The sequence below is a fragment of the Streptomyces sp. NPDC026515 genome, assembly GCF_055567595.1.
Genome location: NZ_JBVHQD010000030.1, coordinates 1 through 57,412, shown reverse-complemented (window position 1 = coordinate 57,412; position 57,412 = coordinate 1). Strand labels below are relative to the sequence as shown.

General features: G+C 70.9%; 48 protein-coding genes and 2 pseudogenes (1 of these 50 cut by a window edge). 23 read left to right on the top strand and 27 right to left on the bottom strand.

The annotated features are described in order from the left end of the window. A protein-coding gene (locus ACZ4O3_RS40060) for a sugar ABC transporter substrate-binding protein (RefSeq protein ID WP_362717125.1) crosses the window boundary here: on the bottom strand, positions 1 to 458 show its 5' end (the start). 649 nt of this gene lie to the left of the window's left edge; only the first 458 of its 1,107 coding nucleotides appear in the window; it begins with the start codon at positions 456 to 458; its stop codon lies beyond the left edge, outside the window. Positions 459 to 750: 292 nt separating this feature from the next. Between ACZ4O3_RS40060 and ACZ4O3_RS40055 the strand changes: the two genes are divergently transcribed. Continuing rightward, positions 751 to 3,165, top strand: a complete 2,415-nt coding sequence (locus tag ACZ4O3_RS40055; RefSeq protein WP_467727185.1) for a PA14 domain-containing protein — start codon at positions 751 to 753, stop codon at positions 3,163 to 3,165. 57 nt (positions 3,166 to 3,222) lie between these two features. On the opposite strand, the gene ACZ4O3_RS40050 is transcribed toward ACZ4O3_RS40055, so the two are convergent. The 5 genes from ACZ4O3_RS40050 to ACZ4O3_RS40030 form a co-directional block, all read right to left on the bottom strand. Continuing rightward, positions 3,223 to 3,669, bottom strand: coding sequence for a heat shock protein transcriptional repressor HspR (locus ACZ4O3_RS40050; RefSeq protein WP_351708068.1), 447 nt, complete (start codon positions 3,667 to 3,669; stop codon positions 3,223 to 3,225). 5 nt (positions 3,670 to 3,674) lie between these two features. Further along, positions 3,675 to 4,850 carry a molecular chaperone DnaJ gene (gene dnaJ, locus ACZ4O3_RS40045; protein ID WP_362717132.1) on the bottom strand — a complete coding sequence of 392 codons (1,176 nt, stop codon included), beginning with the start codon at positions 4,848 to 4,850 and terminating at the stop codon, positions 3,675 to 3,677. Between the two features lie 36 nt (positions 4,851 to 4,886). After that, entirely contained in the window at positions 4,887 to 5,546 is a 660-nt protein-coding gene (grpE, locus tag ACZ4O3_RS40040) for a nucleotide exchange factor GrpE (RefSeq protein ID WP_362717135.1), read from the bottom strand. Continuing rightward, on the bottom strand, positions 5,543 to 7,381 hold the full coding sequence (gene dnaK, locus ACZ4O3_RS40035; protein WP_362717138.1) for a molecular chaperone DnaK: 1,839 nt from the start codon (positions 7,379 to 7,381) through the stop codon (positions 5,543 to 5,545). The genes grpE and dnaK overlap by 4 nt, the downstream gene beginning before the upstream one ends. A gap of 94 nt (positions 7,382 to 7,475) precedes the next feature. Further along, positions 7,476 to 8,495, bottom strand: coding sequence for an MraY family glycosyltransferase (locus ACZ4O3_RS40030; RefSeq protein WP_362717141.1), 1,020 nt, complete (start codon positions 8,493 to 8,495; stop codon positions 7,476 to 7,478). 260 nt (positions 8,496 to 8,755) lie between these two features. On the opposite strand from ACZ4O3_RS40030, the gene ACZ4O3_RS40025 reads away from it, so the two are divergent. Continuing rightward, the gene (locus ACZ4O3_RS40025) at positions 8,756 to 11,038 is read left to right on the top strand and encodes a (Fe-S)-binding protein (RefSeq protein ID WP_467727182.1); all 2,283 of its coding nucleotides are present in this window, start codon (positions 8,756 to 8,758) and stop codon (positions 11,036 to 11,038) included. Positions 11,039 to 11,110: 72 nt separating this feature from the next. Here the strand turns inward: ACZ4O3_RS40025 and ACZ4O3_RS40020 are convergent, their stop codons facing one another. Both ACZ4O3_RS40020 and ACZ4O3_RS40015 read right to left on the bottom strand, forming a co-directional pair. Next, a complete protein-coding gene (locus ACZ4O3_RS40020; RefSeq protein WP_352222334.1) occupies positions 11,111 to 11,326 on the bottom strand; it encodes a DUF4177 domain-containing protein in 216 nt (71 codons plus the stop codon). Between the two features lie 96 nt (positions 11,327 to 11,422). Next, positions 11,423 to 11,851: an Ohr family peroxiredoxin gene (locus ACZ4O3_RS40015; RefSeq protein ID WP_362721949.1), complete on the bottom strand. Its 429-nt coding sequence runs from the start codon at positions 11,849 to 11,851 to the stop codon at positions 11,423 to 11,425. 198 nt (positions 11,852 to 12,049) lie between these two features. Here ACZ4O3_RS40015 and ACZ4O3_RS40010 point away from each other — a divergent pair, with 198 nt between their 5' ends. Both ACZ4O3_RS40010 and ACZ4O3_RS40005 read left to right on the top strand, forming a co-directional pair. Next, positions 12,050 to 12,253, top strand: coding sequence for a hypothetical protein (locus ACZ4O3_RS40010; RefSeq protein WP_362721952.1), 204 nt, complete (start codon positions 12,050 to 12,052; stop codon positions 12,251 to 12,253). A gap of 44 nt (positions 12,254 to 12,297) precedes the next feature. Beyond that, entirely contained in the window at positions 12,298 to 12,858 is a 561-nt protein-coding gene (locus ACZ4O3_RS40005) for a CGNR zinc finger domain-containing protein (RefSeq protein ID WP_362721955.1), read from the top strand. Here ACZ4O3_RS40005 and ACZ4O3_RS40000 read toward each other — a convergent pair. Then, the gene (locus ACZ4O3_RS40000) at positions 12,803 to 13,444 is read right to left on the bottom strand and encodes a TetR/AcrR family transcriptional regulator (RefSeq protein WP_362721958.1); all 642 of its coding nucleotides are present in this window, start codon (positions 13,442 to 13,444) and stop codon (positions 12,803 to 12,805) included. The two genes, ACZ4O3_RS40005 and ACZ4O3_RS40000, sit on opposite strands and share 56 nt — an antisense overlap. Positions 13,445 to 13,567: 123 nt before the next feature. Here ACZ4O3_RS40000 and ACZ4O3_RS39995 point away from each other — a divergent pair, with 123 nt between their 5' ends. Next, positions 13,568 to 14,338 carry an SDR family NAD(P)-dependent oxidoreductase gene (locus ACZ4O3_RS39995; protein WP_362721960.1) on the top strand — a complete coding sequence of 257 codons (771 nt, stop codon included), beginning with the start codon at positions 13,568 to 13,570 and terminating at the stop codon, positions 14,336 to 14,338. 34 nt (positions 14,339 to 14,372) lie between these two features. Here the strand turns inward: ACZ4O3_RS39995 and ACZ4O3_RS39990 are convergent, their stop codons facing one another. From ACZ4O3_RS39990 to ACZ4O3_RS39980, 3 genes are all read right to left on the bottom strand, one after another. Further along, positions 14,373 to 15,509, bottom strand: coding sequence for a sugar ABC transporter substrate-binding protein (locus tag ACZ4O3_RS39990; RefSeq protein ID WP_467727180.1), 1,137 nt, complete (start codon positions 15,507 to 15,509; stop codon positions 14,373 to 14,375). Positions 15,510 to 15,903: 394 nt separating this feature from the next. Beyond that, entirely contained in the window at positions 15,904 to 16,227 is a 324-nt protein-coding gene (locus ACZ4O3_RS39985; RefSeq protein WP_467727178.1) for a hypothetical protein, read from the bottom strand. Positions 16,228 to 16,321: 94 nt separating this feature from the next. Continuing rightward, positions 16,322 to 17,164: an alpha/beta fold hydrolase gene (locus tag ACZ4O3_RS39980; protein ID WP_362721965.1), complete on the bottom strand. Its 843-nt coding sequence runs from the start codon at positions 17,162 to 17,164 to the stop codon at positions 16,322 to 16,324. Positions 17,165 to 17,404: 240 nt separating this feature from the next. Between ACZ4O3_RS39980 and ACZ4O3_RS39975 the strand changes: the two genes are divergently transcribed. Then, positions 17,405 to 18,112 (top strand): type 1 glutamine amidotransferase domain-containing protein, encoded by a 708-nt coding sequence (locus tag ACZ4O3_RS39975; protein WP_362721968.1) that lies wholly within the window; start codon positions 17,405 to 17,407, stop codon positions 18,110 to 18,112. Between the two features lie 7 nt (positions 18,113 to 18,119). Continuing rightward, positions 18,120 to 19,502 (top strand): NADP-dependent succinic semialdehyde dehydrogenase, encoded by a 1,383-nt coding sequence (locus ACZ4O3_RS39970; protein WP_384988997.1) that lies wholly within the window; start codon positions 18,120 to 18,122, stop codon positions 19,500 to 19,502. Between the two features lie 818 nt (positions 19,503 to 20,320). Here ACZ4O3_RS39970 and ACZ4O3_RS39965 read toward each other — a convergent pair. Next, complete coding sequence (locus ACZ4O3_RS39965) at positions 20,321 to 20,830, bottom strand: DinB family protein (protein ID WP_384988994.1); 510 nt, start codon at positions 20,828 to 20,830, stop codon at positions 20,321 to 20,323. A 43-nt stretch (positions 20,831 to 20,873) separates the two neighbouring features. Next, positions 20,874 to 20,978 (bottom strand): annotated as a pseudogene (locus ACZ4O3_RS39960) (bestrophin-like domain); the annotation flags it as partial. Positions 20,979 to 21,095: 117 nt separating this feature from the next. Here ACZ4O3_RS39960 and ACZ4O3_RS39955 point away from each other — a divergent pair. The 3 genes from ACZ4O3_RS39955 (at position 21,096) to ACZ4O3_RS39945 (ending at position 25,589) form a co-directional block, all read left to right on the top strand. Beyond that, a complete protein-coding gene (locus ACZ4O3_RS39955) occupies positions 21,096 to 22,748 on the top strand; it encodes an eCIS core domain-containing protein (protein WP_467727176.1) in 1,653 nt (550 codons plus the stop codon). A 417-nt stretch (positions 22,749 to 23,165) separates the two neighbouring features. Then, complete coding sequence (locus ACZ4O3_RS39950) at positions 23,166 to 24,503, top strand: phosphatase PAP2 family protein (RefSeq protein WP_362731405.1); 1,338 nt, start codon at positions 23,166 to 23,168, stop codon at positions 24,501 to 24,503. Between the two features lie 57 nt (positions 24,504 to 24,560). Continuing rightward, the gene (locus ACZ4O3_RS39945) at positions 24,561 to 25,589 is read left to right on the top strand and encodes an FUSC family protein (RefSeq protein ID WP_467727174.1); all 1,029 of its coding nucleotides are present in this window, start codon (positions 24,561 to 24,563) and stop codon (positions 25,587 to 25,589) included. A gap of 7 nt (positions 25,590 to 25,596) precedes the next feature. On the opposite strand, the gene ACZ4O3_RS39940 is transcribed toward ACZ4O3_RS39945, so the two are convergent. Next, the gene (locus ACZ4O3_RS39940; protein ID WP_467727172.1) at positions 25,597 to 27,705 is read right to left on the bottom strand and encodes a protein kinase domain-containing protein; all 2,109 of its coding nucleotides are present in this window, start codon (positions 27,703 to 27,705) and stop codon (positions 25,597 to 25,599) included. Between the two features lie 259 nt (positions 27,706 to 27,964). Between ACZ4O3_RS39940 and ACZ4O3_RS39935 the strand changes: the two genes are divergently transcribed. Further along, a complete protein-coding gene (locus ACZ4O3_RS39935) occupies positions 27,965 to 28,516 on the top strand; it encodes a DUF4232 domain-containing protein (protein ID WP_467727170.1) in 552 nt (183 codons plus the stop codon). A 361-nt stretch (positions 28,517 to 28,877) separates the two neighbouring features. Here ACZ4O3_RS39935 and ACZ4O3_RS39930 read toward each other — a convergent pair whose 3' ends face one another. From ACZ4O3_RS39930 to ACZ4O3_RS39915, 4 genes are all read right to left on the bottom strand, one after another. Next, complete coding sequence (locus ACZ4O3_RS39930; protein ID WP_467727168.1) at positions 28,878 to 30,440, bottom strand: carboxylesterase/lipase family protein; 1,563 nt, start codon at positions 30,438 to 30,440, stop codon at positions 28,878 to 28,880. A gap of 52 nt (positions 30,441 to 30,492) precedes the next feature. Next, positions 30,493 to 31,137: a GOLPH3/VPS74 family protein gene (locus tag ACZ4O3_RS39925; RefSeq protein ID WP_467727166.1), complete on the bottom strand. Its 645-nt coding sequence runs from the start codon at positions 31,135 to 31,137 to the stop codon at positions 30,493 to 30,495. Positions 31,138 to 31,243: 106 nt separating this feature from the next. Then, a complete protein-coding gene (locus ACZ4O3_RS39920) occupies positions 31,244 to 31,903 on the bottom strand; it encodes a response regulator (protein WP_467727165.1) in 660 nt (219 codons plus the stop codon). Further along, positions 31,900 to 33,051: a sensor histidine kinase gene (locus tag ACZ4O3_RS39915; protein ID WP_467727163.1), complete on the bottom strand. Its 1,152-nt coding sequence runs from the start codon at positions 33,049 to 33,051 to the stop codon at positions 31,900 to 31,902. Before ACZ4O3_RS39915 ends, ACZ4O3_RS39920 begins: the two co-directional genes overlap by 4 nt. A 99-nt stretch (positions 33,052 to 33,150) precedes the next feature. Between ACZ4O3_RS39915 and ACZ4O3_RS39910 the strand changes: the two genes are divergently transcribed. Then, positions 33,151 to 34,410 (top strand): acyltransferase family protein, encoded by a 1,260-nt coding sequence (locus ACZ4O3_RS39910; protein WP_467727162.1) that lies wholly within the window; start codon positions 33,151 to 33,153, stop codon positions 34,408 to 34,410. A gap of 30 nt (positions 34,411 to 34,440) precedes the next feature. Here the strand turns inward: ACZ4O3_RS39910 and ACZ4O3_RS39905 are convergent, their stop codons facing one another. After that, a complete protein-coding gene (locus ACZ4O3_RS39905; protein ID WP_467727160.1) occupies positions 34,441 to 35,280 on the bottom strand; it encodes a DUF1206 domain-containing protein in 840 nt (279 codons plus the stop codon). A 106-nt stretch (positions 35,281 to 35,386) separates the two neighbouring features. On the opposite strand from ACZ4O3_RS39905, the gene ACZ4O3_RS39900 reads away from it, so the two are divergent. Next, entirely contained in the window at positions 35,387 to 36,970 is a 1,584-nt protein-coding gene (locus tag ACZ4O3_RS39900; protein ID WP_384988981.1) for an FMN-binding glutamate synthase family protein, read from the top strand. 121 nt (positions 36,971 to 37,091) lie between these two features. Next, entirely contained in the window at positions 37,092 to 37,928 is an 837-nt protein-coding gene (locus tag ACZ4O3_RS39895) for an RNA polymerase sigma factor SigF (RefSeq protein ID WP_362728080.1), read from the top strand. Between the two features lie 47 nt (positions 37,929 to 37,975). Here ACZ4O3_RS39895 and ACZ4O3_RS39890 read toward each other — a convergent pair whose 3' ends face one another. Further along, positions 37,976 to 38,428: an ATP-binding protein gene (locus ACZ4O3_RS39890; RefSeq protein WP_467727158.1), complete on the bottom strand. Its 453-nt coding sequence runs from the start codon at positions 38,426 to 38,428 to the stop codon at positions 37,976 to 37,978. Between the two features lie 247 nt (positions 38,429 to 38,675). Here ACZ4O3_RS39890 and ACZ4O3_RS39885 point away from each other — a divergent pair, with 247 nt between their 5' ends. The 3 genes from ACZ4O3_RS39885 (at position 38,676) to snpA (ending at position 41,011) form a co-directional block, all read left to right on the top strand. Continuing rightward, positions 38,676 to 38,846, top strand: a complete 171-nt coding sequence (locus ACZ4O3_RS39885; RefSeq protein ID WP_362728084.1) for a hydrophobic protein — start codon at positions 38,676 to 38,678, stop codon at positions 38,844 to 38,846. A gap of 556 nt (positions 38,847 to 39,402) precedes the next feature. After that, complete coding sequence (locus tag ACZ4O3_RS39880) at positions 39,403 to 39,840, top strand: AI-2E family transporter (RefSeq protein ID WP_467727156.1); 438 nt, start codon at positions 39,403 to 39,405, stop codon at positions 39,838 to 39,840. A 406-nt stretch (positions 39,841 to 40,246) separates the two neighbouring features. Further along, the gene (gene snpA / locus ACZ4O3_RS39875; protein WP_362731203.1) at positions 40,247 to 41,011 is read left to right on the top strand and encodes a snapalysin; all 765 of its coding nucleotides are present in this window, start codon (positions 40,247 to 40,249) and stop codon (positions 41,009 to 41,011) included. Between the two features lie 119 nt (positions 41,012 to 41,130). Here snpA and ACZ4O3_RS39870 read toward each other — a convergent pair whose 3' ends face one another. The 3 genes from ACZ4O3_RS39870 to ACZ4O3_RS39860 form a co-directional block, all read right to left on the bottom strand. Beyond that, positions 41,131 to 41,475: a hypothetical protein gene (locus tag ACZ4O3_RS39870; RefSeq protein WP_384988977.1), complete on the bottom strand. Its 345-nt coding sequence runs from the start codon at positions 41,473 to 41,475 to the stop codon at positions 41,131 to 41,133. 249 nt (positions 41,476 to 41,724) lie between these two features. Next, positions 41,725 to 42,192, bottom strand: coding sequence for a DUF5990 family protein (locus ACZ4O3_RS39865; protein ID WP_467727153.1), 468 nt, complete (start codon positions 42,190 to 42,192; stop codon positions 41,725 to 41,727). 255 nt (positions 42,193 to 42,447) lie between these two features. Next, on the bottom strand, positions 42,448 to 44,139 hold the full coding sequence (locus tag ACZ4O3_RS39860) for an acetolactate synthase large subunit (protein ID WP_467727151.1): 1,692 nt from the start codon (positions 44,137 to 44,139) through the stop codon (positions 42,448 to 42,450). A gap of 210 nt (positions 44,140 to 44,349) precedes the next feature. Here ACZ4O3_RS39860 and ACZ4O3_RS39855 point away from each other — a divergent pair, with 210 nt between their 5' ends. Then, entirely contained in the window at positions 44,350 to 45,087 is a 738-nt protein-coding gene (locus tag ACZ4O3_RS39855) for a flavodoxin family protein (RefSeq protein WP_467727150.1), read from the top strand. A 398-nt stretch (positions 45,088 to 45,485) separates the two neighbouring features. On the opposite strand, the gene ACZ4O3_RS39850 is transcribed toward ACZ4O3_RS39855, so the two are convergent. The 3 genes from ACZ4O3_RS39850 to ACZ4O3_RS39840 all read right to left on the bottom strand — a co-directional run bounded on the left by ACZ4O3_RS39850 (position 45,486) and on the right by ACZ4O3_RS39840 (position 51,959). Next, positions 45,486 to 47,192, bottom strand: a complete 1,707-nt coding sequence (locus ACZ4O3_RS39850; protein ID WP_467727149.1) for a PP2C family protein-serine/threonine phosphatase — start codon at positions 47,190 to 47,192, stop codon at positions 45,486 to 45,488. Positions 47,193 to 48,142: 950 nt separating this feature from the next. Further along, on the bottom strand, positions 48,143 to 49,711 hold the full coding sequence (locus ACZ4O3_RS39845) for a hypothetical protein (RefSeq protein ID WP_467727148.1): 1,569 nt from the start codon (positions 49,709 to 49,711) through the stop codon (positions 48,143 to 48,145). Positions 49,712 to 51,383: 1,672 nt separating this feature from the next. Beyond that, positions 51,384 to 51,959 (bottom strand): hypothetical protein, encoded by a 576-nt coding sequence (locus ACZ4O3_RS39840; protein WP_467727147.1) that lies wholly within the window; start codon positions 51,957 to 51,959, stop codon positions 51,384 to 51,386. 347 nt (positions 51,960 to 52,306) lie between these two features. Between ACZ4O3_RS39840 and ACZ4O3_RS39835 the strand changes: the two genes are divergently transcribed. From ACZ4O3_RS39835 to ACZ4O3_RS39815, 5 genes and pseudogenes are all read left to right on the top strand, one after another. Then, positions 52,307 to 52,573 carry a ribbon-helix-helix domain-containing protein gene (locus ACZ4O3_RS39835; protein ID WP_362714795.1) on the top strand — a complete coding sequence of 89 codons (267 nt, stop codon included), beginning with the start codon at positions 52,307 to 52,309 and terminating at the stop codon, positions 52,571 to 52,573. Continuing rightward, entirely contained in the window at positions 52,570 to 53,013 is a 444-nt protein-coding gene (locus ACZ4O3_RS39830) for a PIN domain-containing protein (protein ID WP_285556848.1), read from the top strand. The genes ACZ4O3_RS39835 and ACZ4O3_RS39830 overlap by 4 nt, the downstream gene beginning before the upstream one ends. A gap of 1,077 nt (positions 53,014 to 54,090) precedes the next feature. Next, entirely contained in the window at positions 54,091 to 55,440 is a 1,350-nt protein-coding gene (locus ACZ4O3_RS39825) for a COG1361 family protein (RefSeq protein ID WP_362714791.1), read from the top strand. 117 nt (positions 55,441 to 55,557) lie between these two features. Beyond that, positions 55,558 to 55,935, top strand: coding sequence for a VOC family protein (locus tag ACZ4O3_RS39820; RefSeq protein WP_362714788.1), 378 nt, complete (start codon positions 55,558 to 55,560; stop codon positions 55,933 to 55,935). Positions 55,936 to 56,057: 122 nt separating this feature from the next. Next, positions 56,058 to 57,292 (top strand): annotated as a pseudogene (locus tag ACZ4O3_RS39815) (IS701 family transposase). The last annotated feature ends 120 nt before the right edge of the window (positions 57,293 to 57,412 follow it).

The following is a 57,412-nucleotide window of genomic DNA, read 5'->3' as shown; positions in this document are numbered from 1 at the left end:
TGCACCTCGCCCACCAGCTCGTTGTCGAAGGAGACGTACGCGTCGATCGGGCCCTCGGCGAGGCGGTCGTAGGCGATGACCGGGATGCCCGCGCTCTTCGCCTTCTTCACCGTGGGTGCGATGGCGTGCGAGTCGACCGAGTCGAGGATGATGACGTCGGTCTTGTCGTCGATCATCTTCTGCATCTGCTCGGCCTGCTTCGAGGCGGACGACGAGGCGTTCTGGTAGTCGACCTTCCCCTGCTTGTTGGTGAGCTCCGCGATCTTGTCCGCCATGATCGGGTAGTCGAAGTTCTTGTACCGGGTGTTGATGGTGTCCGGCATCAGCACACCCACGGTGATGTCGTTGCCCTTGGTGGGGCTCGCGGTGGTCGACGATCCCGTCGCGTTCAGCACGCCGCAGCCGGCGAGCGAGAGGGACATCGTGGACGCGGCCACAAACATGGCTATACGACGCATTCGGGGGCTCACTTCAGGTGCGTTCCGGACATGGGGCTGCTTGCGACCCAGATGTCTGAAAAGACAACGCGTACGCCGTACCCGGCGTCAAGCGGAACCACTTAACGAGTGCGCAACACTACGCTCCGCAGTGTCTGTGAAGGCCATGCGGAATCCCCTCCAAACCCCTTTTACGGACCCTCCATCCAAAGGGAGTTCATGGGGAGGCAAAGATCAGTACAACCAACTCCTTTCCACAGGAGTCACATCGGCAACGGCATCGCCCGTTGACCGGATACGACCAGAGGATCGAATGAAGCCAGCCAGACGCACCGTGGCGGGCGCCGCGGTGCTTGCCACCGCCGGCACACTGCTCGCCGGCGCGGTCCCCACCGCCTCGGCGGTCACGAACTGCACCTCGCCCGTCTACAAGCGGGAGTTGTTCGCGAACACGACGTTTCGGGGCACACCGAAGAAGACGGACTGCGACTCCGCGATCAGCGAGAGCTGGAGCGGCGCGCCCGCCTCCGGCCTGCCGAAGGACACCTTCGGCGTCCGCTGGACGGTGACCCGCGACTTCGGCTCCGGCGGCCCCTTCGCCCTCGCCGTCTCCGGACTCGACGGCATCCGGGTGTACGTCGACGGCGGCCGCAAGATCGACCTGTGGAAGAACACGACCGGCACGGTGAGCAGGACCGTCAACGTCACGATCCCCAAGGGCAGGCACACCCTGCGGATCGACTACGTCAACTGGACCGGCGCCGCCAAGGTCAAGTTCACCTACACGCCCCGCACTTCGGCGAGCACCGACAAGGTCAGACCGCTCACGCCGAGCGGCACCTCCCTCTCGTACGACACGGGCACCGGCAAGGCGAAACTCACCTGGTCGAGGAACAAGGAACTGGACCTGGCGGGCTACCGGGTCTACCGGCGCGTCAAGGGCTCCTCCTTCGGCAGCAGGCCCCTGGCCACGACCGCCTCCACCACGTACACCGACACCCCGCCGAAGACCGGCGCCACCTACTACTACGAGGTCCGCGCCCACGACAAGGCGGGCAACCAGTCCGCCGGCAGCGCCGACCTGGGCGTCACCACGCCCGACAGGACCCCGCCCGCCGCGCCGTTCGTCGAGATGGACAGCTGCCCGGCCGACCAGCCCCACCCGGGCCCCGAACTCGTCACGACCGCCGAGAACGCGGCGGACATCGCGATGTACGAGATGCAGCGGCAAAACCCGGTCACCGGCGGCTGGACCACCGTGTACACGGGTACCAAGGGCGCGATCTGCGACACCGGTTACCCGGCCGACGGCAGCAAGGTCACCTACCGGGGCCGGGCCCGCGACGCCGCCGGGAACTGGTCCGTGTACTCGGCCGCCGCCACGTTCACCACCAGCGACCGGACGCCTCCGGCGACCGCGGCCGACGCCCGGTCGGAGTACCGCTCGGGCGTGCCCCACCTGGTGTGGTCCCCGGTCGGCGGCGCCGTCTCCTACCAGGTCCTCCAGTACGACCCGGCGACCGGCGGCTATGTCGACGCCCTGCCCGGCACCGGCACCGCCGTCCACACCACGAAGGCCACCGACGTCGTCCCGCTGCAGCGGCTCGCGGTCGCCGACGGCTACCGGTACGCGGTGCGCTCGGTGGACGCGGCGGGCAACGCCGCCGCCCCCGTGGAGGTCACGCTGACGATGGCGGACCGCACGGAGGCCGTGCCCTCCTTCCGGACCAGCGCGAGCCGGTTCGACGAGGGCGTGATGGTCGAGTGGAGCAGCGCCGACCCGTGGACCTTCGGCGAGGACCGGCCGCTGCTCACCTACCGGGTCGTCCGCACCGACAGGGCGACCGGTGTCAGCAGCACCGTGACCGGGTGCAAGCCGAACGACTCGCGGGACCTGCCGCTGACGGACCCTTACACCTACTGGACCTGGACCGGCGACGACGCCCCGGCGTACGCCGGGGACCGGCAGATCAACGGCTCCTGCTGGGACGTCTCCGGCGCGTCCGAGACGACGTACGACTACACGGTCGTGACGATCGACCCGTACGGCCACGAGTCGCGGCCCGGTCCGGCCGCCACGGCGACCACGCCGGACACCGTGCGCCCGGGTCCGGTGGAGGACCTGACGGCCGACCCCGTCCCGCTGGGCGTCCGCCTGACCTGGACGCCGCCCGCCGACGACGACGTGACCGAGTACTACGTGTGGCAGGGCACGACCGACCCGGACACCGGCGAGACGGTCTGGAAGAAGAACTGCTGGACCTCGAACTCGTCCGAGACCGGGATCATCTGCCCGACCGTCCCCGACGGCGCCACCCACGTCTACCGTGTGGCCGCCGCGGACGGTTTCTACCAGTACGGGAACGAGGGCCCCGACTTCTTCCACACCGCGACCGTCTCGGTCGACCTGCCGGACACCCGGCCGCCCGGCTGGACCACGACCAGTGTCCGTGCGGACCGTTACCCGGAGCTGTACGTCGACTGCTCGCAGAGCTCCGGCCTCGGCGACTGCTCCCGGTTCGCCGCCTACCGCGTGGAGCGCTGGGACCCCGCCACGGCCGCCTACGTCACCCTCTCCGAGGGCCCGGCGGGCAGCACCTCGTTCTTCATGGACACCACCGTGTCCGGGGACGAGCTGGGCCTCCACTACTACCGGGTCGTCCGCCTGGACGCCTCCGGTGCCGAGGCGTCGGTCACCGAGGCGGCCTACGGCATCTGGGACTACTGACCGCACGCCGAAGGGGCCCGGAGGACATGTCCTCCGGGCCCCTTCGCGCAAGTACCGCTAGTCCTTGGCCTTCTTCGGCCGCCACACCACCAGCGCGCTGGTCTGCTGGACCTCCTGGTACGGGACCAGGTCGCGGCGGTAGGAGGCGTGCACCGCCGCCTCCCGCTGCCGCATCGCGGCCGCGGCGCCGTCCAGGGCCGCCTCCATCTCGGCCACGCGGGCCTGGAGCGCGGCGACCTGGTTCTCCAGTTCGATGATGCGCTTGATGCCGGCCAGGTTGATGCCCTCGTCCTGCGACAACGCCTGCACCTGGCGGAGCAGTTCGATGTCGCGGGCCGAGTAACGGCGCCCCCGCCCGGCCGTGCGGTCCGGGGAGACCAGGCCGAGGCGGTCGTACTGGCGCAGCGTCTGCGGGTGCAGTCCGGAGAGCTGGGCCGCCACCGAGATGACGTAGACCGGGGTCTCCTCGGTCAGTTCATACGGATTGCGTCGACGGCCGTCCATCTCTGTCATGCTCCCTTCGCAGCCTCGAACAGCTCGGCCCGCGGGTCCTCACCCGCGGTCGCCTCGCGATACGCCTCCAGCGCGTCACGAGCATTCCCCGACAGGTCCTTCGGAACACTCACCTCGACGGTGACCAGGAGGTCGCCGCGGGTGCCGTCCTTGCGGACCGCGCCCTTGCCACGGGCGCGCATGGTGCGGCCGTTGGGCGTGCCCGGGGGCAGCTTCAGGGTGACCGGCGGTCCGCCCAGGGTGGGCACCCTGACCTCGCCGCCGAGCGCCGCCTCGGTGAAGGTCACCGGGACGGTCACCGTGAGGTTGTCCTCCTTGCGGCCGAACACCGGGTGGGTGTCGACGTGGACCATGACGTACAGGTCACCGGCCGGGCCACCGCGTTCGCCGGGTGCGCCCTTGCCGCGCAGACGGATGCGCTGACCGTCCGTCACCCCGGCGGGGATGCGGACCTGCATGGTCCGGGACGACTTGGCGCGGCCGCTGCCCTTGCAGTCCGGGCAGGGGTTCTCCGCGATCAGGCCGCGGCCCTTGCAGTCGGGGCAGGGGTCGGTGAGCGAGAACCCGCCCCCGGATCCCCGCGCCACCTGGCCGGTGCCGACGCAGGTCGGGCACACGCGCGGTGTGCCGTTCACGTCGCCGGTGCCCGAACAGGCCTTGCAGGGTGCCTGCGAGGACATCCGCAGCGGGACCGTGGCGCCCTCGATGGCCTCCGTGAAGCTGAGCGTGACCTCGGACTCGATGTCCTGGCCGCGCCGCGGCTGGGTGCGCGCGCCCGCGCCGCCGCCCCGGTTGAACAGGCCCCCCAGGACGTCACTGAAGCCGCCGCCGCCCCCGCCGAAGCCGCCGCTCTGGGGGTTGCCCCCGAAGAGGTCGCCCAGGTCGAAGTTGAAGTTGCCGCCGCCCGCGCCCGGCCCCGGGCGGAAGCCGCCGTTGCCGAAGAGGGCGCGTGCCTCGTCGTACTCCTTGCGCTTCTTGGGGTCGCCGAGTATGTCGTTCGCCTCGGAGATCTCCTTGAAGCGCTCCTCGGCCTTGGCGTTGCCCTTGTTGGCGTCCGGGTGGAACTCGCGGGCGAGCTTCCGGTACGCCTTCTTGATCTCGGCCTCGGTGGCGTCCTTGGGGACGCCGAGGACCTTGTAGTAGTCCTTCTCGATGAAGTCCTTGGTGCTCATCCCCGACGCCCCTCCTTCCGCGTGCTACCTACGACTTCAGCCCTCCTCAGGGCCGTTGTCCTTCTCGTCCCCGGCCCCCGGTGCCTCTTCGGACCCGTCGGCCTTCGCCGCCGTCGCTCCCGGCTGCGGTTCGGCGACCGCCACCCGCGCGGGGCGGATGGTGCGCTCGCCGATGCGATACCCGGGCTGCAGAATCGCCACGCACGTCGTCTCGGTGACGTCCGGCGCGTAGCTGTGCATCAGCGCCTCGTGGATCGTCGGGTCGAAGGGCTCGCCCTCCTTGCCGAACTGCTGGAGCCCCATCTTCGCCGCGACCGTCTCGAGCGACTCGGCCACCGACTTGAAACCGCCGACCAGTTCGCCGTGTTCCCGGGCGCGGCCGATGTCGTCGAGCACCGGGAGGAGCTCGGTCAGGAGGTTCGCGATGGCGACCTCCCGGACCGTGATCCGGTCGCGCTCCACCCGTCGGCGGTAGTTCTGGTACTCGGCCTGCAGTCGCTGGAGGTCCGCGGTGCGCTCACCGAGCGCGGTGCGCACCTGGTCCAGCTGTGCCGTCAGACCGGCCAGTTCGCTTGCGTTTGCGTCCCCGGCCGGGGCCGCCCCCTGTGTGGGAGCGGCCTTCGGCTCGGCGTCGTCGGAGGTGGCGCCGGAGGGGACGTCGGGCTTCTCCTCGAAGCCCGGGGTCTCCTCCGTCACGCGGCACCGTCCTTGCGCTCGTCGTCGACGATCTCGGCGTCCACCACGTCGTCGGCGTCACCGGCAGCGGCGTCCGCGGGACCGCCGGCGGCCTGCGAGGCCTGGGCGTCGGCGTACATGGCCTGGCCCAGCTTCTGGGAGACGGCCGCGACCTTCTCGGTGGCGGTGCGGATCTCGGCGGTGTCCTCGCCCTTGAGCGTCTCCTTCAGCTCGGCGAGCGCGGCCTCGACCTCGGTCTTGATCTCGCCCGGGACCTTGTCCTCGTTGTCCTTGAGGAACTTCTCGGTCTGGTAGACGAGCTGCTCGCCCTGGTTACGGGTCTCGGCGGCCTCGCGGCGGCGGTGGTCCTCCTCCGCGTACTGCTCGGCCTCCTGGCGCATCCGGTCGACCTCGTCCTTCGGCAGCGAGGAGCCGCCGGTGACGGTCATCTTCTGCTCCTTGCCCGTGCCGAGGTCCTTCGCGGTCACGTGCATGATGCCGTTGGCGTCGATGTCGAAGGCGACCTCGATCTGCGGGACACCGCGCGGGGCCGGCGGCAGACCGGTCAGCTCGAACATCCCGAGCTTCTTGTTGTACGCCGCGATCTCGCGCTCGCCCTGGTAGACCTGGATCTGCACGGAGGGCTGGTTGTCCTCGGCGGTGGTGAAGATCTCGGACCGCTTGGTCGGGATCGTCGTGTTCCGCTCGATGAGCTTGGTCATGATGCCGCCCTTGGTCTCGATGCCGAGGGACAGCGGGGTCACGTCGAGGAGCAGGACGTCCTTGACCTCACCCTTGAGGACACCGGCCTGCAGGGCGGCGCCGATGGCGACGACCTCGTCCGGGTTGACGCCCTTGTTGGCGTCCTTGCCGCCGGTCAGCTCCTTGACGAGCTCGGCCACGGCGGGCATACGGGTGGAGCCGCCGACGAGGACGACGTGGTCGATCTCGCCGAGCTGGATGCCGGCGTCCTTGATCACGTTGTGGAACGGCGTCTTGCAGCGCTCCAGCAGGTCCGCGGTCAGCTGCTGGAACTGAGCGCGGGTCAGCTTCTCGTCCAGGTGCAGCGGGCCCTCGGCGGACGCCGTGATGTAAGGCAGGTTGATCGAGGTCTCGGTGGACGAGGACAGCTCGATCTTGGCCTTCTCGGCGGCCTCACGGAGGCGCTGGAGGGCCATCTTGTCCTTGCCGAGGTCCACGCCGTGACCGGCGGCGAACTGCTTGACCAGGTAGTCGACGACGCGCTGGTCCCAGTCGTCACCACCGAGGTGGTTGTCGCCGTTGGTGGCCTTCACCTCGACGACGCCGTCACCGATCTCCAGGAGGGACACGTCGAAGGTGCCGCCGCCGAGGTCGAAGACGAGGATCGTCTGGTCGTCCTTGTCGAGGCCGTAGGCGAGCGCGGCCGCGGTGGGCTCGTTGACGATGCGCAGGACGTTCAGACCCGCGATCTCGCCGGCCTCCTTCGTCGCCTGGCGCTCGGAGTCGTTGAAGTAGGCCGGGACGGTGATGACCGCGTCGGTCACCTTCTCACCCAGGTAGGCCTCCGCGTCCCGCTTCAGCTTCTGCAGGATGAACGCGGAGATCTGCTGCGGGTTGAAGTCCTTCCCGTCCAGCTGGATCTTCCAGTCGGTGCCCATGTGACGCTTCACGGACCGGATGGTGCGGTCCACGTTGGTGACCGCCTGACGCTTGGCGACCTCGCCGACCAGAACCTCGCCGTTCTTGGCGAAGGCGACGACGGACGGCGTGGTCCGGGCACCCTCGGCGTTGGTGATGACGGTGGGCTCGCCGCCTTCAAGAACGCTGACGACAGAGTTAGTCGTGCCCAGGTCGATGCCGACCGCACGTGCCATGGTGATTTCCTCCAGCTGACTTGAGTGGAACGGACTCAAGTGTGCATCAAGCCCGGCCGCGGGTCAACAGAGCTGAGTCGTCCCGACTCAACTCTTATCCGTTCCTTACACGCAGGTGGCCGCTGACCTGCGTGGATTCCAGGCACCGGGGCCCATAGACCGGCACCCGAAGGAGGAGCAGCACGACGCTGACGGTGACGCAGGCGACGCATGTGGCGCCTGTCCGCCCGACCCAGCCGCCGTGCACGAGCACCCCGACGAGCACCCCCGCGAAGGAGCCGACCCCCAGGACCACCGTCGCGCCCGGCGGGGTGAGCCCGAGCCGCCGCAGCCGGTGCGCGAGATGGTCGGGCCCGCGCCGCAGCACCGGCCGTCCGGCGAGCAGCCGCGACAGCACGACGAGCAGCACGTCGGCGCTCGCGACGGCGGTGAGCGCGAACAGCACACCCGCGCTGGCGAGGGGGTCGTACCCGGTCCTGGTGATCAGCGCGGCCGCGGCCAGCACGAACCCGGCGAACAGCGCGCCGGTGGCGCCCAGCGCGATCCGGGCGGGATGCCAGTTGTGCATCAGGAACCCGGTGAGCGCGGCCGCGAGGACGCTCAGCAGCACGGCCAGCCCGTCCATCACCTCGGCGGCGGCGCAGGCCCCGACCCCGAAAGCGGTGACCACCCCGACGGTCCCGGCGAGTCCGTCCGCGTGGTCGAGCCCCTTGAAGGCGACGGCGACGAAGGCGATCCACCCGACCCCGAGCAGCCCCTCGACCACACCGAACTCCTCGTACGGCACCACGCAGGCGGCCGCCACGGCCGTACCGAGGAGCAGGAACCGGGTCTTCAGCCGCCACACGTCGGCGACCAGTCCGAGCAGCGCCACGGCTCCCCCGGCGGCCAGCAGCCTCCCGACGCCGGTACCGAGCGGGGCGACCCCGCTCCAGTCACCGGCACCGGCGACCAGACAGGTGGCGCCCACGACGGCCAGGCCGCCCAGCACCGGGACGGGCCGCGCGCGCCGGCGGTCGACGAGCCCCAGCCGCAGTGCGAGCGGCCGGATCAGCGCGGCGAGGACGGCGGCGAGCAGCAGGGCGGTGGTGGCGGCGGCGATCCCGTAGAGCACAGGTCTAAATTAGACCCTAATGTAACAATTCCGTACGAATAACACGAATAACACGATCCCTTTGCCGCCGCACTTCGGCGACAGGCCAGGACCGCCGGTCAGGCGGACCTCAGCGATTCAGATCACCTCGCGCCTGACTACAGTGCGAGTAAAGATGCGGGTAGTCTCAGACCGACTGCATAAGTTACCGCTTAGTAATTTCGGGAACCCTCTCTCGCGAAGAGACCCGAAGAGAGACCTCGCAGGCCCGAGGAGCCCCCATGCAACTCGCCGCGATCATCGTGTCGCTGGTTCTGATCGTGGTCGGCGTGGCGTTGTTCGCCCGCGCCGTCCTCCAGATCTACAACTTCATGCGGCTCGGTCAGAACGTGCCCGCCGGCACCCGCACCGACGAGCCCGTCCAGCGGACCGTCACGGTGGTCAGGGAGTTCCTGGGCCACACCCGGATGAACCGCTGGGGCATCGTCGGCGTGGCGCACTGGTTCGTCGCGGTCGGCTTCTTCTCGCTGCTGCTGACGATCGTCAACGCCATCGGCCAGCTGTTCCAGGCCGACTGGCTGCTGCCGGTCATCGGCGAGTGGGCGCCGTACAACGTCTTCGTCGAGTTCATCGGCACCATGACGGTCCTCGGCATCCTGGTGCTGATCGTCATCCGCCAGCTGAGCAAGCCGAACCGTCCGGGCCGCAAGTCCCGCTTCGCCGGCTCCAACTTCGGCCAGGCGTACTTCGTCGAGACGGTCATCCTGGTCGTCGGTGTCTGCATCTTCATGCTGCACGCCCTGGAGGGCGCCCAGCACCACGTGGACTCCTACGAGGCCTCCTTCTTCATCTCGTACCCGGTGGTCCACTGGCTCGGGGGCATGGACGTCTCCACGCTCCAGAACCTCACCTACTTCTTCGCCGGCCTGAAGATCGCGACCTCCTTCATCTGGATGATCGTGGTCGCCCTCAAGACCGACATGGGTGTGGCCTGGCACCGTTTCCTGGCCTTCCCGAACATCTGGTTCAAGCGCAACGCCACCGGTGAGACCTCCCTGGGCGCCCTGCTGCCGATGACCTCCGGCGGCAAGCCGATCGACTTCACCGACCCCGGTGACGACGACGTCTTCGGCGTCTCCCAGGTCGAGCAGTTCTCCTGGAAGGGCCTGCTGGACTTCTCCACCTGCACCGAGTGCGGCCGCTGCCAGTCGCAGTGCCCGGCCTGGAACACCGGCAAGCCGCTCTCCCCCAAGCTGCTGATCATGTCCCTGCGGGACAACGCGCACGCCAAGGCGCCCTACCTGCTCGCGGGTGGCGGCAAGACCATGGAGGGCGAGGAGAAGGCGTCCGAGGAGCAGCTGGCGGGCGTGCCGGCCGCGGCCCTCGCCGAGGCCGGGCGGCCGCTGATCGGCACCGCCGAGGAGAACGGCGTCATCGACCCGGACGTCCTGTGGTCCTGCACCACCTGCGGCGCCTGCGTCGAGCAGTGTCCGGTGGACATCGAGCACATCGACCACATCGTCGACATGCGCCGCTACCAGGTGATGATCGAGAGCGCGTTCCCCTCCGAGGCGGGCACGATGCTCAAGAACCTGGAGAAGAAGGGCAACCCCTGGGGCCTGGCCAAGAAGCAGCGCCTGGAGTGGCTCAAGGAGGTCGACTTCGAGGTCCCGGTCGTCGGCCAGGACATCGAGGACCTCACCGAGGTCGAGTACCTCTACTGGGTGGGCTGCGCCGGCTCCCTGGAGGACCGCGCCAAGAAGACCACCAAGGCCTTCGCCGAGCTGCTGCACATCGCGGGCGTCAAGTTCGCGATCATGGGCGGCGACGAGAAGTGCACCGGCGACTCCGCCCGCCGCCTCGGCAACGAGCCCCTGTTCCAGGAGCTCGGCATGGAGAACGTCATGGCTCTGAACATGGCGTTCGGCGAGGAGCTGGACGACGACGGCAAGGTGACCGCGGAGTCCCGCAAGCCGAAGTCGGCCAAGAAGATCGTCGCCACCTGCCCGCACTGCCTGAACACCATCGGCAACGAGTACCCGCAGCTCGGCGGCGACTACGAGGTCATCCACCACACCCAGCTGCTCCAGCACCTGGTGGACGAGGGCAAGCTGGTCCCGGTCACGCCGGTCGAGGGCATCATCACCTACCACGACCCCTGCTACCTGGGCCGCCACAACAAGATCTACACGCCGCCGCGCGAGATCATCGCGAGCGTCCCGGGCCTGCGCAACGAGGAGATGCACCGCCACAAGGAGCGTGGCTTCTGCTGCGGCGCCGGCGGTGCCCGGATGTGGATGGAAGAGCGCATCGGCAAGCGCATCAACAACGAGCGGGTGGACGAGGCGCTGTCGGTGAACCCCGACATCGTCTCCACGGCCTGCCCGTTCTGCCTGGTGATGCTCACCGACTCTGTCAACGGCAAGAAGAACGACGGCAAGGCCAAGGAGTCCGTCACGGTGGTCGACGTGGCCCAGCTGCTCCTCGACTCGGTCAGGACCCCGGTGGACCCGGCGGGCGCCGCGGAGCCGGAGAGCGCGCCGGAGCCCGAGCCGGTGAAGTGACCCGTCCGCACAGCCGGAACGCCCCCCGACCCACTGCGGGTCGGGGGGCGTTCCGGCTGTGCCGCGGTGCGGTCAGCCGCGCGGGCGCTCGAAGGTCAGCAGCAGGCCCTCGACGGCGCCGGGACCTATCCGGCCCTTGACGTCGGCGGAGGTGATGGCCTTGAGGCCCCAGCCGTCCTCGGCGTGCTTGTTGAGGACCTTCTCCAGCTTGTCGCTGTCCAGCGCGTCGCCGATCAGCGACTCCCGGAAGGTGACGACCTTGTACTCGTACGCGTAGGCACTGCTCATGACCGAGGGATCCTCCTGCCGGCGGGGCCGGGTCGGGACGGGTTGCCGGAGCCAGACAATCACCCCGGGGCACCGCCGCGCACCGCGGGACCGCAATCAGCTGACGGCGGTGGCGTCGACGGTCACCGGGATGTTGCCGCGGGTGGCCTTGGAGTAGGGGCAGATCCGGTGGGCGGCGGCGCCCAGTTCGGCGGCGGTGGCCTGGTCCACGCCGCCGAGTTCGACGTTGAGCACGGCGGCCAGGCCGAACTCCCCGTCGTCACCGTGGTGGAGGGTGACCTCGGCGGTGATGGCGGTGCTCGTGAGCCGGACCTTGCGCTCCGCGGCGGCGCGGCGCACGGCGCCCAGGAAACAGGCCGCCCAGCCGGCCGCGAACAACTGCTCGGGGTTGGTGGCGTCACCGGCCCCGCCCAGCTCCTTCGGGATGGCGAGCGTGGTCCGCAGGAGTCCGTCGGCGGACTCGACCCGGCCGCCGTTGCGGCCCTCTCCGTCGACGTTCACAACGGCGGTGTAGCTGACGGCCATGACGGTTCTCCCTTTTTCGTCACCTGTTGGAGCGGTGATCGAATACTTGCAGGCAATTACGTCACCGGTCAAGCCGGTGATGGAATGAAGGTTTCACCGGCCCATATCGACGCCTCTCTGGATGGCATCACTCTCTTGACTGGTGACGAACCTCGTGCAACAGTCACTGCACACGGGGCCGGACGAAGGGAGTCAGCGATGGAGAGCCGGAACACCGCGGGGACCACGGACGACGCTGCGGCGCTGCGGCGGGCGCGGTTCGGGGCGCTGCCCGCACGCGTCCGCTACGAGGACATGGTCCAGGAGCACCCGGCCACCCCGGCCGACCCGGCCCGGTTCGCCTATGACCCCGAGCGGTCGTGGGCGTCCTTCTCCTGCCTCGCCGCCGACCTGGGCCTCTGAGTGCCGGGCTTGATGGCAGAGGAGTCACCCGTCAGAATGGTGATGTGAACCTCGATCACGTCTTCGTCTGCGGAAACCCGGCCCTCGACTTCGCCGCCACGCTCCGGGCTCGCCGTTCGGTGCGCTTCGAGATGTTCGTGACGCCGGACAGGCTCGACGCCTGGTACGTGGAGTCGGGCCTCGTGGACGCGGTCTCGCCCGGCGAGGAGGCCGACGTCCAGCAGGCGAGGACCGTCCGCGAGGCCGTCTACCGGCTGGTGACCGCCCGCCGGCTGGGCGAGGAGTACGACGGGGCGGCGCTGACCGTGCTCAACAACGCGGCACGCAGGCCGCCCGCGGTGCCGCAGCTCACCCCGTCCGGGCGCTGGACGCAGGCGACGCCGCAGGAGGCCCTCTCCATGGTGGCGCGGCACGCCGTCGAGCTGCTGAGCGGGCCGGACGTGCCGCTGCTCAAGGAGTGCGAGAACCCGGAGTGCACCCGCACCTACATCGACCGCTCCCGGGGGATGCGGCGGCAGTGGTGCGGAATGGAGTCCTGCGGCAACAAGATCAAGGCAGCCGCCTACCGGGCCCGCAAGAAGACCGCGCCGCCGGCGGCCCGCTGACGCGCAGGTACTCGATCCCGTTGTCGAGGGCCGCCTTGAGGTGGGTCGAGTCACCGGTGGACATCATGAGGGAGACCCCGCCCTGGATGCCCGCGAGCAGCGCGGCGGCCGCGCGGTCGACGTCGAGCTCCGGCGACACCAGTCCGTTCGCCTGCAGGGCGCGCATGCCGCGCGCGAGCTGCTGCTGCCACTGCCGCATCAGCCCCGTGACGATCGCCCGTGCGCCCGGTCCGGCCCGCCCGACCTGGAGGAACAGTGACCCCAGGGGACACTGGTCGCCCTGGAGCTCGTAGCGTTCCACCACCACGTCCCGCCACTGCTGCCAGGACTCCCAGGAGTCCAGCCGCCCCAGGTGCGGCTGCTGGTCCGCCAGGACGCGGTCCGCCTCGAAGCGGGCCACCGCGAGCAGCAGGGCGTCCTTGCCGTCGGGGAAGTAGTGGAAGAGCTGGCTCTTGCTGGTGCCGGTGCGGCTGCGGATGTCGTCGAGCGTGGTGGCGGCGACACCCTGCGCCCGCAGCACCTCGGCGGCCCCCTCGACGATCCGGGCCCGGGTGGCCCGTCCCTTCGCGGTCAGCGCTTCCGTCATCCGACGCCTCCTCCGGCTCAGCCGGTGCCCGGCCGATTTTCTGGACTTGCCGGTCCATTTTATGCGACGCACAGTGGACCGCGCACCGCTCGGCACAGGAGACGGACTTAGGGAGACGGCATCATGAGTGAACGGCTGCGGAACAAGACGGCCCTGGTCACCGGATCGACCAGCAACATCGGGCAGGCGATCGCCGAGGCGTTCGCCGCCGAGGGGGCCCATGTCATCGTGTCCGGACGCAACGCGGAACGGGGCGCTCAGGTCGTGGCGGGGATCCGCGCGTCCGGTGGCCGGGCCGACTTCGTGGCGGCCGATCTGGACGGCGGCCCGGCGGCCTCCCAGGACCTTGCCGCCCGTGCCCGGCAGACCCTGGGCGGGCGGATCGACATCCTGGTGAACAACGCCGGCATCTATCCGGCCCCGGGTACCGCCGACACCGACGAGAAGACGTTCGACCAGGTCTACGGGGTGAACGTGAAGGCGCCGTTCTTCCTGACCGCCGCCGTCGCCCCGGCGATGGTGGCGGCCGGCGGCGGGGTGATCATCAACCTCGGCTCGTGGATCGCCCGGCTCGCCGTCCCCGTCGGCGCGCTCTACAGCTCCACCAAGGGCGCGATGGAGACCCTCACCCGGGCCTGGGCGGCGGAGTTCGGCCCCCAGGGCGTGCGGGTCAACGCCGTCTCACCGGGCGTGGTCCTGCCCCCCACCCCGCCCGGCGCGGAACCCCACCCGGGCGAGGTCATGATGAAGGGCACCCCGGCCGGCCAGGTCGGCACCCCGGACGCCATCGCCCACGCCGTGGTCTGGCTGGCGAGCGACGAGGCGGCCTTCGTGCACGGCACCGTGGTGGACGTCGACGGGGGCAGGACCGGGGTCGCCGTCGTCGCCGCGTAGCGCGGCGGCCCGTCGACGGGCCGCCGGCGGGCCGTCACTCCAGACCGATCGCCGCGCAGTCCGCCGCGTACTTCGGGGTGCAGATCTCGCGGACGGAGTAGACGCCGTCCGCGACCACCGTGTCCTTGATGTTGTCCCGGGTGAGGGAGACCACCGGCACCAGGGTCGCGGGGATCTTCCGCCCGCCGGAGCCGTCCACCTCGTCGCGGGTCAGCGCGTCGTACTGGATGTCCTTGCCCTGCACCTTGTACACGGCCATCTGGGCGGCCTGGGTGGCCTCGTCCAGGAAGGACTTGTAGACGGTCATGTACTGCTCGCCGGAGACGACCCGCTGGACCGCGTCCAGGTTGGCGTCCTGCCCGGTGACCGGCGGGATCCGGGTGGCCCCCGCCTCCTTCAGCGCGTCGATGACGGCGCCCGCCATGCCGTCGTTGGCCGAGTAGACGGCGGCGATGTTCTTGAGGCCGACGGTCCGGATCGCCTTCCTCATGTTCGACTCGGCGGCCGCCGGCGACCACTTGGCGGTGTCGTACGCCTTGGCGATCCGGACCCGGTTGCGGAACTCCTCCATGGCGCCCTCCTTGAACCACGCCGTGTTCGGGTCCGCGGGGTCGCCGTTCATCATGACGATGTCACTGGTCTCCGCCTTGCTGCCGAGCGCCGTCATGATGGCGCGGCCCTGGACCTCGCCGACGAGTTCGTTGTCGTGCGAGACGTACGCGTCGATCGGGCCCCGGGCGAGCCGGTCGTAGGCGATGACCGGTATGCCGGCGTCCTTCGCCCTGCGGACCTCCGGTTCGACGGCCCTGGCGTCGACCGCGTCCACCAGGACGATGTCGACCTTCCGGTCCACCATCCGCCGGAACTGCCGGCTCTGCGTGGCCGGGTTCGCGTCGGCGTTGGCGTAGACGACCTTGCCCTTGCCGTGGGTCAGGGATGCGACCTCCTTCTCGAAGATGGGGTGGTCGAAGGTCTCGAACCGGGCCGTGTCCTTGTCGGGCAGGAGCAGACCCACCGTGATGTCGTCGCCCTTCGCCGCGGTCGCGGAGTCACCGCTCCCGCCGATGCCGTCGACGGCGCCGCACGCGGTGAGCGCGAGCGCGGACGTGGCGGCGGCCAGGGCCAGGGCGATACGGGGCACGGGGGTGCCGCAGAGGACAGGAGCGCTCACATCAGGCGCCTTCCGAGTGGGGGGAGCATCATGCGCAACCGATGATGTGAAGGAAGCAAACGCGGCGCGGCCGGGCGCGTCAAGCCGTGGAAGCAGCACCTCTGTTGGGCGGCACGGGCGACAGGACGATGATTGTCGCAGGTCAGAGCGGTGTCGATGGCGGGGCGGCCGACAGGTCCACGAATGTGCGGATTCCGGTGGGCCCGAGTCGGGGATCGGTGAAGGCCGTGTGACGCCCCGTCGCTTCGCGGCCGCTATCACCGAAGCCGGGCGGCGCCAGGGCCTCGAGCGCGGACAGCGCACCGTTGGAGACCGGGGACGGTGGCCCCGACTCGGGCGGGACGGCACGGGGGGGCGCCGCACTGGACCGCTACGGTCCGCAGCGGCAGGTTGCTCAGCCACAGCAGCGGTTCGGCCCGTGCCGGCCGCAGCTCCGGGACCGGTCGCGCCGTACCCCGGAGGGTGTGGATGTGGTGGTGCCCTCGCGGGCGTACGGGTCGCTCACCGCGACCGGCACGGTGTCCCGGAAGTCGGCCTGGGCCATGGGCACTTCGGCGTCGGGGGCCGCCCAGGGGAGCAGCCGCCGGGCGGGCTCGGCCGTCGTCCGCGCGGAGGTGGTCGTGGACAACGACCGGCTGAGCTTCGAGGTGGTCTCCTGCGGCTGGCCGACGGCACCGCCGACCCCGGCTTCTGTTCGGCCGACTACCTTACGGCGCACGCCGGTTCGGGAATCCGGAAGGTGCGCCGACGACCGGTCGAACCGCAGGACGGCGTGAACGGCATCCAGGCGTCGCACCCTCCGGCGGCCGGCCCTACCGGTGTCCGGCGTCCCGGGCCGCGGTCACGATGAGGGCCGTGACCTCCTGCGGGTGGGAGATCATGGACACGTGCGAGGAGTCGATGACGACGGTCTTGCGCGCGTGCGCACGCTTGGCCTCGTACTTCTCCAGGCTCGGGTTGATCGACCGGTCCTGGCTGCCGACGAGGACGTAGACCGGCTTGTCCCGCCAGGCCGCCGCGGTGAGCCTGTCACCGAAAGCGGACTGCGCGATCGGCCGCTGCGTCGCCGCCATGACGGCCGTCTGCTGCTGCGAGAGGTCCTGGGCGAAGACGGCGCGGAGTTTGCCGGGCTGCACGTACAGGTCCGTGCCCGTGGTGCCGTCGCCGTTGCGGAACGGCACCTGCTGGAGCGCCTTGGTGAGCGGGACGGCCGGGAACTTGGCGGAGAGGCTGGAGAACGACTCGCCCTTGTCCGGCATGATCGCGTTGATGTAGACGAGCGCCTTGACGTTGTCGAGCCCGTCGGCCGCCTGCGAGATCACCTCGCCGCCGTAGGAGTGTCCGACCAGGACGACCGGCCCTTTGACCGTCTTCAACAGGCTGTTCAGATACGTGGAGTCCTGGGGTATTCCGCGCAGCGTGTTGGGCGGGGCGATGACGTGGTAGCCGTCCCGCTGCAGGCGCTGCACCACCGCGTTCCAGCTGGACCCGTCGGCGAACGCCCCGTGCACGAGCACCACGGTCGGTTTCTGGCCTCCCGGGGCCGCGCTCGCGCCGTCCGCCGCGTGCGCCGGCACCACGGTCAGCGCGGCGAGCACCGTCACCCCGAGGGCCAGCCTGCCCTTGCCCGATTTCAAGATCCCAGAGGCGGTCATGTGCTTCCACTTCCTCGGCGTACAAAGGAGAAAAAAGGAGGACCGAAAGGTCATTTCGGGAGCCAGATCAGCGTAGTCCCGTATGGACGGCGGTCAAACCGGAACCATTACTCATAGGCACGCCGCAATTACATGGAACGCCGCGCGGATTACGCCTCCGGCCACGAGTTGCTGCCGCCCGGAGGCCCGCTCAGACTTGTTTCATATGTCAATTCATCCGCGGCGTCCCCGGAGTTTCCCATGGCCAAGATCCTGTGCGTGCTGACCGGCGCGAGTTACTGGACCCTGAAGGACGGGCACCGGCATCCCACCGGTTACTGGGCCGAGGAGTTCGTGGCCCCCTACAGCGTGTTCACCGCTGCCGGACACGACGTCACCGTGGCAACACCGCACGGCGTCGTCCCCGTTGTGGACACGATGAGCCTGGAACCCCGGATGGCGGGCGGCGAGGAGAACTCCCTCGAGGAGGAGGCCGTCATCGAGTCGGCGGACGAGCTGCGGCACCCGATATCCCTGCGGGACGTGCGGCTCGAGGACTACGACGCGGTCTACTACCCGGGCGGACACGGCCCGATGGAAGACCTCGCGGTCGATCCCGAATCCGGGGAACTGCTGCGCAGGGCACTCGCCTCCGGCATTCCGCTCGGCATCGTCTGCCACGCCCCCGCCGCTCTCCTCGCGACCCGGGACGCGAACGGCGACACGCCCTTCGCGAACTTCCGTCTGACGGGATTCTGCAACGAGGAGGAAGCCGGCGTCGGTTTCGCCGACAAGGCCAAGTGGCTGCTGGAGGACGAACTGAAGAAGCTGCCCACCGACTATTCACGAGGACCGGCCTGGGAGCCGTACACGGTCGCCGACCGCAACCTCTACACCGGGCAGAACCCCGCCTCCTCGGGCCCCCTCGCCCAGGAACTCGTCGAGGTTCTGGCCACGACGGACGGGTGAATGACCCATGGCCATCGCAACGACGAGTCCGGTGACAGGTGAGGTGCTCAGGACGTTCGGCGAACTGAGCCCCGAGGAGCTGGAGGACAAGCTCGCCCGGGCGGCGGCCGCGGCCGCCTCGTACCGGCTGACGAGCGCCGAGGAGCGGGCGGGATGGCTTCAGCACGCGGCCGAACGCCTGGAGAAGGAGGTCGAGAGCGTCAGCCGGATGATCACCGAGGAGATGGGCAAGACCTTCCGCGCGGCGGAGCAGGAAGTGGCCAAGTGCGTGCACGGGCTGCACTTCTACGCCGCCGAGGGCCCCGGGTTCCTGCGGGACCTGGACGGTGACGCCGAGCGCGTGCAGGCGAAGCGGACGTTCGTGACGTACCAGCCGATCGGTGTGGTGCTCGCGGTGATGCCGTGGAACCTGCCGCTGTGGCAGGCGATGCGGTTCGCCGCGCCCGCGCTGATGGCGGGGAACGTGGGGCTGCTCAAACACGCCTCGAACGTGCCGCAGTGCGCCCTCTACCTGGAGGAGCTCTTCCGTGACGCGGGCTTCCCCGACGACGTGTTCCAGACCCTGCTGATCTCCTCGGGGCGGGTGGAGCAGGTGCTGCGCGACCCGCGGGTGGCCGCCGCGACGCTGACCGGCAGTGAGCCGGCCGGACGGTCGGTGGCCGCCATCGCCGGCGACGAGATCAAGAAGGTGGTCCTCGAACTCGGCGGCTCCGACCCGTTCATCGTCATGCCCTCCACCGACCTGGACCGGGCCACCGACGTCGCGGTGAAGGCACGCTGCCTCAACAACGGGCAGTCCTGCATCAACGGCAAGCGGTTCTTCGTCCACCAGGACATCGGTGAGCGGTTCATCGAGATGTTCGTGGCGAAGATGGGCGCGCTGACGGTGGGCGACCCGATGGACGAGGACACCGACGTCGGCCCGCTGGCCACGGAGTCCGGCCGGCAGGACGTGGCGGCCTACGTCGACGACGCCGTGAGCAAGGGGGCGACGGTACTGCTGGGCGGCCGGATCCCGGACGGGCCCGGCTGGTTCTACCCGCCGACCGTGCTGACCGACGTCACGCCCGGGATGCGGATGTACCACGAGGAGGTCTTCGGACCGGTGGCCCAGGTGTGGACGGTGTCCTCCCTGGAGGAGGCGCTGCGGGAGGCCAACGGACATCCCTACGGCCTCGGTTCGAACCTGTGGAGCGAGGACGAGGCCGAACGCGACCTGTTCGTCCGCGACGTGCAGTCGGGCATGGCCTTCATCAACGGCAACACGACCAGCTACCCGGAGATCCCCTTCGGCGGAGCCAAGCGCAGCGGCTACGGCCGTGAGCTGTCCGACCTCGGCATGCGGGAGTTCATGAACGCCAAGACCGTCTGGATCGGCCAGGACACCTGACCCGGAGGAAGCGGCCACGACCCGTGCCGGCGTCGCCGCCGCGCGTGCGAGTACGGCGGACCTGGCGGAGATCCTCGCGCGGACGGACGACGAGCAGGGGGAGCTGCCCCCGGCGTGCGCCGGCCGGCCATCGACGTGCCGGCCACCTCGCGGCCCTCGTCTCCGGCGCGGTGGCTCCGCCGCCGCCCGGCCCCTCGCTGCCGCGCGACCGCGAGCGGTACCACGACCTGCGCGTCGACGACCGCCGCGCCCGCAGCCACGCGGAGGTCCTCGACGAGTGGCGGCGCAGCACCCCCCGTCGGCTGGACCTGCCGGCGGCGGCCCGGGAACCGCCCGGCGCCGGCGAGCCGGTCCAGGTGACCGGAGTCGGGACGTATCCGCGCCACCTGCCGGCGAACACCATGGCGTTCAACGTCTCCCGCCATCTGCGCAACGGCCTGCTCGCCCCGGACGGCCCGCTCCCCTTCGCGCTGCCGTGGCCGACCGGCGAACCGGTCGCCCCGGCGGTCGACTTCATGCTCGCCGGGCTCCCCCGGATGCACGGCCCCGGCCTCGTGGCGACCGTCGGCAGGCCCCTCGTCCTCGACCTGACCGGTCCCGGCGCCACCACGGTCACCGTCTGCCCCGCGACCGGGCCGGGCGACCGGCTGACCGTGGTGCCCGACGCCGACGCGATGACCCGGATCCACAGCACCGCGGCCGGCTTCGTCGCCTGGGCCACCACCCGCAGAATCTGGCGCGACCGCTGCCGCATCACGGGGGACGCGGCCGCGGCGACGCCGTTCCTGGACTTCCTCGACATCATCCAGGCCGGGCGGTCAGGCTCCCACGGTCCCGTCGACGCCCTCCCGCAGGAAGTCGGCGTGCCCGTTGTGACGGCCGTACTCCAGCAGGACGTGGATCATCACCATCCGCAGCGACACCTCCTCCTCCCACCTCGGCTGGTATCCGGCCTGGTCCAGGGAGCCGGCCGCGCGCTCGATGCGGCGCGAGGCCGCCACCTCCGCCTCCCAGGCCGTGAACGCCTCGTGACGGGTCGAGCCGCTCGCGTCGTACGCCGCCTGGAAGTCGATCTCGTCGGACCAGACCATGGGCGCGTCGTGATCCTCGAACACCCGCCGGAACCAGGCCCGTTCCACCTCCGCCAGGTGCCGCACCAGGCCGAGCAGCGAGAGCGTGGACGGCGGCACCGACTGCCGCCGCAGCTCCTCGTCGGTGAGCCCTTCGCACTTCATGGCGAGGGTGGCCCGGTGGTAGTCGAGAAAGGCCCGCAGCATGTCGCGTTCGCTTGCGAAGGCGGGCGGTCCTGTGCGCTTGTCGCTTGTCACCGACGACTCCTCATCCGTTCCCGGGTCCGGATGACCATGATCCTCACCGGGTCCGGTACTGGGCGAGGGCACCCTCCCGGTACGGGGCGGGACCGACGCTCAGGTCGCCTGCGAAGGGACGGTCCAGGACGAAGACCAGGAGCAGGCTGACACACCGGGTGAGACCCCGGCGGCTGCCCCCGGGACTGCCCTCGGGGACCTGTCGGCGGGGGCGGGGTTCCGGTGAGGATGGGACGGCAAGTCGTACGGGGGCGAAGGGAACTTCATGCACGCGCGGGCAGAGCGGGACCGGTCGTCGGACGAACGGGACACCGCCCAGCGCGTGACCCGGCCCGGTGCGCTGGTCCAGCGGATGCTGGACCTCCAGCAGACGGCGGGCAACACCGCGGTGGCCCGCATGGTCGAGCAGGAGCGGCAGCAGGAGCAGCACCGGCACGGCCCCGGATGCGCGCACCCGGACACGGCCGTCCAGCGCAGCGGGGACGACCAGGAGAGCACCGGGCATCGCAGCCTCATCGCCGCCGCGATGGCGACGCCGAGCAGCCCGCTCCCGGGCCCCTTCCTCGCCAGGGCGAAGTCGTTCTACGGCAACGACGCCCTCTCCGCGGGCCGCGTCCACGACAACGCGACCGCCCAGCGCGCGACCGCGGCGCTGGGCGCGCAGGCGATGACGATCGGGAGCCACATCTTCCTCGGCTCGTCGGCCGTCGGCGACACCGAGATCCTCGCCCACGAGGCCAGTCACCTCGACAAGAACCTCCGGGGCATCCGCGAGACGGGCAACGACAACGGCGCCGGTGTCACGGTGACCGACCCGGGGCAGGGCTCGGAGCGCGCGGCCGCCGCCGACGGCGCCGCCTTCGCGGCGGGCGCGGCCACCGCGCCGTCGGCCGTCACGCAGCGCGCGGTCGCCCCGGGGGCGGACGCAGTCCCCCAGGACGGCCCGGCGGTCCAGCGGGCGGTGTGGGAGTTCGACCAGGCCGCCAGCTTCAGCGACCCCCGCTCCGGCCAGGAGACCCGCTGGCGCAACAGGGCCGACCGGGACGACGTCCGCACCGCCACCCAGCTGGGCATCGCCAACCCCGGGACACCGCGGCACGGGGACGTCTACGACGACGCGACGCGGCAGCTGCACAGCAGCGCGAACGCGAGGTTCTCCAAGAAGGGCACCATCCCGGACCGGGAGTACCCGCAGCGTGAGACCCGGACCCGCCGGGCCCTGGTCGAGGCCAAGCAGGCCATCGCGACGGCTCTCGGCCTGCTGACGTCGGCGGGGGACACGCCGGGCGGCCGGCTGCTGACGGCGCTCCAGTCGGGCTTCCCCGCGTTCCGGGCCGCGACGCCGGAGCAGGTCGCCGCCTTCCTGCCGCGGATCGTCGAGGTCCTACGGCGCATCCAGGCCGGGCTGAACGCGCAGGGCGCGGAGATCGCCCTGGTGGGCGAGGGCAGCGTGCCCCGCGGAGTCGCGGGCTGGGTCGGCTCCTCCTGGCACGACGTGTACAGCCGCGTGACCAACCCGGACCAGCACAGGAGCGAGGAGCTCCCGACACTGGACACCGGCCGCAGCGGCCCGATCAACCTGACGAACGAGGGCCAGAACGCCTGGTACATCGTCCACGAGGCGACGCACCGGTTCGCCGGCACGCTGGACTACCAGTACAGCCCGCGCGACTCGGAGTTGCAGGAGGAGAGCTTCAACGCCGACATGACCGCCGTCGCGCCCGAGGCGGCGGCGGCGAGCGACGCGACCACGCTCGCCAAGCGCGCCCTGCGGGACCCCTCCACGTACAGCGGCGGGAACAACGACTCCAACCGGCAGCCCAACTGGTACGCCATGGGCCGGCGCGCCCTGATGAACGCCGATTCCTACGCCCAGTTCATCCTGACCGCGGCGGGGGCCAGGGCCCCGCGGTTCTGACCCGCGACCGCCTCTCACCCGTACGGTGCCGGCCCGGCGGCGGACCGGCGCGCCGAAGGTACCCCGCCCGCCCGGTCCGCCCCCGTCCGGGACGCCACGCAACGCCCAGGCCCGCCGGCCACACCCCGCCGGCGGGTCGATCCGCGTGTCCGGACACCGCTGCGGCGCGGTCAGAGATCTCGCGAAGGGGCACGGGGCCTCTGGCCCCGGACAGACCCGAGGGTGAACAATCCGGAGGTCTTTCCTGAACGAGACCGGAACCCGGCGGGTGCTCCCTCCGTCTTCCCCGATCGGGCAGGTGTCGTCGTCTAGCGAATCGGCCGGAAATTGAGATCCATACCACCGCGGGTTCCTTCGCGAACGGGCAACGGAACGCCGCTCTCCCTATGGCGTCGTCCCGGGGCGAGACCCTGGGCCGTGGCGGGTGTCGCGGTCCTCGGGTTCCTCCTGGCCATGGAGATCGCGGCACGACGTTACGGCCTGCCGGGGCCGCTGACCAACCAGGCGCGGGAGGTGGTCTTCGCCCCCAAGTCGGGCTTCCTGCTGTACGCCGGCATGGCGCTGATGATGACGGTGCTCACCTGGCGGCAACGCGCCGTCGCCGTCGCGGCCGCGGTCGGCATCGACGTCGTCATCGCGGCCGGCCGCTGGGCGCTCGGCATCCAGGTGAGCGACGGGCATCCCTTCGGCAACGGCGCGCTGTGGGTGATCCTGGGCACCGCCGTCGTCGCGGTCACCCGCCGCACCGGCGGCGAACGGGTCCTGCTGCTCAAGGGCGTCGGGCTGGGCCTGCTCCTGGTGACCGGCCGCAAGACCGGCGACACCTGGCTGCTCCTCACCTCGAAGACCCGCCCGACGGTACTCGACCAGTACGTGGCCACGGCCGATCACGCGCTGGGCGACCCGTCGTGGCTGGTGGGCCGTATCGTCACGGCCGCCGGTCCGGTGGGCTTCAACCTGCTCGACATCGTCTACGGCCAGCTCGCCGTGGCCGCGGTCGTCGTCGCCCTGTACCAACTGCGCCATGTGGCGGCCGAACGCCGCTTCCCCCGCCACCACCTGGTGCGCACCTTCCTGGTGATCGGTCTCCTCGGGCCGGCGATCTACATGATCTTCCCGGTGGTCGGGCCGGTCTTCGCCTACGGCACCGGTGTCGAGCACTGGGCCTCGGTCAGCCTGTGGCCGGAGGCACCGGTCGGCGGCCACGGCCACGACGTCGGCCACTGGGAGGTGGCGGACCTGTGGCCCCGCACCATGCCGCCGGTCGATCCCCCGCACCCCATGCCGTTCGACGCCTTCACCCCGCGCAACTGCATGCCCAGCCTGCACACGGCGTGGGCCGTCGCGATCTTCATCCACTCCCGGAGCGGCCCGCGCGTGCTGCGCTTCGCCGGCGCGTTCTGGCTGGTCGCCACCCTCACCGCGACGCTCGGATTCGGCTACCACTACGGCGTCGACCTCATCGCCGGCGTGGTGTTCACGCTGACCGTCGAGGCGACGCTGCGCTCGTTCGACCGTGGCTGGGACCGGCGGGGACTCCGGTTCGCGGCCTACGGCGCGACGGTCTTCACCGCGCTCCTGGTGTCGTACCGCTGGCTGCCGTTGGAGATGGCCAGGTACCCGTGGGTGTCCGCACCGCTGCTCCTGCTGGCGTTGGCCTCGGCCGTCTACGGCTACGTACGGACACAGCAGCAGACCGTGCAGGACCCTCCCCTGAGATCCCGTCAGCCCCTTCAGCCCGAAGCGACACGGTAGCCCGGGGGCGTCGGCGCCGCAGGGCGCCGGGGCCCGGTGTGTGCCTATGGTGAGCGGGTGACTGGCGTTTCGCCGTGGACGCGGGTGCGCTCCAGGCTCTCGGCGCAGGGGCCGACGGCGGCCCGGATCCTGGTGATCGCGGTGATCTGCTGGCAGGCCGCGCTGTGGGCCGGTGCCGATCAGCCGCCGGTGTTCGCCGCCATCGTGCCGCTGCTGTGCCTGCGCGGCGATTCCGCCTCCTCCCTGACGGCACTGCTGCTGAGGATCCTCGGCGTGATGGCCGGCGTGGCCCTGGGCGTCACCGTGGTCCACTTCTTCCGGCCGACCACGGCCGTCCTCGCCGTCGTGATCGGCCTCGCCCTGCTGTGCGGGACGGTCGTCAGTTCCGGCACAACACTGAACGTGCAGGTAGCGGTGACCTCGCTGCTGGTCTTCGCCAACCCCTCGCCGGAGTCCTACGGCTTCGCCCGGTTGTGGGAGAACGCGCTGGGCGGTGCGATCACCGCGGTCCTGGGCCCGCTGCTCTGGCCGCGCGACCCCCGCCGGGAGGCGGCGGCGCTGGCGCGCCGGTACGCGGCCGATCTGACGGCGGGCCTGGTCCGCGGCACCCGTGCGATCGGCTCACCGGAGGCCGCCTACGCGAACCGGACGTACACCCTGGCGGAGGCGGCCAGGCTGCGGAGCTACGGGCAGCAGGCCCGCGACGCGGAGAAGGCCATGCGGTTCAATCCGCTGCGCCGGCGGCACCGGAACGAGGTGGCCGAACTCGGCGACCGGATCGACCGCGCCGCCCTGGCCGCCCCCCATCTCCTCGCCCTGGCCACCGAGGTCGACTTCTTCACCGCGCGCGACGGGCCCACCGCGGCTCTCACCCGGGCCCGCACCGGTCTCCTCCCGGTCGCCGAGGCCACCGCGCGTGCCCTGAAAGCCCTCCTCGAGGGACGGGACCCGTACGCGGACACCTCCGTCGCCCGCGCCGCCGTCGCCCGTTACGCCGAGGAGGACACGGCACCGGTGGCCGTACTGCTCCGCAGACCGTTCACCAAGATCCTCGACCTCTGCGACCCTCCCCGGAGCCGGGGCTGAGGACGGGTCAGCTGGGGCTGTCCGGGCTCCGGGAGAAGGCCGTGTCCCCGGCCGTCGCCACGATCGCGTCCTTTACGAGCAGCACGGACGGCGGGTGGTCCTGCGCCTTGTCCCCGGGGTCGGCCAGCGCGGAGGTGCGCCACAGCGCCGCCCCGGTGCGGCTGTCCAGCGCCAGCAGACGGCCGAAGCGGTTGGCGAAGTAGACCCGTCCGTACGTCCGCGACACCGCGGGCGCGGAGAGGCTCTCCACGTCCGTGACCTTCTGCCACAGCTGTCGGCCGCTGTCCGCCGACACCGCGGTGACCAGCCCGTCGGACCGGACGAAGTAGACGACGCCGTCCACCAGGGTGGCCGCGCCGGCCAGCGGGCGCGCCAGCGGTGTCCGACTGACCCGCCCGGTGTCCGGGGCCACCCGCAGCAACGCGTTGTACGGCCGTTCGTACCCGGCCTCGTAGACGTCCTTCGCGGTCTGGGCGGCGAGGAACAGCGGCTGTCCGTCGACGGCGCCGAGCGCTTCGGACTTCTCGGGCAGGGTGGCCTTCTCGGTCAGGCTGCCGGGGCCGAGCTTCATCAGCCCGACCGGGGCCTGGCCGGCCTCGGTGCCCTTCGAGCACAGGGCGTAGGCGACGCCGCCCAGCACCGACGGCGTGCAGTACTCGTCCAGCGAGCGCGCCCGCCACAGCTCCTTGCCGGACGGCCCGTAGGCGACGAACGACGAGTAGTCGGGAGCCAGGGTGAGCAACCCGCCGTCGTAGAGGACCGCCTGCTCGGACTTGCTGATGTCGCGCTGCCACCGCCGGTGCCCGGTGGCGGCGTCGAGGGCCACCACGCGCCTGGTCCGGTCGTCCGGATCCTCGTACACGTAGACCAGCCCGTCGCGGACGCCGATCGGCCGCGCCCCCTGAGGGCGGGTGCCGGTCCGCCACCCGGTACGGCCGGTGGCCGCGTCGATCCTGACGGCCGTGAACCCCGTACCGCCGCAGAACAGGGCGCTCCCCTCCGCCACGCAGCCGGGGTCGTCGTAGTCGAGAGGGACGCCCCGCACGTCGTACCGCAGCTTCGTGCGCCACGGCCGCCAGCCGTCGGGCAGGGACGCGGCACGGGCGCCGGCGGTCCCGGAGCCGGCGGGAGCGTCCGGGGCGGAGACGAGGACACCCACCCCGGCACAGAGTCCCGTGAGGGCCAGCACCGCGGCGAGAGCGGTGAGCAGCATCCGGCCCCGTCGGCTCCGCCCGGGGCCGGTACCGGCCCCGGGCGGAGGCGCGGCGCTCGCCGAGGGGGTGGCCGGGGCCCCGGAAGCGGTGCCGGACTCCGGCAGCGCCCGGAGCATGCGGTGGATGTCCGTCAGGTCCGGCCGGGCGGCCGGGTCCTTGTCCAGGCAGCCCCGGACGACGTCCAGGAACGCTTCGGGCACCCCGCCCAGGTCCGGGGTGCCGTGCACCACCTGATAGCCGGTTATGTACGGGCTGTCGGCGTCGAACGGTCCCGTACCGACGGCCGCGAACACCAGCAGCGACCCGAGCGAGAACACGTCCGAGGCCGGCGTGACGTCACGGGGAGCGGCCAGTTGTTCCGGCGACATGAAGGGCGGAGTGCCGATCATCCGCCCGGTCGTGGTGAGACTCTGGTTGTCGGCGGCCCGCGATATGCCGAAGTCGATGACGCGCGGCCCGTCCTCGGTCATCAGGACGTTGCGCGGTTTGAGGTCCCGGTGCACCAGGCCCGCCCGATGGATGTCGCGCAGCGCCTCGGTGAGCCCCAGCCCGAGCGCGCGCAGTTCTCCCGGGCCCAGCGGCCCTTCCTTCTCGACGACTTCGGCGAGGTTGGCCCCCGGCACGTAGAGCGTCGCCATCCACGGCCGTTCGGCGTCCGGGTCTGCGTCCACGACCGGCGCCGTGAAGGCGCCGCTCACTCTGCGCGCCGCCGCGATCTCCTGCCGGAATCGGGTCCGGAACTCCTCCTCCTCGGCATACGAGCCGCGCACCAGCTTGACCGCGACCTGCCGTCCCGAGGCGGAGACCCCCAGATAGACGACTCCCATGCCGCCCGCCCCGAGCCGGCCGAGAAGGGTGTACCCGCCTATGGACTCCGGGTCCCCGGTGCTCAGGGGCGTCATCGCCGATCGTCCTTCCCAGCTCCCGTCTGCCTCACGGGGATCAGAGTAGGGCCTGCCGCACGGGAGACGGAGCCGTTCGCCACCGTGCCGCGTCCCGTCCGGCGTTCCAGGAAGCTCGCGTTTGCGCAGTTCAGGGGCGGTGTGAGCGTTCCAGCTTCCCTGACCTGCGGTGAGTCGTGGCGGATGGGACGACATCCGGCACAGGCTGTGGCCGTCCGAGCACGTCAACTCCCGGATATCCACGGAAAGCAGCCCACTCATGCGTATCGCCACCCGTATCGCCTCCCGCGCCGCCGCCTCCTCCCTGGTCGTGGCCGCCGCCCTCGCGCTCGTCGGCCTCCAGGCCACCGAGCAGACCGCCTCGGCCGCCACCGCCGAGAAGGCCGCCCCGGTCGTCACCTGCACCACGGCGAACACCAAGCTGACCGTCACCGAGGTGTCCCGCCCGATCAACCACCTGCTGCTCAGGGCCACCAACACCGGCACCAAGCCCTGCTACGCCTACATCGCCCCCTTCCTGCGAGCCGGCGCCGACGCCCAGGCACCGCTCGCCTGGGCCGAGGAGACCACTCCGCAGGCCGTGGTGACGCTCGAGCCCGGCAAGTCCGCGTACGCGGGCATCACGACGTCCTCCCCCGAGGGCGAGGGCGGCGCCAAGGAGAAGACCCTGGGCGTGTTCTTCACGGACCGCAACGGCGGGGCGGCCGGCAAGGAGAAGACCCTGACGCTGCCGGGCGGCGGTGTCTTCTTCAACAGCGCGGCCACCGTGACCTACTGGCAGGACAACGCCGAGGATGCCCTTGCCTGGTGAACCATCGGGTGAGCCGTAGGGGGGCGCCGGTGCGCGCCGGAGCACTCCGGGTGGACGCGTGTGCAGCGTCCTGCCGCACGCGCCGCCGCGCCGGGTCTCAAGTCCGCGCCGCGGGCGGCCGATGGATCCCGCACACCGGACGCCTGCCTCCACGCGGCCGCGCGGACCGGCGTCCCGCCCGGCGACTGCCTGGACGCCGAGGACTCCCCGCACGGCATCGGCCCGCGGCGGCCGCCGCGGGCCTGCGGGGCTCACCATCCCCCGCGCCGGGCCGGTCCGCGGACGGCGGCCTGAACGGCGTAGTCCAGCATCGTCGCCACAGCCCGGAGGCCGGTGACGGTGTCCTGTCCGGTGCCGGCGGTCACGGCAGCGCCCAGAACGCGCAGTGGTGGCGGGTCGCGGTGGGTGCCGGACCGGTGTGGGCGGGGGCCAGGGACTGTACCGCGCCGGGCTGCCAGGACGGCGGGGCCGCGGCCGGCGGGGAGACGTCGTTCGGGTCGCCCGTGCGCGCGAAGCCGGACCAGTAGTCGATCATCAGGTCGGCCAGGCGGTGCTGGGCCGGGGTCATGGTCCGGGGACGGCCGCCCAGGTCGAACAGGTAAGGGAGTTCGCTCGCGTGCGGTGCGCCGAGCGGGAACGGCGGTGTGCCCGGGGTGAGCGGGGGAGCGTGCTCGTCCGCGAACTCGTACCGCCACACCGGGACATGGCCGGCGAGCAGGGTGGCGGTGCGCAGGGTGGGGCAGGCGAAGTTGCTGTCGCCGATGACCGCTCCGAACACCGGGCCGCCGTCGGATCCGGTGACCGGGTAGGTGCGGACGATCGCCGCCGTCCGCGCCGGATCGGGGAAGAAGGCGGCCACGGTGCCGGGCCAGGTCTCCGGGGTGACGGGGTTGCCGGCCTGGATGATTCCGGCGGCCCAGCCGTTGCCCTCGTCGTGGTTGCTGCCGATCAGCACCGGCACCCGGTTCAACCGTCCTCGCGCCAGGGCCGCACCGGGGTCGTCGGGCAGCAGCGGTGTTCCGTAGGCGGGTTGCTGGTCGGTGTCCTGCGCGGCGAGCAGCCGGGAGACGCTCACGTGCCGCAGGCAGGCCGGCGCGGAGCGGGCGGCCGCGCAGCCCACCTCGGCCGCCAGCCGTGCCCCGGCCGCCCGCACCGTGGACAGGGGGGCCGCGGAGGGTGCGAAGGGGCGCTCCGGCCGGCCGGTGCAGGGCCCGCTCTGGATGATCGCGCGGTCGAACAGGCCCGCGGCCGAGGGCGAGGCGAGCTGGGCGCAGACGCTGAAGCCGCCGGCCGACTCACCGGCCAGGGTGACGTTGCGGTCGTCACCGCCGAACGCGCGGATGTTCCCCCGCACCCAGCGCAACGCGGCCTGCTGGTCGGCGAGTCCGAAGGTGCCGGAGCCGGGCAGTCCGCTGTGGCCGAGGAAGCCCAGGGCGCCCAGGCGGTAGTTGACGGTGACCACCACGGCGTCGCCGCGCACCGCCAGCCGGTGGGCGTCGTAGGAACTGCCCGCCCCGGTGGTGAACCCTCCGCCGTGCAGCCACACGATCACGGGTTTCGGCGTCCGGGGCGAGGTGCCCGCGGGCGCGGTCACGTTCAGGTGGAGGCAGTCCTCGTCCGTGCTGCCGCCGGGTACCTCGCCGGCCTGCTGCGGGCAGGCACTGCCGGGCCGGGTCGCGTCCCGTACACCCGTCCAGGGGGACGCCGGCCGGGGCGGGGCCCAGCGCAGGTCGCCGACGGGGGCGGCCGCGTAGGGGATGCCCTGGAAGGTGCGGTAGCCGTCCTCGGCGCTGCCGCGCAGGGCGCCGTCGCGGGTCTGTACGACGGGCGCGGGTGGCGCCGCCGGCAGCGCGGCCCGTGCGGGCGCCGCGGTCCAGACCGCGGCCAGGCACGCCAGGGCCGCGGTCAGTGCTCGTACCGTCATTGGTTTTCCCATCGTTTCCCCCGTCACGGTGCGGTCCTTCCCTGGTCGTGGTTCAGCCGCCGCCCATGCCTCCCTGCGCGGCGATCACGGTGGTGCGGAGTCCGCGTACGGCCTTCTCCAGACCCGGCGCGAGCGAGCCGAGCCGGCCGGCGAGGGCGTCGACGCGGGCCCGGTGGACGCGGGCCTCCCGGCGCGGGGCGACGGACGGGACCCCGCCCGCCGCGCACAGCGCCACGAGGGCGGCGTCGGCGAGACCGGCCTCGGTGACCGGGCCGCCGCCGCGCAGGACGGCCGAGACCCGGCCGGTGAGCGCCTGGACGGCTGCCGGGTCCGCCACGGTCACCCGGCGGGTGGAGAACGGCCCCCTGCGCTCGTCGAGCGTGACCCGGCCGTCCGCGGCGAGCCGGTCCTCCACGGCCCGCAGCGTCGATCCGCGATGCCGCCGGACCAGGGCCCCCCAGCCGTGCGGGGCGTCGGCGGCCTCCCGCAGGACCGCGTCCAGCACCGGGTCCCCGGCCGGTCCGGCCGCGGCCACCCGGACGGCGCCGTCGTCGCCCTGTACGACGTGCCCGCGCAGGGCGAGCTCGACGAGTACGGCGGCCCGGATCAGGAACCCCGTCCGGCGGCGGTCGAAAGGGCCCCGGGCCGAGCCGTCGTGGGCGAGCAGATACATCCGGTAGGGCAGCGCGTCGGTCATACCACCGACGCTAGGCCCGTCCCGGCCGTCGCTGATCGGCCCCGGGGAGGGACTCGCACTGGGCGGCAGGGTGGAGTGATCGCCGGGCTCCTCCTCAGGGATGACGTCAGGGGCGGCGCGGCCGGACCAGTCCGCAGTCGTAGGCCGCGACGACGGCCTGGACCCGGTCCCGCAGCCCCAGCTTGCGCAGGACCGCGGAGACGTGGTTCTTGACGGTGGCCTCCGACAGGTCCAGCTCCCGGGCGATCTCGGCGTTGGACAGCGCCTGCCCGACCAGCGTGAGCACCTCGGTCTCCCGCTGCGACAGGCTCTCCAGCCCCTCGGGCGGGCGTACGCGGGGCGCGGTGCGCAGCAGCCGGTCGAGCATGCGGCGGGTGACGCTCGGCGCGAGCGGCAGGTCGCCGCGTGCCGTGCCCCTGACGGCGTCGACCAGTTCGGTGGGCCGGATGTCCTTGAGCAGGAATCCGCAGGCTCCGGCCCGCAGCGCGGCCAGGACGTGTTCGTCGAGATCCCACGTGGTCAGTACGAGAACCCGGGCGCTGCCGCCGTCGGCCACGATCTGCCGGGTCGCCTCGATGCCGTCCAGGACCGGCATCCGGACGTCCATCAGCACCACGTCCGGCCGCGTCCGGCGCACCAGCCGGACCGCCTCGCCGCCGTCGGCCGCCTCGCCGACGACCTCGAGGTCGTCCCGGGCGTCGATGATCATACGGAAGCCCGTGCGGACCAGGGCCTGGTCGTCGGCCACCACGACACGGATCGTCACGACGAGCCCCCCACGGCCGGTCCCGCGCCACCGGTGGGCAGTGTCGCGCGCACGCTCCATCCGCCGCCGTCGAGCGGACCGGCCCGAAGGCTGCCGCCCAGCAGCGCCGCGCGTTCCCGCATGCCCGTCAGGCCGTTCCCCGAACCCGCCGGCACGGCCGCCCGCGTCCGCGCCGTCGGCCGGCCGTTGTCGGCCACCTCGATGTCCAGCGCCGCCGCGCCGAGGTGTACCGACACCCGCACCTCGTCGGCGTCGGCGGCATGGCGCAGGACGTTGGTGAGCGCCTCCTGGACGATCCGGTACGCCGTGAGATCCACGGCCGCCGGCGGCCCGCTCCCCGCGGGAACCTCCCCGGGACCGTCGCGCCGTACGACCACCGACAGACCGGCCGCGCGCACCGCGTCCGCCAGTTCGTCGAGGCGGCCCAGCCCCACCGGCCCCCGGCCGGGCCCGCCCTCCTGCGCGTCGTCCCGGAACGCCCTGAGCAGCCACCGCAGTTCGGTCAGCGCCGAGCGGCCCACGGCCTCGATGTCCCGCAGCGCCTGCCGGGCCTGTTCGGGACGGGCCGCGAACCCGTCCTCGGCGGCGCTCGCCTGGATCACCATCACGGACACCGTGTGCGCGACCACATCGTGCACGTCGCGGGCGATGCGGGCCCGTTCCTCCGCCACCGCCCGCCGCGTCTCGGCCGCCGCCCTGGCCCGCCGCGTCCGGTACAGCTCACCGGCCGTCCAGGCCAGGGCCACGGCCAGCAGATAGAGCGGCACACCGAGCCGGTCGCCGGCCAGGAGCGCCAGCGGCGCCGGCGCGCACATCGCCGTCCCGCCCCACCGGGAGATCCGCCCGGGCCGGGTCGCCACCAGCACGCACAGCGCGATCTGCGCGGCGAGCAACGCGCCCGTCAGGCTCACCGCGGGAGACAGCGCCCATAGCGCGAGCCCCGTCACCATCGTCACGGCGAGCACGGTGGCCGGGCTGCGCAGGACCCGCGACAAGGCACAGACCTGGACCACGACCAGGGCCGCCGCCACCCACGGCCGCCCGGCCGAACCGGTCCCCACCTCCAGCGCCACCGCCGAGCCGAGCACACTCGTCACCAGCACCCCCGACCCGTACCACAGCAGACGCCGTCCCGGTTCCAGACTCACGTGCCCCACCGTAGCGACAGCGGCCGCAGAGCGGCGCTGACCTGCGGGGAACAGGCGAAATGGTGTGATCCCGGATCGCCGGGGCAGACGCGGCTCATCATGAGCACCCTCCATCGGAGCACCGCGGACGAGGCCACCCGGTACAGATCTGACGCGCGAGCGGCGCCGCCGCTCGCGCCCTCCGCGGCCGGACGGGGCGCAGCGGAGGGAGCCGGCCGACGGGGCTTCTCGTCGGCGCTGCACGGCGGCGGGCGGGTCGCGGGGATCGACGGACTGCGGACCGTCGCGGTGGTGCTGGTGATCGTGTATCACGTGCGGCCGGACCTGGTGCCCGGCGGCTCGGTGGGCGTGGACGTGTTCTTCACCATCAGCGGCTTCGTCATCACCCGGCTGCTCGTCGCCGAGTACGCCCGCACCGGCCGGATCGGGCTGTGGGCGTTCTACCGGCGGCGGTGGCTGCGGCTGATGCCGGCCCTGCTGGTGATGTGCGCGCTCACCGCCCTGCTGTCCCTGGCCCTCCCGCTGCCGCTGTTCCGCGGCACGTGGGTGGCGGCGGTGCTGGCCGCGGGTTCGGTGGTCAATCTCGTACGGGCCGGGGCGTCGGCGACCTCGCCGGACCTCACCGCGCCGCTCGGCCACACCTGGTCCCTGGGGGTGGAGGAGCAGTTCTATCTGGCCTGGCCGCTGCTGGTGCTGGCGCTGCTCCGGCGCTCGACGCCACGTGCGGTGCTCGGCCGGGTCACGGCGCTGTGCGTGCTGCCGGTGCTGTGGCGGACGGCCCTGTGGGATCCCGCGGCGGTGCACCGCATCTACAACGGCCCCGACACCCGCGCCGACCAGCTCCTCGTCGGCGCCCTGCTGGCCCTCGTGCTGGCCCGGCTCCGCGCCGACGACCCCCGCCTGGCGCTGCTGCGCCGATGGGCCGGACGGCTCTGCCGGCCCGCGGCCGTGCTGCTGGTGCTGATCGCCTGGCGGATCCCGATCACCGAGACGAACGGGTGGAGCCCGGTCTGGTACACGGCCGGATTCCTGGTCGCGGCCGTGCTGTCCGCCACTGTGGTGGCCGCACTGCAGCTGTGCCCGCGGTCGTGGCTCTCCCGCCTGCTGTCGCTGTCCGCGCCCGCGTGGGTCGGGCGCAACCTCAGCTACGGGATGTACTTGTGGCACTACCCCGTCATCCGGCTGCTCCACGACCTCGGTGTGCGCGGCGGTCCGCTGGTCCCCGTCGGCCTCCTGGCCACCCTCGTCGCGGCCCTCGCCTCGTACGCCCTGCTGGAACGCCCTCTGCTGCGCCACGGCCGGAGCCGGGTGCGCCGGCCGGAGCCGGTCGGCGTGGCGGCAGCCGCCTCCGCCCCGTGACCGGCACACCGCCGGACGTCCCCTCGCCCGTCAGACCTTGCGCCAGCGCGCGTTGGCCCAGGAGAAGACCCCGAAGGCCATGAGGCCGACCGCTATCAGCGCCAGCAGCCAGGGGCCCGCGGGGGTGCCGGCGAACGTCCGCAGGGTGTCGTCCGTCCCCTTGGCCCTGCCGGGCTGGTGCTGGACGGCCGCGGCGATGGCGAAGCCGCCCGCGGTGGCGAACACGACGCCCCGGGCCGTACCGCCGAACACACCGAAGAAGGAGACGACCTTACGTACCCTCTCGGACATCTCGGACATCTTGAGATGCTTCTCGAACTTGCGCATGACCGCCCGGACGGCGATCCAGACGCCCGCGGCGGTCACCGCCGCACCCGCGACGCCGACGATCCACTGCCCGCCCGGCCAGTCCAGCGCCTTCGCCGTGACGTCCTGGGAGTTGCGGTCGGAACTCCCGCTGCCGCTGCTCTTGTCCCCGGCCGCGTACGAGAGCACGGAGTAGGTGACGAATCCGTAGAAGACGCAACGGCCTGCGGCCATCGCCCTCTTGCCCGGCTTGTCGCCGTCGGGGCCCGCCTGCCCGAAGGCGGCCTCGGACAGCCGCCACAGGGCCATCCCGGCCAGGGCGATGCCGAGCAGCCACAGCAGCACGGTGCCGAAGGGCTTCTGGGCGATCTCGGCGATCGCGCCGCCCCGGTCTGCCTGCTCGCCCCCGCCGGAGAAGGCGATCCTCAAGGAGAGCACGCCGATCAGCGCGTAGATGACCCCGCGGGCCGCGAAGCCCGCCCGGGCCGCCACCGCGACCGCTCTGCTGTTCGCCGCTCGTCGGGCCCGAGCGCGTCCGTCTGCCGTTGCCGATCCAGTAGCCATGCCCTACCGGTTGCCCCCGAAGGACAGGGCCATCCCGGGGCACGGGACGCCGGTTCGGGTTCCGGCCTTCGCGCATGGCTCCCGCCAACCGGGCAATCCGCCAGGTGTGACACGCGTCGGAATCATCGTCCTGATCCTGGTGGCGGCCGTCGCGGCGGTGGCCGCGGCGGCCGGCCTCTCGCCCTACTGGTGGTTCGCGGCCGTCCCGCTCGCCTGCGTGGGCGCTGTCGGCGTCCGGGACCTGGTGCAGCGCCGCCACACGGTGCTGCGCAACTATCCGGTCCTCGGCCACGCCCGGTTCCTCCTGGAGCGCGTCCGCCCGGAGCTGCAGCAGTACTTCATCGAGCGGAACTACGACGGGCGCCCCTTCGACCGGGACGTGCGCAGCATCGTCTACGAGCGGGCCAAGGGCACCGACGCCGAGGAGCCCTACGGCACCGAACGGGACGTGTACCGGCCCGGTCACGAGTTCCTGGTCCCCTCGATGGCGCCGTGCCCGGTACCGGAGGCCCCGCCGCGGGTGCGGATCGGCGGACCGGACTGCGGCCGTCCCTACGACATGGCGCTGCTGAACGTCTCGGCGATGAGCTTCGGCTCGCTCTCCGCCAACGCGGTCCTCGCGCTGAACGGGGGTGCCGCGGCCGGGGGTTTCGCCCAGGACACCGGCGAGGGCGGACTCTCCGAGTACCACCTCCGTCCGGGCGGCGACCTCGTCTGGGAGATCGGCACCGGGTACTTCGGCTGCCGTACCGACAAGGGCGGGTTCGACGCGGCCGAGTTCACCGGGAAGGCCGCCCACGATCACGTCAAGTGCGTGTCCCTTAAGCTGTCGCAGGGTGCCAAGCCCGGCATCGGCGGCGTCCTGCCGGGTGCCAAGGTGAACGCCGAGATCGCCCGGGTCCGGGACGTGCCCGAGGGCCGGACCGTGGTCTCCCCGCCGTACCACCAGGTGTTCTCCACCCCGCGCGAACTCGTGCTCTTCATCGCCCGCATGCGCGAGCTGGCCGGGGGCAAGCCCGCCGGGCTGAAACTGTGCGTGGGCTCGCGCCGGCAGTTCCTGGCCGTGTGCAAGGCCATGCTGGAGGAGGGCACGGCACCGGATTTCATCGTGGTGGACGGCGCCGAGGGCGGGACCGGGGCGGCGCCGCTGGAGTTCGCCGACCATGTGGGCACCCCGCTCACCGAGGGCCTGCACACCGTGCACAACGCCCTGGTGGGCACGGGGCTGCGCGACCGGATCAGGATCGGCGCGAGCGGCAAGATCGCCACCGGCAGCGACCTGGTCAAACGCATGGTCCAGGGCGCCGACTACGGAAATTCCGCGCGGGCGATGATGTTCGCCGTCGGCTGCATCCAGGCACAGAGGTGCCATACGAACACCTGCCCCACCGGCGTCACGACCCAGGACCCCCGCCGGGCCCGCGCCCTCGACGTCCCCGACAAGACGGCACGCGTCCAGCGCTTCCAGGAGGCCACCGTGGCCGCCGCCTTGCAGATCATGGCGTCCATGGGGGTCACCGATCCCGGGCAGTTGGCCCCGCACATGCTCCGCCGGCGGGTGGACCCCGGCACCGAGCGCTCCTTCGCGGAGCTGTACGAGTGGCTCGCGCCGGGGCAGCTGCTCGACGGCCCGCCGGCCTCCTGGGCCGCCGACTGGGCGGCCGCCGATCCCGACCGTTTCACCGTCTGAGGACCGGGCCGTTCCAACCGGGTTCGCCACCGAGGCATGCCGGTCGGAACCCGGGGTAGGCGCGGGCTTGCCGGGCGACGGACCCGGCGAGGACGATGGTGATCGACCGGGAGGGCCCATCATGCCGACGACGACCGTTGAGACCGCCCAGCAGACGGCGGACGTTCCCGCGATAGCGGACCCGTCCAAGGTCGCGCCGAAGGACGCACGGGCGCTGTCGAAGCTGTTCTTCGACCGGCTGGCGGTGCTGGAGGAGGGCACGCCCGAATACAGCTGCGCCCGCAGCACGCTGATCGAGATGAACATGTCCCTGGTGCGCTTCGCGGCCGGCCGCTTCCGCAGCCGCGGGGCGGAGGAGATGGAGGACATCGTCCAGGTCGGCATGATCGGCCTGATCAAGGCGATCGACCGCTTCGAGATCTCCCGCGAGGTCGAGTTCACCTCCTTCGCCGTGCCGTACATCGTCGGCGAGATCAAGCGCTTCTTCCGCGACACCACCTGGGCGGTGCACGTCCCGCGCCGGCTCCAGGAGGCCCGTGTCCAGCTCGCCCGCGCCACCGAGGAACTCCGCAGCCGCCTGGACCGCACTCCCACGGTCAGGGAACTCTCGGAGCTGATGAGCCTGCCCGAGGACGAGGTGCGCGAGGCCCGGCTGGCCGCCAACGGCTACAACTCCTCCTCCCTGGACGCCGCGATCAGCGGCGGCGAGGACGGCGAAAGCGCGCTGCAGGACTTCATCGGCGCCGAGGACACCGGGCTGGAACTGGTCGAGGACTTCCACACCCTGGCCCCGTTGATCGCCGAACTCGACGAGCGTGAGCGGCAGATCATCCACATGCGGTTCATGGAGGAGCTCACCCAGGCCCAGATCGGCGAGCGTCTGGGCATCTCCCAGATGCACGTCTCCCGGCTCCTGTCCCGTACCCTCGCCCGCCTGCGCGAAGGCATGCTCAGCTGAGGACTCGCGGGTGGGAACTCCCCGGCCGTGAGCTCCCGCCCGCGAGCTCACGAGGTGGCCGGCCGGCGCAGTCGGAGGTGCGCGACGACCTGTTTGCCGGCGCCCTGTACGACGGTGTGCAGTCCGCCGCACAGCCGGACGACCAGGTGCAGGCCGTGCCCGCCGACCCGGCACGCGTCGTGGGCGTGCAGTTCGGGTGGGTGCGGGGAACCGTCGCGCACCGCGATGCGCAGCACGCCGGCGCCGGGTGACACCTCCAGCGCCAGACCGCCCGGGCCGGGCGCGTGGCGCAGCGCGTTGGTGACCAGTTCACTGACGATGAGCTGGGCGTCCTGACTCGGCCGGTGGGCAGGGTGGTGGCCGGCGCGGGCCAGCAGCGCGCGCACGGCCGCCCGGGCGTCGGCGACCGACGCGTCCGTCGTCTCCCAGGCGGTGCTGTACCGCAGGGGCGCCGCGGGTTCCTGTTCGTCCGATGCCCGGTTCTTCAGCGGGGTGACCATAGAACTCTTCCCGTGGGTCGTCCTTGTCTTTCCGGTTCTTCGGCCTTTCGGTTCTTCGGTTCTTCGGCTCTTCGTTTACCCGTACTCGCCCCTTTCATGAGCGACCCGGCAAATCGACTTTCCCCGGCCATTCCGCCCGCCGATTCAGTGGCCGCCCCTTCCCGCGCTTTCTCTTCACAAACAAGGAAGTGATGGTGAGTAGCGGTGAAATAGCGGGGCACTCGGAGCGGCAAGGAGGTCGTTAATCATGGTTCCCTTGCTTCTTGTTCTGCTTCTCGCAGTGATCCTTTTCGGCGCCGGGTTCGCCGTCAAGATCCTGTGGTGGGTGGCCATAGCCGTGCTGGTGCTGTGGCTGCTCGGATTCGTGATGCGTTCCACGAACGCCGGAGGTGGCCGCGGACGCTGGTACCGATGGTGACCTGAATCCACACCCACCCCCGCGCAGGGGCCGGCCGTCACGACGGCCGGCCCCTGCGGTCGTGTGCGCCGAGGACGGCAGCCGGCCGGCCGAGTCCCTCGGGGCCGTCCAACCGCGGTGCGTGGTGGGCCGGTTCGCCGCGCGCTCGTAGGTGACCGTGGGTTCGCGCCGGGCCTGGCGGCGAGCCTGGCACGGCTGCCCGTCCAGACGGTCCTGCGGGTGAGTTCGATGCCGGCCTTGCTGCCGGCCGTGTTCCTCGCGATCAGCCTGGAACCGCTCCTCGTGCGGTTCACGCGCCGGGGCCTCAGGCGCGGCCGGCCGTCGCGATCGCGCCGACGGGGTTCGTCGTGGTGCCCGGCGGTTTCCTGGCACTGGTCGTCCCGCCGGTGGCCAAGGAGGTCTCCGCGCCGGTCGACGCCGTACCGGGCCGGCTGCAGCAGGTCCACGACCGTCAGCCGACGGTCGGGCGTCTGGAGACCATGAACCGGACAGGCAGGTTCATGCTCGGCAGCCTCGCCGCCTCGGGATCGCCGGGCCGGCCACCTTCGACTGGTGCGTGGCCACCGGCGTCCCGTACGCCGCCGCGCCGGGGATCCTCACGGCCCTGACGGACATGATCCCGATCGTGGGCTCCACCCCGGCCGGCATCGTCGTCAGCCTCGTCGCCCTGTCCGTGCCCCTGCCCGTCGCGATCGCGACGGGCGTGTTCCACGTCACCTTCCGGGGCGCGGAGGACTACCTCATCGTGCCGCGGGCGTTGCAGTTCACCGTCGACGTCCATCCGCTGGTCACCGTCGTCGCCGTACTGGTCGGCGGCGCACTCCTGGGCACCATCGGCGCCCTCGTACCCATCCCGGCCGCCGTCGCCGTCGGCCTGGTCCCGGACGAGTACGTGTTCCCCAGGAAGGAACGGGCAGGACGCCCGAATGTGACGACCGGTTCGACCTCTCCGAGGGAGGACACCGGGCCCCGACGAAGAAACAAATGCCCATGATCTATGACGTCGGTCACAGGGCTTCACGAATCTACCGGCACGCTTAGTAGATATGACGTGGCGGACATCTAGGCATTTGTCCGTCTTGGCCCGGATGTAATCCCGGGCACGCGTCCCGGCTTCCCCGCTCGGCGGTCCGCACGCCCACTGCCGCACGCCGTAAGGCTTCTGACGTCGCGACAGCTCCTCCTCCCGCCGCCATGTGCGGACCGGAGACCCGGACACCGCCCCGGCGAGGTCCCGGGACCTACGAGGCTGCGTAGTGGTGGGGACCCTTTGCGCTCCCTGTAAAGCGGTCCTAAGAATGTCGACCCACAGGACGTCGCCGCAGTTCGGTACCGGTAGGCGCGCAGAGTCGACGGCGCACCGGGCGCTCGGCGTCACCGAGTGAGTAGGAGCCCCCCACATGAAGTCGTCCCGAACGTCCGCGAGACTCCTCGCTCTCGCTCTCGGCCTGGCCTCCAGTGCGCTGGGCGCAGCAGTGCCGGCGAGCGCCCAGACGGCCGCCACCCCGTCCGCCCCCGCCGGCACCTCCAAGGCGCGGTACGACGGGTCGACCAAGGAGGACGCGAACAACAAGGCGTTCTTCGAGGCCGTGCTCAAGTCCGTCGCCGAGAAGAGTGCCGCCCAGCCCGCCGGGCAGGCGGTGACCGTCTACTACGACGCCTCCCACGCACCGAGCTTCGCGTCGCAGATATCGAGCGCTGCCTCGATATGGAACAGCTCCGAGTCCAACGTCAAACTCCAGGCGGCGTCGAGCGGTGCCGACTTCTCCTACTACGAGGGCAACGACTCACGCGGCTCCTACGCCTCCACCAACGGCCACGGAAGCGGCTACATCTTCCTCGACTACTCCCAGACCCGGCAGAACGACTCGGTCCGCGTCGTCACCCACGAGACCGGACACGTGCTGGGCCTGCCGGACGACTACAGCGGCCCGTGCAGCGAGCTGATGTCGGGCGGCGGCCCCGGCCCGTCCTGCACCAACCGGACCCCGGACGCCACCGAGCGCGCCCGCGTCGACCAGCTGTGGGCCAACGGAGCCGCACAGGCCCCGGGCTCGTCGAACCAGCCCGCTCAGCAACCGACCACCACCCCGCCGGTATGGACCGTGCCGCCGGGCCGGGGCCAGCTCCCGGGACGTGTGCCGCAGACCACACCCTGGGGCTGATCGCCGAGCCGGGTCACCGCCTTCACGTCCGGACCGGAGGCCCTCCTCGTCCGTGATGCGGTGACCTGGCGGCCCCGCACGGCGAGGAGGGCGGCGAACGGGCCGGCGGAACCTGCCGCCTACGTGCGCAGCAGCCGTTGGGTGAGCTCCCGGTACTGCCGCAGCGCGATCCGGTGTTCGGCGGAGTCCGCTTCGGGATCCTGGTCCTGCCAGCCGGCGCGGAGGACCTGCCGCGCCTCCGCCAGGGCCTTCGCCAGCTGGGCGGCGGCTTCGTCGAAGGCGCTTTCGGCCTCCTCCAGAGCCTCGCGCGGGGTGTCCGCGAAGGTGTTGACGGCATGCCCGAGGCGGCGCACGATCTCGTCCCGCTCCTCCGGCGGGAGCAGCGGCTCCGGTCCCGAGGCGCGATGTCCGCCCGAGCCCGGAGGCCGGTCAGCGGGCTGCTGGGCGCGTGTCTGGTCGTACATCGTGATGTGTACCGCTTCCGTTTGCGAGGGGATCACCGCCCGGAGGCGCCCCGCGCCTTCCCGACGGCCTGTCACAGACTCCCGAGCCCCGGCCCACGCCGCCCTTCAGAGCCCGTGGCCGTCCCGCCAGTCAACGTCCGGCGGCGACGGGTGTCAACGCGACGGCTTCCCGGGCGCGTCGGAGCGGCGCCGCCGACGCCCGAATCCGGACACCGCACCGACCGGGGCCCCCGCATGCCCCCCTCGCGCTCACGCGGAAGGGCCCGCGGTCCAGGTGATGTGCGGGGGCTCGACGCGTGCGCACAGGGGGCCGCCGGCGGCGTCGGTCAGGCCGAGACGCCCGACCAGCAGGCCGTGGTGCGCGGCGGCGGCGAGTACGTCGGCGGGGACGGCGTCGAGCATGAGCTTGGCACGGCGGAACATGGTGAAGACACCCGAGTCGTCGAGCGTGCACCAGGACAGGTAGATGAACCGGCGGCCGAGGCGGTGCTGCACGTACGGGCCCGTCACATCGACGCCGTCGGGTGTGACGGCCGCGGCGCACTCCAGGGTCCACGTCACGGACGCGGCGTCGCCCGGATGCGGTTCGAGGAGCTCGCCCGGACGGTCACGGCGTTGCACGGCGACATGGACGTCGGCGAACACCGGGCCCTCGCCGCCCGCGGGAGCCGGGCGGACGCGGCCGGGCAGGTCGACGGCCTCGATACGGATACGCATGACCACCATCATCCGCGAAGCCCGGCCCGGGAGTCCGCCCGCGGCTTCGGTGTCCGGGCTCCGGTGAAGAGGTCCTCGTCACGCAGCGTCCACGACGGGCCGCCGCACCGGCCGTTGACGGCCCCCGCTCTCGGCGCCGCGAACTCGTCGCCCTTCGCCAGGGCGACTTCCATGACCCGGGACACGCAGGGCAGCCGAACCACCGCATTGCGCCGGCCAGCCTCGAACCTGCCCGGGAGACTCTGGGCCGCCGGATCAGAACGGGCCGTGGAGAGTGCCCAGTCTGTCGGTCAGGCGAAGGTTCTCGGAGTAGTCGACGGGGCACGCGATCACGGAGACCGAGTTGTCGTCGAGGGCGCGGCGCAGAACGGGCAGCAGCTGGCCGGCGGTCTCGATCGCATAGCCGCGTGCGCCGAAGCTTTCGGCGTAGGCGACCAGGTCCGGGTTGGTGAACCGAGTGTGGCTGTGGCGGCCGAGTTCGAGTTCCATCTTCCAGGTGATCAGGCCGTATTCCTCGTCCACCAGGACCAGGACGACCAGCGGGACGCGTTCACGGACGGCCGTCTCGAGTTCCTGGGAGTTCATCAGGAACGAGCCGTCGCCCATCATCGCCAGGACCCGCCGGTCCGGCCGGGCCAGCTTGGCGGCGATGGCCCCCGGCAGTGCGAACCCCATGGTGGACAGGCCGTTGGAGACCAGGCAGGTGTCCGGTTCGTAGGTGGGGTAGAGACGGGACATCCACATCTTCCCGGCACCGGTGTCGGCGAGCACGATGTCGTGGCGGTCCAGCGCGGTGCGCACATCGCTCACGACGCGCTGCGGCACCAGGGGGAACGCGTCGTTGTCACGTCCGTACTGCAGTTCCTCGTCGAGCAGGGTACGGATCTTCTCGCTGCTTCCCGACTCGTAGGTGAGTCCCTCGGGCAGTGCTGCCCCGAGCGCGTCCAGCGCCTGTGAGAGGTCACTCTGGACACCCACGGCGACCGGGTAGTGGGTGTCCACCTCGGCGGGGAAGCGGTGGATGTGAATGATCCGCTTGTCGCCGTTCGGGTTGATCTTGACCGGGTCGAACTCCTGGATCTCGTAGCCCACGCAGAGCAGCACATCGGCCGCGTCGAAGCCGAAGTTGCCGTAGTCGTGGCGCATGAAGCCGACCGCGCCGAGAGCGTTGGGGTGGTCGTCGGGAAAGACGCCCTTGCCGTGGAAGGTGGTCGCGACCGGGATGTCCAGCCGTTCGGCGAACCGCACCAGGGCGGCCGAGGCCCCGGCCCGGGCGGCGCCATGGCCTGCCAGTACGACGGGGTGCCGTGCAGCGGCGAGCACCTCGACCGCCCGCGCGATCTGGGAGGCAGACGGAGCATCGGCACGCACCGTGTCGACCTGCAGGGGGGCCAGCGGCTCAGCGGGACGCCCCGCTTCGATGTCCTCCGGCACGGCCAGGAACACGGCACCGGGGCGCTCGCTCTGTGCGGTCTTGAACGCCTTGCGGGTCATCTCCGGCACCGCGTCCGGACACGCGACCTGGGCCGCCCACTGGGTGACGGGGGCGAACATCGACACCAGATCGATGACCTGGTGCGACTCCTTGTGGGTACGGCGCAGGGAGCCTTGTGCGGCCAGGGCCACCATCGGGGCGCTGTTGGTCATGGCATCTGCCGTGCCGAGCAGCAGATTGATCGCGCCGGGCCCCAGCGTCGCCGAGCACACGCCGGCCCGGCCGGTCAGCCGTCCGTAGATCTCCGCCATGAACGAGGCGGCCTGTTCGTGGCGCACCAGGACGTACCGGATCCCGGAGTCCTTCAGCGCGTCGACGAAACGGATGTTCTCCTCACCCGGGATGCCGAAGACGTACTCCACGCCCTCGGCCCGCAGACAACGCACCAACAGGTGCGCGACGTCATCGACTGCTTCGGTGTCCCGTGACCCGGTCGCGCCTTCGGTGCCCATGAGGCGAACGTAGGCACGCCCGCCCGCCCCGGCCACTCACCGGCCGCCATCCGGAGACCGGTGGCGGGTACCGGCCCGCGCCGGAGTCCGAGCACCGCCAGGGCCGTTCGGAGGCACTGTGGTGGCGCCTGCTGCGGGCGGCCCGCACGCTGGATCCGGATGTGGACGCGCCGCCGAACGCCTGGCGGCGGCAGGCTCTGGGAGGACCGTGTGACCGCTTCGTCGCCCGCCACCGACGCACCGCCGGCCCGGTACGACGACCTGCGTGCCCTGGTGATCAACTGCACCCTCAAACGGTCGCCCGGCATCAGCAACACCCAGGGGCTGATCGACCGCAGCACCGCCGTCATGGACGCGCAGGGGGTGCGAGTCGACGTCGTCCGGGCGGTGGACCACGACATCGCCACCGGGGTCTGGCCCGACATGAGGGAACACGGCTGGGAGAGGGACGCCTGGCCGGACCTGTACCGGCAGGTCCTGGCGGCCGACATCCTCGTGCTCGCCGGCCCGATCTGGCTGGGCGACAACAGCTCCGTGATGAAGCGGGTGATCGAACGCCTCTACGCCTGCTCCAGCCTGCTCAACGACGCCGGCCAGTACGCCTATTACGGCAGGGTCGGCGGCTGCCTGATCACCGGCAACGAGGACGGCGTCAAGCACTGCGCCATGAACGTCCTCTACAGCCTGCAACACCTGGGGTACACCATCCCTCCCCAGGCGGACGCCGGATGGATCGGCGAGGCCGGCCCCGGACCGTCGTACCTCGATCCCGGCTCGGGCGGCCCGGAGAACGAGTTCACCAACCGCAACACCACCTTCATGACCTGGAACCTGCTTCACCTGGCCCGCGCACTGAAGGACCTCGGCGGCATCCCCGCCTACGGCAACCAGCGCACCGCCTGGGACGCCGGCTGCCACCGCGACCACGAGAACCCCGAACACCGCTAGCGGCTGAAGCCCCTACTGACTGCGGGGACGGCAGCGGTGCCGCCCCGGGCCGCCCGGCGCTCCCCTTCCGTGGCGGCCGCTTCCCCGCACCACGGAGGCCCGGTCCATCGACGGGGTACGGCGGCCGCGCTCCCGCGACCTCCTCGTGGAACTCCCGTGACTGCCGGCCGGGTTGCCGCGCGAGTGGGGCCGTGTCACCGGCGCCACGGTCGAAGGAAGGGAGTGGTCGGCGGCGCCCGGCCGGACACTCGTCTCCCGTCAGGTCGTACGACCGCACAGAGCCCTGGCGGCGGAACGCGGGAGACGACGACCTCCCGCCCGTGGTGCCGGCCGCGCCGCCCGAGCCGTTCCGCGTCCTGGTACCGACGCCGGGGACGTGAGCGGAGGCATCCTCGGGATCACCTCGCGGGCCCCGGCAGGCGCAGGGCGAGCAGGGCGACGTCGTCGGTGCTGCCGGGCGGCATCCGGGCCGTCAGCCGGTCGCAGAGCGTGTCCAGCGGTTCGTGGGCGAGGCCGAGGGCGTGGCGGCGCAGCCGGCCGAGCCCGGTGTCCAGGTCGCTGCCGGGGGACTCGATCAGGCCGTCGGTGTAGAACAGGAGCGTGGACCCCGGTGGCAGGGCGTGCTCGGCGCTCGGCCGACGGCTGCCGCCGCCGAGATCGGTCCCGAGGATGAGCCCCTGCCCTGCTTCGAGGTACTGCGCGTTGCCTTCCGGGGTGAGCAGCAGAGGCGGCGGGTGCCCGGCGCTCGTCCAGCTCAGCGTCCAGGGACCGGAGTCCGGACCCTGGACACGGGCGAGGACGAGGGTGGCCATCGACACGGTCGTGATGGCGTGCATGGCGTCGTCGAGACAGTCGACGACCGCACCGGTCGGCCCGGTGTGGTCCCAGGCAAGGGAACGCAGGACGCCCTGCAACTGCGCCATGCCGGCCGCGGCGGTCAGATCGTGGCCCACCACATCGCCGATGACCAGGGCCAGCGAGCCGTCCCTCAACGGAAACGCGTCGTACCAGTCCCCGCCGACCTGCGAACCGGCCGGCGCCGGCTGGTACCGGGCCGCCAGCCGGATCCGGCCGTGCTCGGGCAGCGGGGGCAGGAGGTTGCGCTGCATGGCCTCGGCGATCGCGCGCTGCCGGCCGAAGCGGCGGGCGTTGTCGATGACCAGGCCGACCCGGCGGCCCACGTCGCTCACCACGTCCAGGTCGCCGGTGCCGAAAGGCCGTGCCGCGTCGGTGCGCACCAGTGTCAGGGCGCCGGTGACCCGCCGTCCGCTTCCCAGCGGCACCGTGATGACGGAAGCCGCGCCCGTCGTTCTGAGGAAGTCGTCCTGGACGGCGGCCAGCGGCGAGTCGGACGCTGCCTCCGGCACCGCCCGGTCCTGGAGGACGGGACCTCCTCCGTTCAGCACCTGGACCAGGGGCGACTGCGCCGACTCCCCGGCAGGGGGCAGCTGACCGCGCCAGTCCTCCTGCCCCGCGTCACGGCCGTCGGGGCCGGTCACCGTCACCCGGTGCACCTGACCCGAGCCGACCCGCAGGTCCACCGCGGCCCAGTCGGCGAGACGGGGAACCAGGAGCCGGCTCAACCGGGCGAGAGCCTCGTCGACCTCCAGGGTCTGACCGAGCACCTCGGTGATCTCCGCGACGAGCGTCAGCCGCTCGGTGAGACTCTCCAGGGCGCTCGTACGAGCGGCTCGTTCGGCCCGCTCCGCGCGTTCCCCGGGGGCACCGCGGTCCGCCGCCGTCTCGACGATGAGTACGGCCATGCCCGCGAAGGCACCGGAGACGCCGTCGTCCGTCAGGGGCGTGGCCGACCAGGAGACCGGGATCAGCCGGCCGTCGCCGCGCAGGTACCTGTCGTCGTGCCCGCGTGCCGGACGGCCCTCGGACAACACCCGCAGCAGCGGGCAGCCTTCTCGCGGGACGGGGGCGCCTCCCAGGTCACGGTGGCACAGGTCGTGCAGGTCCCGGCCAGACATCGTCGCCGCCGGCCGGCCCAGCAGCCGTTCGGTGGCCGGGTTGACCGCGGCGATTCGTCCGGCCGGGCCGATCACGACCACGGCCGTGCCCATCTGCTCGACCACCTGCTGCCACAGACCTGGCTCCACCGCCGACAGCCGCCTCTCGTGCTCTCCACCGGACCTCAGGCCCTCGATCCCGGGCAACGGTGCCGTCGGTGTCCCGATGGTCCCCCACCGAGTACCCGCCCGGACGGCCGACACGACAGTGCCTCCGCGGATTCCCCGGTACCGCCACTCCGGCCGGCCCCGCCGCTCCCACGCCGTGGGCCTCCGCCGACCGGCTCGATCCCCGTCCGTCCGAGGCGGCCGCGATCCTTCAGTAGTTCCGGCCACTCCCCGACGAACTACGGCTCTGACGCGAAAGCCTTGGCGGCCAAGTGCCCGCTCGGCAAAGATGTCGCCCTCCCTCTTGCCGGGATGCGCGCCAGCCGGCAGATGCCCGGCGCGGTTCGGGACAGCCACGCCGAGTGCTCCCACCTGTGCGAACCATTGACCGGTTGGCGTGCAGCCACAGGTCAACGACGTGTGGCACGGTGAACGGGCCGCAACCGCAGGGCATTGGCACCTCCCACGCGCCCGGTCTCGGAGCACGACAGGCGCCGGAGAACGTGGAGGGGGCCCGCCCACAGAGAAACCCCAGGTACGTGACCTGGGGCTTCGAGAAGAGCGGGTGACGAGAATCGAACTCGCGCCCTCAGCCCGGGAAGCGACGGCGCTCGGGAAACCCGGGGTTCTTCCAGACGTTTACCCTTCGATGCGCCGCCCTCAAGGGGCAGTTCGCGCTGCTGCCAACCGTGGTCGACCGGTCTGAAGGGCACGCTCCGGACACGCCCTCCGGGACGAGCCGCCGCAGGCCTTCCCCTGTGGCGGATGCACGACCGGGTCCGGAAGGAAGCGCTGGCCGACGAGACGGCCTTGCACGGGCACATCAGGCAGCGGCGGAGCGGCGGACCCTGTCCGTCGGGCGCGGCCCGGATGTCGGATTCCTCCGGGCCGTCGGACCGTCGGACCGTCGGACCGTCGAGGGAGCAACACCCTCAGCCTATGGCGTACGCCCGGTACACCGTCTCCACCGAGCTGTCCCCGACGGAGTCCGTCACCTCGGACCGCAGGGCGACGGCGCCGGATGCCGGGTTGTGGACGGTCGCCTGCCACGCGGATCCGGAGTGCTTGACGGTCGCCGGCTTCCAGGTCTTGCCGCCGTCGGCGGACGACCAGACCCGGACGGACTTGGCGGTCACCTTGGTGAGCTTGGTGTCGGGGCCCTGGGAGGCGCGCCCGGCACTCACGTCGACCGTCGTGGTGCTGTTCGGCGCGGCCTGGTTGTGGCTGTTCAGACCGGTGGGCAGAAAGCGGGTCAGGAAAACGGGCGCGACCATCGCCCTGGCCGGGTCGGCCACCTTGAAGTGCCAGTCGAGGGTCGCCCGCGGCGACAGCATGCCGGCCGGGAAGGTGATGCCCGGGCGGTAACGGTGGGCGTCGACGGTCAGGCGATACCAGCCGGCCGAGCGGACAGGGGCGTCGAACTCGGCGGGCCCGGTGCGCCAGTCGGTCAGAGTCTGCTTCTTGACGGTGGTGCCGCCCTTGGACAGGACCACCGTCTCCTTCGTTATGTCCCCCCAGTCGCCGCCGATGTCGAGGTCGCCGATCAGTGCGTCCGCAGAGAAGGTGACGGACTTCTGCCCGAGCAGCGGCAGATTGCGCATGGGGCCCCATGCAGCCCGGCCGAAGGACTGGGTGAGGCTCTGCCCCGCCTTCAGAGTCCTGAGCTTCGGAAAGCCGCCGCTGACGTCGTCGCCGTTGCTGCCGAAGATGTCGTCGCGCGGCTGCCAGGTTCCGGGAGTCAGATGGACGGTGGCGCTGTACGGGGCGTCGTCGTCGCGCACCTGGGCCATCAGGTCGGTCGTGCAGTCATCGGTCTTCGGCGCCGCCTGGAGCGCGGTGTCGACCTGAGTACCCATCTGCGTTCCGGCGCGCACCGAGAAGCGCATCGTCGCAAGCCCCGACCGCTTGAACGAGCCGCCGGGCGCCGCCGGGATGCCCGTGGTCTTCTTCACGGCGACATAGCTGTCGTTGCCGGACCACTGCGCGAGGTACCCGAACTGCAGCAGCCTGGAGGAGTTCGGGATGGCGTAGAGGGCTCCCTCGTCGTTCCAGCCGCCCGCGCTGAAGGCGGAGGGCATGTCCATGTCGGCGGCACACACCTGCGCGCTGACTCGTGGCGGCCCGGTCACGTCGGCAGGCGTGTCGAGTGACACCTTGACAGGCTTGCCCTTGCGCGCGTCGAGCGTCACCGACTTGCTGCCCGACACCGTCACGACCTGCGCGCCGATGGTGTCGGTGCCCAGACCGTCGGTAGTGCTCTCGTATATGTCGGTCATCGCGAGGTAGCGCCCCGACGGCAGACTGATCCGCTTGCCTGACTTGACTGTGTACGTCTGCCCGGACGGCACGGCGACGACGGTGACGGTCGTCGGGACCTTGGCCCCGTGCCGCCCCAGCGTGGTGACCGTCAGCGAGCCCGACGCCGCCTGCGCGGCGGCGGCGGAAGCGAGCAGCGGTACCAGAGCGGCTACCCCGACGAAAGCAAGCGATCTTCGTGACACCCTCAACAACTCCCCCACAGGCCAACAATTTTGGCCATCATAGGATCGCCACACAGACGGCAGTTCACGTCAGGAGACGCATCTGATCAAGGAGTGACAAAAAAACACGTGGCTCCTGCCCCGAGGTGAGGCCCTCATGACGTGAGCAGCATCAAGACCGGCTCGCCACCCAGGCACGGCGGCGTGCGGCGGAACCGGGGGAAGGAACCGCAGCCGCAGCCGATGACAAGGACTGGCTCCGACAACGACAGGCTGGCCGACGCGGCTCTGCGCGGCTGCCGTGACGCCAAGCCCCGGACCTCGCCCGAAGCATCCAGGTCGGGTACTGGCGAGATGGCACTGAGCGCGTCCGTACGGCATGGACCACTGCCGCGCTGAGAGCACCTGAAAAGCCTTGCGGCATGAATCCGGGACGCGACGACCGATCACGACGGACAGCAAAAAGGCCCGGGTCTGTGACCTGGGCCTTCTCCATGGAGCGGGTGACGAGAATCGAACTCGCGCTCTCAGCTTGGGAAGCGACGGCGCTTGTAAGGCTGGACCGCTTCTGACCTGGCCGTATGCACTCTGGGCAAGCGCTCGGAGACAGAGGGTTGCACCGCTGTTGACCGTGACTGACCGCTCTTATGGGCGCGCTATGGGCACGCCGCCCAACCAGAGGCCGAGGGACCCCCTGCGCAGCAACCGAGAGGCATCCCGAGGCCGGGTGCGAGCGTCGGTCGCCAGAGGCCGTTGCGAAAGCGCACGCCGGGGAGGCCGGCTCCGAACGATCAACAGTCGTTCAAATGTATGGATCGGCCTGCTGTCCAACAGCTAGGTCGATCCGGCGCGATGCCGCTGACCACGGCATCCTCCGGCACCAAAGTGCCTCGCATCAGAACCCAGGAACATGGGGGAATGCGTGAAAGCCAACTGGCTCCGTCTGTGTTGCTCGGATCCGTGACTCTCGGAGCTGCCCCGGCGTACGCCAACGCTTCCGGTGTCATCGACGGGACCACAAACTCGGTACAGACCGGCACTGTAGACAGCACAACGGACGCGAGGGGAGACGGGGGGCAGTTTTTCCTCGCTTCCGATGAGCAATATGTCTTCTGCTGGGCGAGCTGGAACGCATGCGCAAGGACGTCCACGACCCCTACTGTCATGCCGTCTACAACTTGACGGACTGGCTCTCGGGCAGCTGACTGCACGGTGTCGGCCCATTGCGCGCATCGGCCCCCGCTCCGGGAGCCCATCGAGTCCCGGAGCGGGGCTACCTCCATGAGCTGGTGGAAGCTCGGCGCATGGTCCGTCCGGAAGGGCGACCACTCGACCTCCCATTTGCCGGCGAGTAATTCGAAGTCGTCGGACGACTCTCGGCGAGCCGCCCGCGGCGGCAATGAGAAACCGACGCGTGCGTACTCGGCCCGCACGTCATCGGCGGAGATGTTCAACCACCCTTGGGTGGCCACCAGTTGCCAGGGTGGAAGCGGCCCGGCGGCGCTGACCTACGGCCATTGCCCGTTGTGGTCCCGGCTGAGCCAGTTGACGTATGCCTGGTCCAATACTCCCGGAGGATGAACGACTCCACTTCCAAGCCATAGCGTTCGAGTCGACGCCGTAGCTCTCCCGAGCCAACCCCGTTCGCAAGGCGGACTGGGCCACGTGACCGTGTGGCACGGACCCATCCTGCTTAGTCTAGGTAGTAGTCGGTGTCCCCCGGTCGTTGGCAGATTGCTTCTTCGAGACTTCCCAGGAGGTTCAACGCGGCCTCGTCGATCTCCTTGCTGATCTGCCGTATCCCTCTTGAAGTGAAGCCCATGACGACAGCGTCCCGACGTGGTCGACTCCTGGCGAAGTAGTAAGTCGGCTCACCAAAGGCTCGACCTCGTGGGTATGTTGCCCTGCCCAACGACGTATCCGTCGGACTCAACACTCCGTGAATCAGTTGATTGCGTAGCTGGTTAATGGAGCGGGCTTCATCTATGGCGTCGGCAAACGCCGCTATCACAATGGCTCCAGGAGGCCACGAATCACGCCATGCCGACCAGTCTCTTGAGATCGCCTTTGCGTCCTCGAGCATCTGATCCAGAGACCGGCCTTCGAAGATTACCCAGCTCGATTCATGACCGCTGACCATCCGCCTCAACACTTCGCGCACAGTTCTTTCGAGTAATGCGCTAGAACAGGCCACTTGACCAACGGCGGCGTAGATATCGGCCGGGACAGTAACTTCATCCGTGTCCACAAGCGGGATGGGTTCACTCATGACCGTCGAGTCTGTCAGGCCAACCGCATACACACATATGGTTTACGCTCCTGCCCGGAATCGACGCGTAGAGGGGGGCTAGCCCGGTCGACATCCTGGCGCCGCCGCTGCCCACGCTGAGCCTCGCCGCATGTGGTCCGATCGAGGAACGCACTGCACGAGTGGAGACACGCACACTCATCCCGGGCACACCGACACGGAAACCGAACCCCGTGACGTACCCCTTTCCCCAGGATCAGTCTGGCACCCGAAAGGGGCGTGTGAGGTCGGCTCGGCTGGATCCTCAGCAACACGACATGGGGGGTATACCGAATACATCAATCCGGTACATGGACTACCATTGGTACATGTCCATGAAGCGCACCAACGTCTACGCGGACCCCGAGGACCTGGCGATCATCAAGGAGGCCGCCAAGCGCCGGGGTATAAGCGAGGCTGAGATCATCCGACAGGGCATCCACCTTGCGGCCATGGCGAACAGGGTCTGGGACGAGCCGCTGTTCTCACGCACCTTCGAAGGGCCGGGGCGCACGCTGTCCAAGTCGGAGGTCCGCGACACGGTCGCCGAGGTCGTACGGCGTGAGGCTGGCTCGGGCTCCGGATCCGCCGCGTGATCATTGTCATCGCCGATACGTCCGGTCTTCTGGCGGCGCTGGACTCGGCTCATCCGGAACACAGGGCGGCGAACGAGGCGATCATGGCGGCGGGCCTGCTGGTCATGTCCCCGCTCCTGCTGGCGGAACTGGACCACGTGGCGACGCGCGAGCTCGGCAGGGAGGCTGCCCTCAGTGCGGTCGACGACCTGCGGCGCTGGATGAGCCGGGGTCGTGTCGTCCTGCCGGAGATCACGGAGGACCACCTGGGCGCAGCCCAGTCCGTCCGTGTCCGTTACCGCGCGCTGGACCTCGACCTCGCCGACGCGGTCAACGTGGCGCTTGCCGCCGACTACGACACGGACGCGATCCTCACCCTGGACCGACGAGACTTCCGCGCCGTACGCCCGCTGGGCCGTTACAAAGCGTTCCGTGTACTTCCCGATGACCTCCCGCTCTGACGCAGGACCCAGAGCGGTCAAGTCCCTCCTTCCACAAGGGGCTTGGGCACCGCCCACGACGAAGACATGCGGCACGGATGTCCGCCATCGCCCGGAACAGCGGGCTGAGGGCTCGCCTCCGGCTCAGCTACATGAAAGTGAAGGTCAGCGCCATGCTGCGACGTGATGGGGGCGCCCTCTGAAGGTGCGTGTGCCCTATGCGTGCCCAATCTCGGGGGTGCAGGAGTACTCGCAAAACGCAGCAAAGGCTTCCCGATGAAACCAGCCCCAGGCCGCTGACCTGGGGCTGCAAAAAAGAGCGGGTGACGAGAATCGAACTCGCGCTCTCAGCTTGGGAAGCTTGGGTTTCTTGGCGACGGTTGCTGTGCTGACCTGCGGCGGAGTGGCATTGGAGTCCCGGTCATCTCAGGGCAACTTCCCGCTGTTCCCCGTGGCTCACCGCAGGGTCTGGCACGCGAATGGCACGGTCCCGTCGCCTCGAACGTCCCTTGGTGAGTCGGACCACTGGGTGTCTGAGCCTCAGCCAACGACAGCCAACCGCGACGGCGGGTGCGCCGATCAACCTCGCACGCGTGTGCCTCGACGCACCCCCACTGGCCTCGGCCACGCTGCCATGTCGTCGACCAGAGCAGGCCGCGCCGGCAGAAGCGCGGCCGTGAGACCTTGGGTGCCGACCTCTTCGTCCCGAATAAGGCCAGGGCGAGATCCGGACCTGACCCCCATAACATTTGCGCAGGTCAGCGGCTTGGCATCAGTCATTTTCACAAAGGGCTCCGGGATGCCTGTGGGAGAAGATCTTCTCCCAGATTTCTCCCAACAGTCGCAACGGCTGCCTCCCGTTCGGCCGACGTCGCCTACTGGTACGGGCCGCTCAGGTATCGGTGGGGGCAGACGCGAGACGTACGGGCAATACGTTGCCCACGCCTCGCCGCCCCCCACCCGACTGATCAAGAAGACGGTAAGAATTACGCACCACGTGCGCCCCTCCCTACAACCTTCCGTCTCGGCAGGTCGTCCAATTCGCGCCTGGTGCTGATCACTGTGCCAGGGTCTTTTCTGTCCCATCTGGGGGATGTCATGAGTTCTGTCTCCGTCGGGCGTGTGCTGCGTCGCGGAGCCTGTGCCGGAGCTGTGGGGGCTTTGGTCGTAGCCGGTCTGGGGAGTGGGGTCGCCTTCGCCGACGACCAGCCGCAGACCGATAACCTGTGGATCCAGGCGCCGTACGAGCAGTCGGTCACCGTCGCTCCGGACGGCGGTGCGGCGGAGTATCGGTCGCTGGCGCTCGGCCTGTATCACGACAATGACAACTTCACCGTGACCGACGGGCGGCTGACCGTCGACATCTCCGGGCTCGCCGGGGTCGCCGAGGTGGCCTGGCCCGACAACTGCACGCCGAACGACGCCGGCACCGTCGGGGTGTGCGACACAGGGGACGTTCCGACCCGCTGGAGCGCGCAGGTGCAGCTGAAGGTGCGGGCCGCCGCCGGCGCCGCCGTGGGAGCGCAGGGTGCGATCGAGTACTCCGCCGAGGCCACAGGCGGACCCGACGGCACGCTCGTCGCCCCGGAGGGCTCCGCGGAGACCTTCGTCACCGTCGGCTCCGGCCCGGACCTCGGCATCAGCGCCCCGCAGGACGTCACCGGCGCCGCGCCCGGCACCAGCCTCACCGTGCCGTTCACCGTCACCAACACCGGCAACGAGACCGCCCACGGCTTCAGCGTGAAGATGTGGGCGACGTACGGCCTCGACGTCGTCACCCGCTACCCGCAGTGCACCTACACCGGGCCGGACGACAGCGGCGAGTACACGCCCATGACGTACGTGACCTGCTCCTTCGACACCGACGTCGCGCCCGGCGCGACCGTGGAGCTGCCGGAGCCACTGCGGCTCGCCGTCACCGACCACGCCCTGTACGAACGGTTCGACTACGAGGTCCAGCCCGGCGGCGACGCCACCGACCTCGACGGCTCGGACAACGGCCGCTCCTGGCACATCACCGCCGACAACACCGCGGACTTCGCCGTGCGCGGCACCGAGGTGAGCGGCGCGGCCGGTGACACCGTCACCGCCGCCTTCCGCTTCGTCAACCGCGGCCCGGCCTGGGTCGGCAACGTCAGCTCCGGCGACCCCGTCGCCGTGATCGACTACTACCTCCCGGAGGGCACCACCGCCACGTCCGTGCCCGACACCTGCCGCAACGCCTGGACGTCCGGCGACGACCCGGCCATCGGCCACTACGCCTGCACCCTGCCGATGTGGGCCAAGCCGGACCTGAAGGTCAGCTTCCCGTTCCAGCTGCGCATCGACCGCGTCGTCCCCGACGCGACGGGCCGAGTCGTCGTCCACCCCCACTCCGACACGTCCTCCACCTTCGACCCGAACAGCAAGAACAACTCGGCCAAGGTGGTCGTCAACCCGTCCGCCTGACAGCGGTGAGGGGGCGAGCCCGCGACTCGCCCCCTCACCGGCAGCTCTAGCTTGACGCTTGGTCAGTTGGTACTCCAGCTGTAGATCGTGATCAGGTGCCGTGAGACGCTGCCCTGCATGATCGCCAAGCTGCAGTGCGTGGTGTTGGACTGTGCCGATGTCGTTGGGCTGTCCCGGTTCTACCAGTCGCTCCTCGGCGGCGTAGTGAACCAGCAGGATCCGCGGTGGTCGCTCGGGGAGGGCTGGGCCACACTCCACACCGACGGCGGGTTCGTGCTGGCCTTCCAGCGGGTGGACAACTATCAGCCGCCGCGGTGGCCGAACTCCGCGCACCCTCAGCAGTTCCACCTCGACCTGGAGGTCAAGGACCTGGAACAAGCTCAGGAAGACGTCCTCAAGCGGGGCGCCGCACTGCTCGATGCGGGTGATGGACAGCGGAGTTGGCGCATCTTCGCGGATCCGGCAGGACACCCGTTCTGTCTCGTCCGGCACTGACAGGAGGACCGCAGGGGTGCGGCCACCGTTGACCATCGTGAGTTGTGTGGACTGACGAAGAGACGGTGGCCGCGGGCCACAGCATAGATCCCGCGCGTTGGCGGGAGGCGTTCGAGGAGGCCATGGGCCGGATAGCGGGCCGGTTCGCGCGGGTCGAGCCACGGCTGCGGGCCGGGCGGCTGGTGCTGGGTCTGCTGTCGGACCTACCGCGCAAGAACTGCTGGACGATCGCGGAGTGGGCCGGTGAGGCCGCCCCGCACGGGATGCAGCACCTGCTGTCCCGGGCCGTCTGGACGCCGACGCTGTCCGTGATGACGTGCGCGAACACGTCATCGAGCACCTCCACGACGAGGCCGCAGTGCTGATCGTCGACGAGACCGGCGATGTGAAGAAGGGCACCCACACCGTCGCCGTCCAGCGCCAGTACACCGGTACCGCCGGCAGGATCGAGAACTCCCAGGTTGCGGTCTACCTCGTCTACGCGGGCGAGCGGGGACACGCGGCGGTGGACCGGGAGCTGTACATCCCGCGCTCCTGGACGTGCGACCCGGAACGATGCCGGGCAGCAGGGCTCGGCGAGGACACCGTCTTCGCGACCAAGCCGGAACTGGCCCGCACGATGATCGAACGGTTCCTCGACGCCGGACACCACGTGGGCTGGATCACCGGGGATGAGGTCTACGGCGGCAACCCGAAACTGCGCACAGCTCTGGCAGAACGCGGCTTCGGCTACGTCCTCGCGGTGGCCTGCTCCGCAGAAGTCCCCACCCCCGCAGGCAAGTTCCGGGCCGACCATCTGGTCACACGGCTGCCGAAGCGGGCCTGGCAGAAGCTGTCGGCCGGACACGGTGCGAAGGGGCACCGCTTCTACGACTGGGCTGTCATCGACCTGGCCGGCGCTCGCCCGGGCCACCAGCTGCTGATCCGTCGCAACCGCTCCACCGGCGAACTCGCCTACTACCGCTGCTTCTCGCCCCGGCCGGTGCCGTTGACCGAGCTGGTGCGGGTCGCCGGATGCAGATGGCGGGTGGAAGAGACCTTCCAGAGCGAGAAGGGGCTGGCCGGACTCGATGAGCACCAGGTGCGCCGCTACCCCTCCTGGACCCGCTGGGTCACCCTCGCCATGCTCGCCCATGCCTTCCTCGCTGTCGTCCGCGCGGACGAACACGCCAGCAATCCCGCCCCGGACGAGCTGGTCCCGCTGTCCTGCAACGAGATCCAACGCCTGTTCATCACAGTCGTCGTTCGGCCGGCCCACGACGCAACCCACCGGCTCGGCTGGTCCGACTGGCGACGCCGCCACCAAGCCCGGTCCCGCACCAGCCATTACCGGCGACAAGCCGCATCCCATACATGAAGATCACGATCTACAGCTGGAGTATTAGTACTCCAGCAGCACTTTGACGTTTTCCCTGTTCAGGGGCGGTCTGGGTGAGTGTAGAGGGCTGATGACCGGCCTGTGATCTCTTTCCCGGGC

Bases quoted from the DNA above. Each gene is read 5' to 3' on its own strand.
- ACZ4O3_RS39870 (WP_384988977.1), bottom strand. From the start codon at position 41,475: ATGTACGACCAGACACGCGCCCAGCAGCCCGCTGACCGGCCTCCGGGC.
- ACZ4O3_RS39825 (WP_362714791.1), top strand. From the start codon at position 54,091: ATGAGTTCTGTCTCCGTCGGGCGTGTGCTGCGTCGCGGAGCCTGTGCC.
- dnaJ (WP_362717132.1), bottom strand. From the start codon at position 4,850: ATGAGCACCAAGGACTTCATCGAGAAGGACTACTACAAGGTCCTCGGC.
- ACZ4O3_RS39995 (WP_362721960.1), top strand. From the start codon at position 13,568: ATGAGTGAACGGCTGCGGAACAAGACGGCCCTGGTCACCGGATCGACC.
- ACZ4O3_RS39895 (WP_362728080.1), top strand. From the start codon at position 37,092: ATGCCGACGACGACCGTTGAGACCGCCCAGCAGACGGCGGACGTTCCC.
- ACZ4O3_RS39835 (WP_362714795.1), top strand. From the start codon at position 52,307: ATGTCCATGAAGCGCACCAACGTCTACGCGGACCCCGAGGACCTGGCG.
- ACZ4O3_RS40055 (WP_467727185.1), top strand. From the start codon at position 751: ATGAAGCCAGCCAGACGCACCGTGGCGGGCGCCGCGGTGCTTGCCACC.
- ACZ4O3_RS40015 (WP_362721949.1), bottom strand. From the start codon at position 11,851: ATGGCCGTCAGCTACACCGCCGTTGTGAACGTCGACGGAGAGGGCCGC.
- ACZ4O3_RS39970 (WP_384988997.1), top strand. From the start codon at position 18,120: ATGGCCATCGCAACGACGAGTCCGGTGACAGGTGAGGTGCTCAGGACG.
- ACZ4O3_RS39890 (WP_467727158.1), bottom strand. From the start codon at position 38,428: ATGGTCACCCCGCTGAAGAACCGGGCATCGGACGAACAGGAACCCGCG.
- ACZ4O3_RS39885 (WP_362728084.1), top strand. From the start codon at position 38,676: ATGGTTCCCTTGCTTCTTGTTCTGCTTCTCGCAGTGATCCTTTTCGGC.
- ACZ4O3_RS39980 (WP_362721965.1), bottom strand. From the start codon at position 17,164: ATGACCGCCTCTGGGATCTTGAAATCGGGCAAGGGCAGGCTGGCCCTC.
- ACZ4O3_RS39905 (WP_467727160.1), bottom strand. From the start codon at position 35,280: ATGGCTACTGGATCGGCAACGGCAGACGGACGCGCTCGGGCCCGACGA.
- ACZ4O3_RS39865 (WP_467727153.1), bottom strand. From the start codon at position 42,192: ATGCGTATCCGTATCGAGGCCGTCGACCTGCCCGGCCGCGTCCGCCCG.
- ACZ4O3_RS39930 (WP_467727168.1), bottom strand. From the start codon at position 30,440: ATGACGGTACGAGCACTGACCGCGGCCCTGGCGTGCCTGGCCGCGGTC.
- ACZ4O3_RS39910 (WP_467727162.1), top strand. From the start codon at position 33,151: ATGAGCACCCTCCATCGGAGCACCGCGGACGAGGCCACCCGGTACAGA.
- ACZ4O3_RS39955 (WP_467727176.1), top strand. From the start codon at position 21,096: ATGCACGCGCGGGCAGAGCGGGACCGGTCGTCGGACGAACGGGACACC.
- ACZ4O3_RS40000 (WP_362721958.1), bottom strand. From the start codon at position 13,444: ATGACGGAAGCGCTGACCGCGAAGGGACGGGCCACCCGGGCCCGGATC.
- ACZ4O3_RS39860 (WP_467727151.1), bottom strand. From the start codon at position 44,139: ATGGGCACCGAAGGCGCGACCGGGTCACGGGACACCGAAGCAGTCGAT.
- ACZ4O3_RS39935 (WP_467727170.1), top strand. From the start codon at position 27,965: ATGCGTATCGCCACCCGTATCGCCTCCCGCGCCGCCGCCTCCTCCCTG.
- ACZ4O3_RS40025 (WP_467727182.1), top strand. From the start codon at position 8,756: ATGCAACTCGCCGCGATCATCGTGTCGCTGGTTCTGATCGTGGTCGGC.
- ACZ4O3_RS40050 (WP_351708068.1), bottom strand. From the start codon at position 3,669: ATGGACGGCCGTCGACGCAATCCGTATGAACTGACCGAGGAGACCCCG.
- ACZ4O3_RS39820 (WP_362714788.1), top strand. From the start codon at position 55,558: ATGATCGCCAAGCTGCAGTGCGTGGTGTTGGACTGTGCCGATGTCGTT.
- dnaK (WP_362717138.1), bottom strand. From the start codon at position 7,381: ATGGCACGTGCGGTCGGCATCGACCTGGGCACGACTAACTCTGTCGTC.
- ACZ4O3_RS39940 (WP_467727172.1), bottom strand. From the start codon at position 27,705: ATGACGCCCCTGAGCACCGGGGACCCGGAGTCCATAGGCGGGTACACC.
- ACZ4O3_RS39840 (WP_467727147.1), bottom strand. From the start codon at position 51,959: ATGAGTGAACCCATCCCGCTTGTGGACACGGATGAAGTTACTGTCCCG.
- ACZ4O3_RS39975 (WP_362721968.1), top strand. From the start codon at position 17,405: ATGGCCAAGATCCTGTGCGTGCTGACCGGCGCGAGTTACTGGACCCTG.
- ACZ4O3_RS40020 (WP_352222334.1), bottom strand. From the start codon at position 11,326: ATGAGCAGTGCCTACGCGTACGAGTACAAGGTCGTCACCTTCCGGGAG.
- ACZ4O3_RS39925 (WP_467727166.1), bottom strand. From the start codon at position 31,137: ATGACCGACGCGCTGCCCTACCGGATGTATCTGCTCGCCCACGACGGC.
- ACZ4O3_RS40010 (WP_362721952.1), top strand. From the start codon at position 12,050: ATGGAGAGCCGGAACACCGCGGGGACCACGGACGACGCTGCGGCGCTG.
- snpA (WP_362731203.1), top strand. From the start codon at position 40,247: ATGAAGTCGTCCCGAACGTCCGCGAGACTCCTCGCTCTCGCTCTCGGC.